The organism is Chromohalobacter sp. 11-W, assembly GCF_029889905.1.
Classification (GTDB): domain Bacteria; phylum Pseudomonadota; class Gammaproteobacteria; order Pseudomonadales; family Halomonadaceae; genus Chromohalobacter.
Genome location: NZ_JARANZ010000006.1, coordinates 226,899 through 274,740, shown reverse-complemented (window position 1 = coordinate 274,740; position 47,842 = coordinate 226,899). Strand labels below are relative to the sequence as shown.

At 62.2% G+C, this 47,842-nt stretch carries 46 protein-coding genes and 1 tRNA gene (1 of these 47 running past the window's edge); 23 read left to right on the top strand and 24 right to left on the bottom strand.

From position 1 onward, the window contains the following. The first annotated feature begins 270 nt into the window (after nt 1–270). Nucleotides 271–471 carry a hypothetical protein gene (locus tag OP494_RS10915; RefSeq protein ID WP_348521701.1) on the top strand — a complete coding sequence of 67 codons (201 nt, stop codon included), beginning with the start codon at nt 271–273 and terminating at the stop codon, nt 469–471. A gap of 108 nt (nt 472–579) precedes the next feature. Here OP494_RS10915 and OP494_RS10910 read toward each other — a convergent pair whose 3' ends face one another. The 3 genes from OP494_RS10910 to OP494_RS10900 all read right to left on the bottom strand — a co-directional run bounded on the left by OP494_RS10910 (nt 580) and on the right by OP494_RS10900 (nt 3,440). After that, complete coding sequence (locus OP494_RS10910; RefSeq protein ID WP_280540758.1) at nt 580–1,398, bottom strand: Tim44-like domain-containing protein; 819 nt, start codon at nt 1,396–1,398, stop codon at nt 580–582. Between the two features lie 111 nt (nt 1,399–1,509). After that, nucleotides 1,510–2,298 carry a peroxide stress protein YaaA gene (yaaA, locus tag OP494_RS10905; protein ID WP_280540757.1) on the bottom strand — a complete coding sequence of 263 codons (789 nt, stop codon included), beginning with the start codon at nt 2,296–2,298 and terminating at the stop codon, nt 1,510–1,512. Nucleotides 2,299–2,408: 110 nt separating this feature from the next. Further along, complete coding sequence (locus OP494_RS10900; RefSeq protein WP_280540756.1) at nt 2,409–3,440, bottom strand: NADP(H)-dependent aldo-keto reductase; 1,032 nt, start codon at nt 3,438–3,440, stop codon at nt 2,409–2,411. A gap of 261 nt (nt 3,441–3,701) precedes the next feature. Between OP494_RS10900 and OP494_RS10895 the strand changes: the two genes are divergently transcribed. Next, on the top strand, nt 3,702–4,211 hold the full coding sequence (locus OP494_RS10895) for a sel1 repeat family protein (RefSeq protein WP_075367776.1): 510 nt from the start codon (nt 3,702–3,704) through the stop codon (nt 4,209–4,211). Between the two features lie 134 nt (nt 4,212–4,345). Next, nucleotides 4,346–4,843 (top strand): hypothetical protein, encoded by a 498-nt coding sequence (locus OP494_RS10890; protein ID WP_040243142.1) that lies wholly within the window; start codon nt 4,346–4,348, stop codon nt 4,841–4,843. 70 nt (nt 4,844–4,913) lie between these two features. Here the strand turns inward: OP494_RS10890 and OP494_RS10885 are convergent, their stop codons facing one another. The 7 genes from OP494_RS10885 to OP494_RS10855 form a co-directional block, all read right to left on the bottom strand. Next, complete coding sequence (locus OP494_RS10885; protein ID WP_280540755.1) at nt 4,914–5,885, bottom strand: NAD(P)H-quinone oxidoreductase; 972 nt, start codon at nt 5,883–5,885, stop codon at nt 4,914–4,916. Nucleotides 5,886–5,951: 66 nt separating this feature from the next. Next, entirely contained in the window at nt 5,952–6,515 is a 564-nt protein-coding gene (locus OP494_RS10880) for a TIGR00730 family Rossman fold protein (protein WP_280540765.1), read from the bottom strand. A gap of 76 nt (nt 6,516–6,591) precedes the next feature. After that, complete coding sequence (locus OP494_RS10875) at nt 6,592–7,113, bottom strand: DUF501 domain-containing protein (RefSeq protein ID WP_280540753.1); 522 nt, start codon at nt 7,111–7,113, stop codon at nt 6,592–6,594. Next, the gene (locus tag OP494_RS10870; protein WP_280540752.1) at nt 7,097–7,411 is read right to left on the bottom strand and encodes a hypothetical protein; all 315 of its coding nucleotides are present in this window, start codon (nt 7,409–7,411) and stop codon (nt 7,097–7,099) included. Before OP494_RS10870 ends, OP494_RS10875 begins: the two co-directional genes overlap by 17 nt. Before the next feature lie 28 nt (nt 7,412–7,439). After that, a complete protein-coding gene (gene ybaK / locus OP494_RS10865) occupies nt 7,440–7,910 on the bottom strand; it encodes a Cys-tRNA(Pro) deacylase (RefSeq protein ID WP_280540751.1) in 471 nt (156 codons plus the stop codon). After that, the gene (locus tag OP494_RS10860; protein WP_280540750.1) at nt 7,907–8,317 is read right to left on the bottom strand and encodes a thioesterase family protein; all 411 of its coding nucleotides are present in this window, start codon (nt 8,315–8,317) and stop codon (nt 7,907–7,909) included. Before OP494_RS10860 ends, ybaK begins: the two co-directional genes overlap by 4 nt. A gap of 94 nt (nt 8,318–8,411) precedes the next feature. Next, on the bottom strand, nt 8,412–8,837 hold the full coding sequence (locus tag OP494_RS10855) for a hypothetical protein (protein WP_280540749.1): 426 nt from the start codon (nt 8,835–8,837) through the stop codon (nt 8,412–8,414). A gap of 37 nt (nt 8,838–8,874) precedes the next feature. Here OP494_RS10855 and OP494_RS10850 point away from each other — a divergent pair, with 37 nt between their 5' ends. Beyond that, nucleotides 8,875–10,032, top strand: coding sequence for a PatB family C-S lyase (locus tag OP494_RS10850; RefSeq protein WP_280540748.1), 1,158 nt, complete (start codon nt 8,875–8,877; stop codon nt 10,030–10,032). Nucleotides 10,033–10,098: 66 nt separating this feature from the next. Here OP494_RS10850 and OP494_RS10845 read toward each other — a convergent pair whose 3' ends face one another. Further along, a complete protein-coding gene (locus OP494_RS10845) occupies nt 10,099–11,043 on the bottom strand; it encodes a co-chaperone YbbN (protein ID WP_280540746.1) in 945 nt (314 codons plus the stop codon). A 155-nt stretch (nt 11,044–11,198) separates the two neighbouring features. Here OP494_RS10845 and OP494_RS10840 point away from each other — a divergent pair, with 155 nt between their 5' ends. Further along, a complete protein-coding gene (locus OP494_RS10840; protein WP_280540745.1) occupies nt 11,199–11,987 on the top strand; it encodes a DUF3750 domain-containing protein in 789 nt (262 codons plus the stop codon). Between the two features lie 70 nt (nt 11,988–12,057). Here the strand turns inward: OP494_RS10840 and OP494_RS10835 are convergent. Continuing rightward, a tRNA-Met gene (locus OP494_RS10835) sits at nt 12,058–12,134 on the bottom strand. A gap of 174 nt (nt 12,135–12,308) precedes the next feature. Here OP494_RS10835 and phbB point away from each other — a divergent pair. Next, a complete protein-coding gene (gene phbB / locus OP494_RS10830; RefSeq protein ID WP_280540744.1) occupies nt 12,309–13,058 on the top strand; it encodes an acetoacetyl-CoA reductase in 750 nt (249 codons plus the stop codon). A 58-nt stretch (nt 13,059–13,116) separates the two neighbouring features. On the opposite strand, the gene OP494_RS10825 is transcribed toward phbB, so the two are convergent. After that, complete coding sequence (locus OP494_RS10825) at nt 13,117–15,879, bottom strand: DUF349 domain-containing protein (RefSeq protein ID WP_280540743.1); 2,763 nt, start codon at nt 15,877–15,879, stop codon at nt 13,117–13,119. A 301-nt stretch (nt 15,880–16,180) separates the two neighbouring features. Between OP494_RS10825 and minC the strand changes: the two genes are divergently transcribed. From minC to sbcB, 4 genes are all read left to right on the top strand, one after another. Next, nucleotides 16,181–16,912, top strand: a complete 732-nt coding sequence (gene minC, locus OP494_RS10820; RefSeq protein ID WP_280540742.1) for a septum site-determining protein MinC — start codon at nt 16,181–16,183, stop codon at nt 16,910–16,912. A gap of 76 nt (nt 16,913–16,988) precedes the next feature. Then, nucleotides 16,989–17,807 carry a septum site-determining protein MinD gene (gene minD, locus OP494_RS10815; RefSeq protein WP_280540741.1) on the top strand — a complete coding sequence of 273 codons (819 nt, stop codon included), beginning with the start codon at nt 16,989–16,991 and terminating at the stop codon, nt 17,805–17,807. Next, nucleotides 17,804–18,058 carry a cell division topological specificity factor MinE gene (minE, locus tag OP494_RS10810; protein WP_011508315.1) on the top strand — a complete coding sequence of 85 codons (255 nt, stop codon included), beginning with the start codon at nt 17,804–17,806 and terminating at the stop codon, nt 18,056–18,058. Before minD ends, minE begins: the two co-directional genes overlap by 4 nt. Nucleotides 18,059–18,129: 71 nt before the next feature. Continuing rightward, complete coding sequence (sbcB, locus tag OP494_RS10805) at nt 18,130–19,617, top strand: exodeoxyribonuclease I (RefSeq protein WP_280540739.1); 1,488 nt, start codon at nt 18,130–18,132, stop codon at nt 19,615–19,617. An 80-nt stretch (nt 19,618–19,697) separates the two neighbouring features. On the opposite strand, the gene OP494_RS10800 is transcribed toward sbcB, so the two are convergent. Further along, the gene (locus tag OP494_RS10800) at nt 19,698–22,523 is read right to left on the bottom strand and encodes an insulinase family protein (protein WP_280540738.1); all 2,826 of its coding nucleotides are present in this window, start codon (nt 22,521–22,523) and stop codon (nt 19,698–19,700) included. A 16-nt stretch (nt 22,524–22,539) separates the two neighbouring features. Beyond that, nucleotides 22,540–23,211 (bottom strand): SOS response-associated peptidase, encoded by a 672-nt coding sequence (locus tag OP494_RS10795; RefSeq protein ID WP_280540737.1) that lies wholly within the window; start codon nt 23,209–23,211, stop codon nt 22,540–22,542. A 239-nt stretch (nt 23,212–23,450) separates the two neighbouring features. Between OP494_RS10795 and OP494_RS10790 the strand changes: the two genes are divergently transcribed. Together OP494_RS10790 and OP494_RS10785 are read left to right on the top strand one after the other, a co-directional pair. Then, nucleotides 23,451–24,065 (top strand): TetR-like C-terminal domain-containing protein, encoded by a 615-nt coding sequence (locus tag OP494_RS10790; RefSeq protein WP_097022226.1) that lies wholly within the window; start codon nt 23,451–23,453, stop codon nt 24,063–24,065. Beyond that, entirely contained in the window at nt 24,062–25,954 is a 1,893-nt protein-coding gene (locus OP494_RS10785; RefSeq protein WP_280540736.1) for an MFS transporter, read from the top strand. Before OP494_RS10790 ends, OP494_RS10785 begins: the two co-directional genes overlap by 4 nt. Here the strand turns inward: OP494_RS10785 and OP494_RS10780 are convergent. Both OP494_RS10780 and ccsA read right to left on the bottom strand, forming a co-directional pair. Next, nucleotides 25,951–27,234 carry an HlyC/CorC family transporter gene (locus tag OP494_RS10780; RefSeq protein WP_280540735.1) on the bottom strand — a complete coding sequence of 428 codons (1,284 nt, stop codon included), beginning with the start codon at nt 27,232–27,234 and terminating at the stop codon, nt 25,951–25,953. The genes OP494_RS10785 and OP494_RS10780 overlap by 4 nt on opposite strands. Nucleotides 27,235–27,312: 78 nt before the next feature. Next, nucleotides 27,313–28,113, bottom strand: coding sequence for a cytochrome c biogenesis protein CcsA (ccsA, locus tag OP494_RS10775; protein ID WP_280540734.1), 801 nt, complete (start codon nt 28,111–28,113; stop codon nt 27,313–27,315). A gap of 215 nt (nt 28,114–28,328) precedes the next feature. On the opposite strand from ccsA, the gene ffh reads away from it, so the two are divergent. The 10 genes from ffh to OP494_RS10725 all read left to right on the top strand — a co-directional run bounded on the left by ffh (nt 28,329) and on the right by OP494_RS10725 (nt 38,557). Then, entirely contained in the window at nt 28,329–29,735 is a 1,407-nt protein-coding gene (gene ffh, locus OP494_RS10770; RefSeq protein WP_280540732.1) for a signal recognition particle protein, read from the top strand. Nucleotides 29,736–29,872: 137 nt separating this feature from the next. After that, a complete protein-coding gene (gene rpsP, locus OP494_RS10765) occupies nt 29,873–30,124 on the top strand; it encodes a 30S ribosomal protein S16 (RefSeq protein ID WP_075367760.1) in 252 nt (83 codons plus the stop codon). A gap of 14 nt (nt 30,125–30,138) precedes the next feature. Beyond that, entirely contained in the window at nt 30,139–30,693 is a 555-nt protein-coding gene (gene rimM, locus OP494_RS10760; protein WP_280540764.1) for a ribosome maturation factor RimM, read from the top strand. A 38-nt stretch (nt 30,694–30,731) separates the two neighbouring features. Next, nucleotides 30,732–31,535, top strand: a complete 804-nt coding sequence (trmD, locus tag OP494_RS10755; RefSeq protein WP_280540731.1) for a tRNA (guanosine(37)-N1)-methyltransferase TrmD — start codon at nt 30,732–30,734, stop codon at nt 31,533–31,535. A gap of 108 nt (nt 31,536–31,643) precedes the next feature. Continuing rightward, a complete protein-coding gene (rplS, locus tag OP494_RS10750; protein ID WP_280540730.1) occupies nt 31,644–32,003 on the top strand; it encodes a 50S ribosomal protein L19 in 360 nt (119 codons plus the stop codon). 132 nt (nt 32,004–32,135) lie between these two features. Then, nucleotides 32,136–33,023 (top strand): site-specific tyrosine recombinase XerD, encoded by an 888-nt coding sequence (gene xerD, locus OP494_RS10745; RefSeq protein ID WP_280540729.1) that lies wholly within the window; start codon nt 32,136–32,138, stop codon nt 33,021–33,023. Nucleotides 33,024–33,025: 2 nt separating this feature from the next. Then, nucleotides 33,026–33,760, top strand: a complete 735-nt coding sequence (locus tag OP494_RS10740) for a DsbC family protein (RefSeq protein WP_280540728.1) — start codon at nt 33,026–33,028, stop codon at nt 33,758–33,760. Between the two features lie 84 nt (nt 33,761–33,844). Beyond that, the gene (locus OP494_RS10735; RefSeq protein ID WP_075367788.1) at nt 33,845–35,161 is read left to right on the top strand and encodes a homoserine dehydrogenase; all 1,317 of its coding nucleotides are present in this window, start codon (nt 33,845–33,847) and stop codon (nt 35,159–35,161) included. 141 nt (nt 35,162–35,302) lie between these two features. Next, the gene (gene thrC / locus OP494_RS10730) at nt 35,303–36,691 is read left to right on the top strand and encodes a threonine synthase (protein ID WP_280540726.1); all 1,389 of its coding nucleotides are present in this window, start codon (nt 35,303–35,305) and stop codon (nt 36,689–36,691) included. 69 nt (nt 36,692–36,760) lie between these two features. Beyond that, a complete protein-coding gene (locus OP494_RS10725) occupies nt 36,761–38,557 on the top strand; it encodes a DHH family phosphoesterase (protein WP_280540725.1) in 1,797 nt (598 codons plus the stop codon). Nucleotides 38,558–38,784: 227 nt separating this feature from the next. On the opposite strand, the gene OP494_RS10720 is transcribed toward OP494_RS10725, so the two are convergent. The 3 genes from OP494_RS10720 to OP494_RS10710 all read right to left on the bottom strand — a co-directional run bounded on the left by OP494_RS10720 (nt 38,785) and on the right by OP494_RS10710 (nt 42,371). Beyond that, nucleotides 38,785–39,204, bottom strand: coding sequence for a VOC family protein (locus tag OP494_RS10720; protein WP_280540724.1), 420 nt, complete (start codon nt 39,202–39,204; stop codon nt 38,785–38,787). Nucleotides 39,205–39,338: 134 nt separating this feature from the next. After that, a complete protein-coding gene (locus OP494_RS10715) occupies nt 39,339–41,894 on the bottom strand; it encodes a heavy metal translocating P-type ATPase (RefSeq protein ID WP_280540723.1) in 2,556 nt (851 codons plus the stop codon). A 51-nt stretch (nt 41,895–41,945) separates the two neighbouring features. Continuing rightward, nucleotides 41,946–42,371, bottom strand: coding sequence for a MerR family transcriptional regulator (locus OP494_RS10710; protein ID WP_280540722.1), 426 nt, complete (start codon nt 42,369–42,371; stop codon nt 41,946–41,948). A gap of 312 nt (nt 42,372–42,683) precedes the next feature. Here OP494_RS10710 and OP494_RS10705 point away from each other — a divergent pair, with 312 nt between their 5' ends. After that, nucleotides 42,684–44,036, top strand: a complete 1,353-nt coding sequence (locus OP494_RS10705; protein WP_280540720.1) for an outer membrane protein transport protein — start codon at nt 42,684–42,686, stop codon at nt 44,034–44,036. Between the two features lie 87 nt (nt 44,037–44,123). Here OP494_RS10705 and thpD read toward each other — a convergent pair whose 3' ends face one another. The 4 genes from thpD to oppB all read right to left on the bottom strand — a co-directional run. Beyond that, nucleotides 44,124–45,029, bottom strand: a complete 906-nt coding sequence (gene thpD / locus OP494_RS10700) for an ectoine hydroxylase (protein WP_280540719.1) — start codon at nt 45,027–45,029, stop codon at nt 44,124–44,126. A 254-nt stretch (nt 45,030–45,283) separates the two neighbouring features. Then, nucleotides 45,284–46,882: an ABC transporter ATP-binding protein gene (locus OP494_RS10695; RefSeq protein ID WP_280540718.1), complete on the bottom strand. Its 1,599-nt coding sequence runs from the start codon at nt 46,880–46,882 to the stop codon at nt 45,284–45,286. Nucleotides 46,883–46,889: 7 nt separating this feature from the next. Beyond that, nucleotides 46,890–47,795, bottom strand: coding sequence for an ABC transporter permease subunit (locus OP494_RS10690; protein ID WP_280540717.1), 906 nt, complete (start codon nt 47,793–47,795; stop codon nt 46,890–46,892). 16 nt (nt 47,796–47,811) lie between these two features. Then, nucleotides 47,812–47,842, bottom strand: the final stretch of a protein-coding gene (gene oppB, locus OP494_RS10685; RefSeq protein ID WP_280540716.1) for an oligopeptide ABC transporter permease OppB. 896 nt of this gene lie beyond the right edge of the window; 31 of the gene's 927 nt are visible here — the last part of the coding sequence; the start codon falls outside the window, past its right edge; it ends in the stop codon at nt 47,812–47,814.

Here is a 47,842-nt window from a genome sequence, read left to right as displayed (position 1 = left end):
GAAACCGCTTAGCGCCGATGGTAGTGTGGGGCTTCCCCATGCGAGAGTAGGTCATCGTCAGGCATTTATTTCGACACCCCCGGCCAATGGTCGGGGGTGTTGTCGTTGGGGCCTCCCTCTCCAGGCCTTGTGTCGAACCCCCGCTTCAGGCGAAGCGGGGGTTTTTTATGTCTACGCATTTGCCGTCGCTTCCGTGCTATTTGCCTGTTGTTGTCCTCTGTGCTTAAGTGTGTGCCGTACATGGAGTACGTAACCATTAAGGAGAATAGTATGCTGCGTAGTGAATGGCTCAGGAAAATGGCCTTGGCATTGATCATTGGCATGACGGCAGTTGGTGTCGTGGCGTGCGACGATGAAGGCCCGGCGGAAGAGGCTGGAGAGTCCGTGGATAACGCTATGGACGATGCTGGCGATAGCATGGAAGAAGCGGGCGAAGAAGTTCAAGATGCCGCCGAGGATGCGCAGGACTGAGACTTAGCGCTGATCGCTTGGAATTCTTAAAAGGCCGGGCATTTGCCCGGCCTTTTGCATGTTTCTTATAGGGTAAGGTGCCACCAGCGTGGCGCATGTTCGCCGGTATCAGACGCCGGGGTTCTGCTCGATACCCTGCACATACCAAGGCGCTCCATCACGTAAGTCGCGGATTAGATGCCAGGTCTCGTTGAACTCGGTTTGCTCGCCGTTTTCATCGAGGATGCCGTGGAAAAGAACGCTAGCTTCGGCTTGCTGTCCGATCTCCCGTATGTCTCCCAACTCGGCGAAAAGACGCACAACCTCTGTGCGATTGTTTGCGGGCTGCTGGGCGCGCTCTTCGCGTAGTAAGTTGTAAAGCGCTGGAGTGACGTATTCCTGAATGTGCGCCAGATCGTTATTGTCCCAGGCGCGCTGCAAGGTCATGAAGTGCTCCTTGGCGCCGCCCAGGAAACGCTCCTTGTCGAACCACTCAGGCGTCGAGCCGACGCTACCTGTGACTGTGCTGCCGTCATTGGGAAAGGGCGTCGTGTCCTGAGTGTGGGATTGACGCGCGTGGTGCTGTGGGCCACTGGCGGTTGAGGCGCGGCGCGCCCTCAAGAAGCGGAAGGCCAGCCAGGCGACGAGGGCGACTAGCAGGATGTCAAAGAAGCGGAGACCATCGAAGGCACCGCCGAAGAATAAGGATGCCAGCAAACCGCCGGCCAGCAAGCCGGCGAATGGCCCTGCCCAACGCGAAAGCCCGGCACCGGGTTGACGCTGGGGCGTCGTCGCATTGTTACGGCCGATCGCCGAGGCGGAGCTATCTGCGGAGCGCGAATAACTGCCAAAACTCTTGCCACCACCGAACCGTTTCGCCTCGGCGTGATCGGTGCCAAGGCCAAAGCCGAGCAAGCCGACCAGAAGCATCACGAAGATGTTGCGCATGCACGTTCTCCCGCAGAATGAGAAGGGTCCGAAAATGGATGCTCGATTCTAGCCGGGATTCAACGTTGAAGATATCTAGCTGGGCCGGCTCAACGCCGGCCACGCAAACTCTCAGGAGGCGACCGTCTCACTTTCTCGGCGTGTAAAGACCCAGGTATCGCCGTCAGACAGACTGTTGTTGAAGCGATAGCCGTCGACGTCGAAGCGTTTCAGGTCCTCGGGATCGTCGACACGCTGGCGAATCATCCAGGCGGCCATCAAGCCCCGGGCTTTCTTGGCATAAAAGCTGATGATCTTGAATTGACCGTTCTTCTCATCCTTGAAGACCGGCGTGATCACGCGACACGTCAAGCGTTTGGCATCAATGACTTTGAAGTACTCGTTGGAGGCGAGGTTGACCAGCACCGGCGAACCGCTTTCTTCCACGGCTCGGGAAAGATCTTGGGTGAGCCGCTCTCGCCAGAAGGCGTAGAGATCCTTACCTGCCGAGTTGGCCAGCTTGGTCCCCATCTCCAGACGATAAGGCTGAATCAGGTCGAGAGGACGCAGTAGTCCATACAGCCCCGAGAGAATGCGCAGACGTTGCTGTGCCTCTTGGTTGTCCTGCTCACTGAACGAGGGCGCGTCCAACCCCTGATAGACGTCTCCCTGGAAAGCCTGTGCTGCGGGCTTGGCATTCTCCGGTGAGAACTGTGGTGCCCATTCGGCAAACCGTGCGGCATTGAGTCCTGCCAGCTTGTCACTGATGCCCATCAACTCGGAAAGCCGTTGTGGGGAATAATCGCGCAGGATCTCGATCAACTCGGCGCTTTGCTCAAGATATGCCGGTTGAGTGTATGTCGCGGTCGTGGGCGGTGTCTCGAAATCCAACGTCTTGGCCGGTGAAATGACGCTTAGCATGCGCAGTCCTCGCGTTCGGGATCGGAAGGTTTATTGCCGTCAGTATAACAAGCGCACCAAGGTGCTCCGATGATGACGTGCCTATCGCGGTGATAGGCACGTCATCAGCGTCAGGGGCAGGGATTGGGGTGCTGACGGTGCACCGCCTCGATGGCCTCGAGTACGCTATCGTCCAGCGTCAGGTCCTCGCTGGCCAAGTTGGCGTCGAGCTGCTCGAGCGTGGTTGCGCCGATGATGTTGCTGGTCAAGAACGAGCGTGAGTTGACGTAGGCCAAGGCCATCTGGGCAGGATCCAGGCCATGTTCGCGTGCGATCCCGACGTAGGCGCGAACCGCTTCCTCGGCAAGGTCGGACGTATAGCGCTTGAAGCGCTCGAATAGGGTCAAGCGGCCCTGAGGTGGGCGGGCGCCATCGAGATATTTGCCGGTGAGCGCGCCGAAGGCCAAGGGCGAGTAGGCCAGAAGGCCGACGTCTTCACGATGGGCGATCTCGGCGAGCCCGACCTCGAAGCTACGATTGAGCAGGTTATAGGGGTTCTGCACGCTGGCCACGCGCGGCACACCCAGCGAGTCTGCGAGGTGCAGGCTTTGCATCACGCCCCACGGCGTCTCATTGGATAACCCGATGGCGCGAATCTTGCCCGCATCGACGAGCTCCTTGAGGGCCGTGAGTGTTTCCGCCAACGGCGTGGCATCCTCATCCTCGTCATGCTGGTAGCCCAGCTTGCCGAAGAAGTTGGCGCTACGGTCGGGCCAGTGGAGCTGGTAAAGATCGATGTAGTCGGTGTTGAGACGGGCCAGACTATCGTCGACGGCACGCTGCAAATGCTCACGGGTCAAACGCGGGCCGCCGCGGACATGATCGAGGCCAGGGCCGGCGGCCTTGGTGGCGATGACCAGGTCGTCGCGTTTGCCGCGTGCCTTGAGCCAACTGCCGATATAGACTTCGGTTCGCCCCTGGGTCTCGCCCTTGGGCGGGACGGGATACATCTCGGCAGTATCGATGAAGTTGATGCCTGCAGCAGTGGCGCGATCGAGTTGTGCATGGGCATCGGCTTCGGTGTTCTGTTCGCCGAAGGTCATAGTACCTAGGCACAAGCGGCTGACATGAATGCCGGTTTGACCAAGGGGACGTGTCTGCATCTGGGGCTCCACGCGGGTATCGAAAAAGGAATGGAAACGGCATGGTAGCGGTGCCGCGAGCGGGCGGCAAACGGGGGTTGAGTCCGTCTGAGGGTAGGCGTATGCTTGGCGCCCCGTTGCCGGGGATAAGGGCACCAAGCGGTATGTCAGGCAACGGTGACAGTGAGTTTATCCGGGGTGTTGGCGCGTGCAGGGAGAGCCCGAGCCGACGCAATCGTTTACGTACCTTTCTTGGTCACGACGACTTCAGGGTCGATGGTTATGCAACAGGTATCCTCTCTGCGGATTCGGCTCGAATACCGTCTCGCAGCCCAACTGTTACATGCCCGCTGGATGACACGCTCTCCCGGCAAGCATCGTTTGACGATGCGACTTTTTCAGCGCTGTGCCGAAGCCGGCCATACCGCCGCGCTTTCGTTCTATGGCCATATGCTGTTTCATCGTGGTAACTCTCCGCAGGATAAGGCCAAGGGCGCACGCTATGTCTTTCAGGCTGCCTACGCGGGTGATGTGCATGCGCAGTACCAGGCGGGTCGCATTTACGAGTTCGGTTGTGCGCAGTACGCCCGCCGCGAAGAAAAAGCGGTGACATGGTATGCGCGTGCCGCCGAAGCCGGCCATGGCCTGGCCGCCGAGCGTATGGCCGAGGCCTATCGTCACGCCCACCTGGGGCTTCCCGTCGATTCCCGGCGTGCCGCGCAATGGGCGGCACTTGCCGAACGCGCGCAACGCAGCGAAGCTGGCGAGCCGATCGCGTCACTGACCCACTGAGACGCGCTGCTTGAGAGTAGTGCCGTGGGGCTCGCATCGTGTTCCCCGTTCACGTAGTCTGATTGGCGTGGCCCCGGTGGACATCGTGGGCCATGCCACGTTCGTGATATCGCTTTGAAGAGGAATACTGCCACGTGTTGCCGATACTGCTCGATATCGAAGCGTCCGGTTTCGGGCGTGGCAGCTATCCGATAGAGGTGGGCATCGCGCGGGCCGATGGCAGTACCTGTGCCTTCCTTATCCAACCGTTGGAAGAGTGGACCCACTGGGACCCCAAGGCCGAATTGCTGCATGGCATTTCGCGTGGCCGACTGCACCGCGAGGGCTACCCCGTCATCGAAGTCGCGCGATGGCTCAACGATGAGCTAGCGGCCGACGGCATCGCCTATAGCGATAGCTGGGGATACGACAATACCTGGCTGTCGCTATTGTTCCACCACGCGGGCATGCTGCCGCGCTTTCGCCTCGAGGCATTGCGTCGTCTGCTGGATGAATCGCAACTCGAACGGTGGGGGGCGATGAAAGAGGTCATCATCCGCGAGCGGGGCATTCAACGCCACCGAGCCGGTGACGATGCACGCCTGTTGCAGCTGACCTATCAGCGTACGCGTGATGCCGCAGGGCTCGCCTAGGAAGCCCTTGTAGAGCCCTCTAGACCGGTTTCCAGTCACCCGCCCCGCGGTCGTTGGCTTTCGTTCTGCGTTACCCTTCTCCGCTGACGCTCAACAGCACCTTGCCTGTGTTGGCATTGTCGATCATATGCTGCATCGCGGTATCGGCATCTTGAATTGGCCAGGCCTTGTCAATCAGCGGCTTGATGTCGCCATTGGCTATTCGGGGCCAAACATGGGCATGCAACGCGTCGAGAATGGCGCCTTTGGCGCGGGGAGAGCGTGAACGCAGCGTCGAACCGATGACACGCTGACGCTTCATCAGCATATGACCGAGGTCGATCTGGGCGTCACGCCCTCCCATCAAGCCGATCAATACCACTCGCCCGTCAGGGTTGAGCACCTGTAGGTCTTGGGCGATGTAGTCGCCGCCCACCGGGTCGAGAATCATGTCCGCGCCGCCCCAGTCCTTGATCGGCGTGACAAAGCTACCTTCGTGCCGATTCCATCCGGCATCGGCACCAAGCCGCTTACAGGCATCCAGCTTTGCCTGGCTACCGACGGTGACGAAGCACGGGTTGCCGAAGGCACGGCACAATTGGATGGCGGCCGTTCCCACCCCACTGGCACCGGCATGCAGGACGATGTGTTCGCCATGCTTGGCGGCGCCTTCCATGTACAGGTTGAGCCACGCGGTGGCGAAGACTTCCGGTAGCGCGGCGGCGTCACGCAGGCCGAGTCCTTGGGGAATGGGCAGCACCTGGGCCTCGGCGACCACTACTTGTTCAGCGTAACCGCCGCCGGCCAGCAGGGCGCAGACCTTGTCGCCGGGCTTGAAACGTTCCACGTTGCGGCCCACTTCGGCGATCGTGCCGCTTATTTCTAGTCCTGGGATCTCACTTTCGCCGGGGGGCGGTGGATATTGCCCCGCACGTTGCATCACGTCGGCGCGGTTCATCCCTGCCCAGGCGACATCGATACGTACTTCATCAGCGGCAATACCGCGCGGCGCGTCATGGGATTGCCAAACCAGCGTCTGATCGTTGATGGCGATAGCGTACATCGACCTTTCCTCCTTGAAGAAGCTGGGATCAACTGTCCGCCGCCCGTGAGGCGTGACGGTACGCGCTCATGAGGTCGTCGGTGGTGCGTGTTGCGCCGCCATCAAGCGGTCGAGCAAGTGATCGGGGTCAGCGGCGGCGACGAGTCTCGCGCGTGTCTCGGGATTGAGAAAGCCGTGCGCGACGGTGTGATCCAGAAACTCCAATAATGGGCGATAGAAGCCGCTGACGTCGAGTACGCCGATGGGCTTGTCGTGAAGTCCCAGGTACTGCCAGGTCCATGTCTCGAATAACTCTTCCAGGGTGCCGATGCCGCCAGGCAGGGCGATGAAGGCATCGGCGTGCTCGGCCATGGCCGCCTTGCGCGCATGCATATCGTCGACACGCAGCAAGTGCGTCAGTCCCTCGTGCGCCATTTCGCGCTCGACCAGGTGGTGGGGAATGACGCCGATGACCTCGCCGCCTTCGTGGAGTGCGGCATCGGCCACGGCCCCCATCAGGCCGACGCGGGCGCCACCGTAGACCAGTCCCCAGCCGCGTTGCGCAATGCACCGACCCAGCGTCTCGGCAGCGTGACGAAAGCTGGCATCGCGTCCCTCACGCGATCCCATATAAATACAGATGCGCACGATTCCCCCCTTATCAGATCGATAGACTTTGTCTCGACATCCGTGTCTTGCGCGATGACCGGCCAAGTGCCACAGAATGCTAGCGCAGACAGGCGAGCACATCGTACTCGGTATCCATCCAGCGGCCGATGGCATTGTCGCCGCATAGATGATGAGCGTATTGCATATGCAGGCAGCGCACTTGATCCCAGTTGGCGATGCCGCCGATGCCGCGTCGCGTGAAGAGGTCGCGATAACCTTGGCGGTCGACGATGTCGCGTTCTGCGTCGCTCATGGTCTGCCAGCGCTGGGCCACGTAATCCTCGTGACTACGCCGGTACGCAGCCATGAAGTCGGCCTCCTCCTGGAGGCGCGACTCGAGGGCCTTGATAACGCCTTGGGCCTCGATGCGCGAGATGGCGATTTTCAAGTGATCGGAGCACAACCAGAAATGCGTCGGGAAGGGTTTATCGTCGACGATGGCATGCATGCGCAGCACCAGCGGTGTGCCGTCTTGCGTGGCCGCAGCCACGGTTTGGATACCACGCGGCGCGCGGCCCAGTTGTTGGGTAATGAGGGCCAGTTGGCGCTCATCGGGCGCCTTTTCAGGACGAATCACCATCGCGGGGGTCCAGTACGAATTTCGGCGAGTGGGCCACGGCCCGGAAGAATGCCGTATTGAGCTGCGCGGGCGTCGGCACGTAGTGCCATTCACGCTCGCAGTAGTCGCGTGCTCGTGCGAGTAAGGCGTCATACAGGCGGTTGAAAGGAGCATCATAATCGTAGGGATCAGCGCCGGGCAACCGCAGGTGAGGATAGTCGGCGAAGCGTGCCACGAAGAAGCGCTCCAGCCCTTTCTCGACCATACGGTGGCGGGGCTTGTCGTCGGGCGTGAGCCATAGGTCGTAGCGAATCGCCATGCGAGTCTCCTCGCCTATCGAAGATGTTTCATGCCCGCGCCAGCGGGGCCGTGGTCGCCTCGAGCAGGGCGATCAAGGCCATGGGCGCGAGGCATATTTCCAGGCCGCGCCGACCGCCACTGACGTGGAGTGATGACAAGGTGAGGGCGCTGTCGTCCACGAAGGTGGGCAGGCGCTTGCGCTGTCCTAGTGGGCTGATGCCGCCCACGACATAGCCCGTGGTGCGCTCGGCCAGGGCGGGGTCGGCCATCCTGGCCTTGCGCGCGCCGGCGGTCTTGGCGAGTCCTTTAAGGTCGAGTGTGGCCATGACGGGCACCAGGGCGACGACGAGACGCCCATCATCGAGTTGCGCGAGCAAGGTCTTGAACACGCTATCCGGCGCCAGCCCCAACGCGGCCACGGCTTCCTCGCCATAGGCGGCGACCTTGGAATCGTGCGTGTATTGCAGCACCTCGTGCGGGATGGCGTCGCGCTCCAGAAGGCGAATGGCGGGCGTCATGCGGGAGCGGCCTCCTCGTCGACGAGATGGGCGGCCAGCGCCTCGCGAAGAGCACCGGTCAGTGCCACCGCCGAGCCTTCGCTGTGATCGTAATGCACCAGCACCACATGGCCTCGGGCGCCCAGACGGCCTGCCTGCCAGGCTTCCTGGGCGACGGTGAAGGAGCTGTTGCCGAGCCGCGAAAGCCAGGTGCGAATCTCGACATCCTGTCCATAAAACAGCTCGGCGCGGAACTCGACATCCAGCTTGGCCATGATCAACGGCCACTTACGGGGATCGAGGTCGGGCACGAAGAGACGAAAAAGATCGTTGCGTGCCAGCTCGAACCAGGCCGGCAAGCGGGTGTTGTTGATGTGCCCGAGGGCATCGGTGTCGTAGAAAGCCGGCTCCACGCGGCGTGTGAACATGTCATTTCCCCGGGGCGTCGCCATCGAAAAAGGTGCTTTGCAAGCTAATTAGCATCGGCTTCTGGTGGTATGTGGTCAAGTCCACTCTTCGTCCTCAGATAAGACGCAAGGCGTCCTGGTCGACCCAGGCGGCGTCCAGAGCCTGGGCAAGCGGTTCGCGTAAGTGACTCGGCAGGGCCTCGTGGGCGGCATCCAGGGACGGAAAATCGCGGTTGCGCAGCCAGCAGTAGGCCCAGGCACAGGCTTCCTCGTCGTCGTCGGGCGTCGGGCGTGCCGGCATCTGGTTCAGCAGAAAGACGGCGGTACGTGCCGCCCACAGAGGCGGTTGGCAGTCGCTGCTCCATTCACGCAGACAGCGCCCATCGGGTTCGGCTTGCGGTTCGCCGAGCCCGGCCAGGCGCGAGGTGTCGGCGAGAATCATCGCCAGGCGATCGGGAGCGGCCTGACCCAGCATCAGCCAGCGTCTCACCAGACGTGGTGTGCCTCGCATGGCCTTGGCATAGAACGAGGTTTCAGGCATGTTCGAGAGTCTTCCGTTCGAGTCGATGAGTCTTAGCATGCCATACGATTTTGCCACGCCGTTGGATCGGCGACAGTATCCTTCACAGAAATGGCAGCGTTATGCTGACGATGTCCTGCCGCTATGGGTCGCGGACATGGATTTCGTGTCGCCCCCGGCGGTCGTCTCGGCGCTCGAGGAGCGCGTGTCCCATGGTGTCTTCGGTTATGGCAGATTGACCGATACGCTTCGCGAGACGCTCTGCGCGTGGAGCGCCGATCATTACGGCTGGTCGATCGAGCCTGACTGGCAGGTATGGATCCCCGGCGTGGTGCCGGCGCTACATCTGGCCGCCCAGACCTTCTGCAGTCCTGGCCAGGCGGTGCTGACCGCGACGCCGATCTATCCGCCTTTTCTACGTGTGGCCGAACGCAGCGGTCGCATCGCCGAGCGCGTGATGCTGGCCGAGCCCGAGGCGCCGGGCGCGCCTTGGCGTCTCGATCTCAAGGCGCTGGAAGCATCGATCACGCCGCAGACACGCCTGCTGCTGTGGTGCCATCCACACAATCCCACGGGACGCGTCTGGGGCGAGCACGAACTACACGCCCTAGGCGAGCTCGCCGAGCGCCACGACCTGTTGATCGTCTCCGACGAGTTGCATTGCGATCTGATACTCGACGCGACGCGCGGGCATCGTCCGTTGGCGTCTTTATCGCCGGCCCTGGCCCAACGCACGATTACCCTCTGGGCGCCTTCCAAGACCTTCAATATTGCTGGGCTGTCGAGCGCCTGCGCGGTGATTCCCGACCCCGAGCTGCGGCGGCGTTTTCGTGAGGCGGCAGCGGGGTTGCTTCCCGAGGTCAATGTCCTGGGGTTGACCGCCTCTCAGGCGGCGTATGCGCACGGCGAAGCTTGGCGCCGTGAGTTGCTGGCCACGCTTAACACCAATCTGCAGAGATTGCGCGATCATGTAACCCGGTGGCCTGGCGTCACGATGGCATCGCCCGAGGCGACCTATTTGGCTTGGCTCGACATGCGCGAGGCAGGGCTTGGCGCCTCGCCGCAGCAAACCTTGTTGGACTCGACGCGCGTCGCCTTATCCGATGGCGCCGATTTCGGGTGCCCGGGCTTCGTGCGGCTTAATTTCGGCACGCCCACCCATCTGCTCGAAGAGGCGCTGGAACGACTCGATGCACGGCTTTGTGCTACCGAATAGCCATGTAAAGGGTGGCGCGAGGCGCAGGGGGAGCCTGACGTGCGGCACCCCCCCCTGTGGCAGGGCTTAGTAGAGCAGCGCGAACATCTTGCGGCGGTAGGCAACCGTCAGGGGATGGTCGGCGCCGAGGGCATCGAAGACGCGCAGCAAGGTCTTGCGGGCTACGTCGTCACCGTAGGCGCGATCGGTTTTCATCAGCGCCATCAAGCCATCTAGCCCGGCCTCGTATTGGCCATCGGCGACCTGGCGCAGGGCGCGCTTGAATTGCGCCTCGCTATCGTCGCGCTCGCCCAACTCGGCCACTTCCTCGGCACTCGGGGCTTCCTCGTCAAAGTCTAGGCGTGCGCGGACGCCGCGTGCCTTGGGCGTATCGCGATGTTCCGGTGGCAGGTTGTCGAGCAGCGCCCGGGCATCTGCCGCATTGCCTTCTGCGACGAGTGCGCCCGCGAGCTCGATCTGATAGTCGTAGTGCTCGGGCCACTCCTTGACCAGCGTTTCGTAGATACCGCGTGCCGTCGCGGGATCGCCCGCTTCGAGGGCCTGCTGGGCTTTCTCTTCGGGGGTGGCCTCGGCCGCCTCGGGCGCCTTGAGATACTGCGACAGCCATTCGCGGATCTGCGACTCGGGCAACGCACCCTGGAACTGATCGTAGAGCTGCCCCTGCACGATTAGCTTGACGTCGGGTACCGAGCGGATGCCGAGTTGCGTGGCGATTTCCTGATTGTCCTCGATGTTCAGCTTGGCCAGGGTGAAGGCACCACCGTATTCGTGTGCCAGCTTCTCGAGCACCGGCATGAGGTTCTTGCATGGCTCGCACCAGGACGCCCAGCTGTCGAGCAACACGGGCCCCTGCATCGAGCCTTCGAGCACGACTTGCTGGAAGTTGGATATGTCGACATCGACGATGTACTGAGAAGCATCCTGAGTGCCGGCATTGGTTTGCGAGGCGCCTGTGTCCCCGTTTTGAGGAGACGTAAGAGGTTCGCCGGTACGCGGGTCGATGATCGGCATGGCAATGGCCTTTCGATAGTATCGTGTGAACGTAAAGCGTAAAGACGCTGTTGAACTGCTTCTCGTTATGCGGGTCACGAAGCGCGGATTCAAGCCCCCGGCGCTGGCGCGTGATGGTATGTAATGAGTGCATCACGATCTCTGGAGACATCCGCATGCACCGAGCGATCAAGAAAATCCTATGGCTGACGGTGAGTCTGGCCATCGTGCTGGCCCTGTTACTGGCTGGCCCGGCCTACATGCTGGCAAGTCAGCGTGTTGCGCTAGGCGGCGTCTGGTCCCAGGCGGATCGCTCTTCGGTGGGCCTGGCGCCGGCGCCTAGCACGCATCCCGAGGCCTTGGTGCAAGTATACGCGGCGCGTGCCTTCGATTGGCGTGGGGCGTTCGGCGTGCATACCTGGATCGCCACCAAGCCGGCCGGCGCGACGCATTACCAAGTCCATCAGGTTCTCGGCTGGCGGCGGCCCACGGTTTCCTCGCGTCCCGACGTGCCCGACCGGGCGTGGTATGGAAGCGCACCGACCTTACTGACCGAGCTACGCGGCAAGTCGGCCAAGCGCGCGATTCCCGAGATTCGCGAGGCCGTGGCAGCGTATCCAGTGACCGACCGCTATCGCGTGTGGCCGGGCCCCAATAGCAACACCTTCGTGGCCTGGGTGGTACGCCGGGTGCCGGGGTTGCGTGTCGATTTTCCGCCGACCGCCGTGGGCAAGGATTACCTGCTGGACACTATCGTGGCCGAGGCGCCCAGCGGGACTGGCTACCAGGTATCTCTGGGCGGGTTGCTGGGACTGACCGTGGCCTATGACGAGGGCATCGAGTGGCAGCTGCTGGGCCTGACGTTGGGCGTCGATATCACCCGGCCAGCGCTCAAGTTGCCAGGGATCGGGCGCCTGGGAATGGCGTCATCTGAATATACACGAGGGCCTGGCGAGGCTGAATGAGGGGGGGACGCCTTGGTTCGGACGACATAAAAAAAGCGGTGCCCGTATGGACACCGCTTTTTTATCTGTTTGGTAGCGGGGATCGGATTTGAACCGATGACCTTCGGGTTATGAGCCCGACGAGCTACCAAGCTGCTCCACCCCGCATCAACTGTGGCGTATTCTACATTTTTTACGGCCTGAGTCAAGAACTGATCCATCAGACGTGCAGCGTGCCCAAACTCGATCATACTGAAGAAAGGCTGGAAGCCAAGGAAGCGAGTCAACGTGGCGTCTTCCCACTGAAGAGCGCCGCATAACGACATCACGGGGGGTATGGACATGACGACGCAAACAGCACCCGTCGCTTGGGTCACCGGCGGTACCGGGGGCATAGGAACCGCCATCTGTCTGGCGCTCGCCAAGGCAGGCTATTTCGTCGTGGCGAGTTACCACAACCGCGAGAAAGCTCAGGCCTGGCTAGCGGATCGTCGCGCCGAGGGCATCGACAATGTGGCGCTGGCAGGCATCAATCTTACTGACTTCGATGCCTGTCACGCTGGTGTAGATGACATTCGCCGCGAATACGGTCCGGTTGAACTGCTGGTCAACTGTGCTGGTATTACACGTGACAGCACGCTCAAGAAGATGTCACCCCAGCAATGGCGTGAGGTCATCGATTGCAACCTCAACAGTGTGTTCAACACCTGCCGTTGTGTGGTCGAGGATATGCTCGAGGCTGGCTACGGACGCATCGTCAACATCGCTTCGATCAACGGACGTAAAGGGCAGTTCGGTCAGGCCAACTATGCGGCGGCCAAGGCGGGGATGCATGGCCTGACCATGTCATTGGCGCAAGAAACCGCGACCAAGGGTATTACCGTCAATACCGTCTCGCCAGGCTATATCGCCACCGACATGATCATGCTGATTCCCGAGAAAATTCGAGAATCGATCCGCGAGGGCATCCCGGTCAAACGTTTTGGCGAGCCGGAAGAGGTGGCGCGAGCGGTGGTGTTCTTGGCCGACCGCGAATCGGGCTTCATCACCGGTGCTAACCTGGATATCAACGGCGGGCAGTTCATGGGCTGAATCGGCGATGGGGGTGCCCCGCCAGAAAATCTCGGCGGGGCGGTCATCGTGAGTCTCCTCAGGCCGCGCGTTGGGCTATAACGTCGAACAGGGCATCGAAGCGCGTGACGCGGGAAGCCCAGACATCGGACGCGACGGGCCCGGTTTCCAGCAATTGGCGCAAGACATCGGCCAGTTCCTGGTCGGGTTGCGGTGCCTGGCCCAGGCCATTGTTGAGCCGTGCGACCTGCACCTCCAGGCGCAGCGGCTCTTCTTGTGCGGCTACTGGCTCGTCGGCGAGCAGCGCCACTTGAACCACCAGTCGACTCAACTCGTGATGCGCCGTTTCACTGTCGCCCTCTCGGCGAGCGGCGTTACGTGCCGCATGGGCATCCTGTAGGTCTTGAGGCATGCCCTCGGGCAGCGCGACATCCGCCGTTTGGCCGTCTCTCAAGGATGCGTCATCTGCGTTGACGTGGGCATCGAGCAAGGGGCGCAGGCGCGTCCAGCGCTCGGCTTGCTCGGCGAGGATCAGTTGCGCGAGGCGCTCGCGACGGGCACGGACGATCCCTTGCCAACGACGGCGCATGCCTTCGCTACGACGGCCGCCGGGCAAGGGTTCCAGAGCCTCGGCGTCACGCACGGCACGCTCCAGCGTCTCGCTGTCGTCGGCGCGTTGGGGTTGCCAGGCATCGAAACGGTCGATCAGGGCTTGCATGCTGTCCAGGCGAGCCTGGGCTTTTTGGGCACGATTTTCCCGCTCGGCTTCGCGGGCGGCGAAGATGCGATCGCAAAGCCCGCGGAAATGGCGCCAGAGCATCTGTTCTTCGCCCTTGGCGGCACGCCCCAGTTCTCGCCAGCGGGACTGGAGCGCCTTGGCGGCTTCAGTGCGTTGCGAGGAGGGCATGTCGGCTTCCATCAGGCTTTCGGCCTCGGCGATCAGGCCGCGCTTGGCCTCGCCGATTTCATTGGCCCGACGGTCGATTAGCGTCTGCAATTCATGGCGAATGTGGCCGAAGCGTTGGCCGAGCGGTTTGGCGTGCTCGCGCGGGACGGGCGAGAATTGCTGCCATTGCTCACGGGCGCGATCACGAATTTGACGCAGCACGTCCGGGTCGGCCTGGGCGTCCGGATGCGTGATGAGTTCCTCAAGTTGTTCGCACAGTGCCTCGCGTGCCTCGAGGTTACGGGTGCGTGCGGCATCGCGCTGCTGGTACCAGTCGTTGAGGGCCGCGTGGATGCGCTGCGACGCGTTGCGAAAACGCTGCGAGAGCTCGGCCGTGGCGGCGGCATCGCCCAACGCTGCCCATTCCTTGACCAATTGGCGATGACGACGGTCACGCTCGGCATCAGGGGACTCGTTGTCCTCGGCCAAGGCTTCGATGCTTTCGATGAGTTGCGTGCGTTTGGGACCGGCGACGAAGCCCCGCCAATCGCGTAACTCGGCCAGCCGAGCACCGAGACGCTTGAGGTGGGATTCCAAGTCGCCGCGCGAGGCGCGGGGCAAGGCATCGATACGCTGGCGCAGCTGCCGATGTAGACGGCTGGCGGTCTTGAGAGTGCCACGATCGAGCTGGCTTTCGAGTTTGTCGAGGTCCGTACGCAGCGCCGAGAGGTCGACGGGCGTGCTTGCATTGGCCGCCTCGGCGTTACGCAGTTGTCGGGCTTCGTGAATCAGCGGCGTGGGTGGCAAGTCGTGCGGCCAATCGATCCTCGCCAGACAGTCGTCGATGGCGGCATGGTCATCGCGCAAGGCGGTTTCGAGTGCCTGAGCCTGCGTCGAGGCACGATCCCAAGCATCGCCGATGTGCTGGCAAGCGGCTTGCGCCTCGGCATAGCGTGTCTGGATGTCCTCTTCCGGCGGGTAGTGATCGGAAAGGGCCAGCCAGCGTTCGCCATGCAGGCGCTGTTGGGCGCGCAGGCTGTCGATGTCCTGATGGGTCAGTTGTGAGGCCTGTTTGAGGCTCGCGACGGCATCCTCGAGCGCTTCGACGAGTGCCTCGCGGGTGCGTGCCGCCTCGTCCTGGCGTTGTATCGCCTGATGCTGGGCGTGCCCTTCGGTATCATGATCGGAGAGCGTCTTGTGGCAGCGCTGGCTGGCTTCCTGAAAACGCCGCTCCTGGTCGTCGCTGGGAGTGTCGGTCAGCGCTTCCCACTCGCGGACAAGATGGCGATAACGCGCACCATAGAGTGGTTCCCAGGCATGCAGGGCATGCGCCTCGAGGGCTTCTAGAAGGCGTTGTCGAGTGGCCTGTTGGGCTTGGGTTTCGGCGGCATCGGCGCGCTGGCGTTGCAGGCGCTCGCGGGCCTTGCGCGTGACGATTTTGTCGCGCCTCGCCTCACGCGCCAAGCGTTGCAGGCCTTCGGTGCTCGAGACGCGCTCAGCGGCGGCGTGGCGGACCACGGCAATGCCATTGTCGCGTGCCTGCTGGATCAGCGTTGCCTCGTCATCGAGCTTGGCCAGCGCGGCCAGGCGTAGCGCCTGATTGTCCCCCGTCTCGACGAGTTGCACGAGCAGGTCGCGATCGTCCAGTGTATCGAGCAAATCGAGGCGTTGCTTCAAGGGTGGTGCCCCAGGCACGCTGCCGGACAACAATTGCATGAGACGGGCTCGCAACTCGGGGCTGTCATGCGTACCGAGCCATTCGAGCAGCGTCGAGGGATCCTCGAACTGGGCGAGGGCTTCGCGCCTTACGCTGGCATCCGCATCGTGCGTTAGGCGCTCGAGGGCGTGGCGGTCGGCCGATTTGTGAATATCGAGTTGCGCAATGGCAGCATGACGGACGCGAGGGTCGCGATGTTGCCAGCGTGGTGCAAAAAAACGGCGGAAGAATCCAGACATGACCGAGCATGCATCCCTGTTCTTGGCGTATTAAATGCGTGGCGATAACGCTGAGACAGCGTTCCTGTCGTCTCACGTCGGCCACGATATTAGCAAAAAGCGTCACATGATTGAGTGTTGTGTGCGCCATAGCGTATCAAAGCATGCGAGCCGGCACCGGGAAAAGGCGACGATGGCAAGGGCGTCGGTTCGCGGAGACACCTGACAAAGTCGGGACGCTGGTCTTATCATCAGTTGCAGCCATCACGACCCTCGCTTAGCTTTACCTTTATACATCAGTCATCAGCTGTGGAGTGCGGCCATGAGCCTCAACATGGATCGGGTAGCATCGGCGTTCACCTTCAAGGGTGGCATGTTGCCCATGACGGTCATGGAGCTGACGAGCGCCGACCCTGAGCAGATACGAGCTCAGTTGGCCGGTAAGGTGAGCCAGTCGCCGGCGTTTTTTCAACATACGCCGGTAGTGCTCAGCGTCGAGCAGCTCGATGAACCTCACTTGGCGCTGGAGCGTATTTGTGCCGTGTGCCGCGCCCACAAGCTGCTGCCGGTGGCCGTGCGTGGCGGCACCGACCCCGTGAAGCAATCCGCTTGGGCGCTGGGGCTGGGATGGTTCCCACCGCAAGAAGCGCGTCCGCGTGCCGTGGAGGAGGCGCCGCTCGCCACTGCCGAGCCGCAACCCGAGGTCGAGGCGTCATCCGCACCGGCCGTGGGGCGTATCTACCGTGGTACAGTGCGCTCGGGCCAGCAGGTCACCGCGCCCGAGGGCGATCTGGTCGTAGTCGGCGCGGTCAACCCGGGTGCCGAGGTTCTGGCGGCGGGCAGCGTGCACGTTTATGGCCCGCTGCGCGGCCGTGCGTTGGGCGGCATTCACGGGGATCGCCAGGCGGGCATCTTCTGTAAAGAATTGCATGCCGAGTTGTTGTCGCTGGCCGGCAATTACAAACGGTTGGAAGATATCGACCCGCGCTTGCTGAACCAGCCTGTACAGGTTCAACTGCGCGATGACCAATTGAACATTTCATCGCTCGGCTAGTCGGGATGTCAGGGCGCCATGTCGCGCCAATGTGGATGGCTAGTACGAACGACTCAATAGCAACAGGAAGCTCATCTTGGCCAAGATCATTGTAGTGACCTCCGGCAAGGGCGGAGTTGGCAAGACGACCAGCGCCGCGGCTATCGCCACGGGCTTGGCGTTGCGTGGCAACAAGACCGTGGTGATCGATTTCGACGTGGGCTTGCGTAACCTCGATTTGATCATGGGGTGTGAGCGTCGCGTGGTGTACGACCTGATCAACGTCATCCAGGGAGAGGCTGGCCTCAACCAGGCGCTGATTCGTGACAAGCGGACCGAAAACCTGCATATCCTGCCGGCCTCTCAGACACGCGATAAGGAGGCATTGACTCCCGAAGGCGTGGAAAAAGTGCTCGAGACGCTGTCCCAGGAATACGACTTCATCGTCTGCGATTCGCCGGCGGGCATCGAACATGGTGCGCAGCTGGCGATGTATTTCGCCGACGAGGCCATCGTGGTGACCAACCCCGAAGTATCGTCGGTCCGCGATTCCGACCGTATCCTTGGGCTCTTGGCCTCCAAGACACGTCGCGCCGAGCGCAGCGAACCGCCGGTCAGGGAGCATCTGCTGATTACGCGCTATGACCCCAACCGGGTGACTTCTGGCGATATGCTGACGCTCGAGGACGTGCGCGAGATTCTGGCCATCAATCTGGTGGGACTGATTCCCGAGTCGGAAGCGGTGCTGCGCGCCTCGAACCAGGGCGTGCCGGTCGTGCACGACATGGATAGCGACGCCGGCCAGGCTTATGCCGATACCGTTTCGCGCCTGCTCGGCGAGGAAGTACCGCTACGTTTTCATGAGTACCAGAAGAAAGGGCTGCTCTCCCGTATGTTCGGAGGAGGTCGCCGGTGAAACTACTCGAATTTCTCAAGCGCGAACGCAAGAAGTCGGCGTCGGTGGCCAAGGAGCGCCTACAGATCATCGTGGCGCACCAGCGTGGTCAGCGTGACCAGCCTGACTACATGCCGATGCTGGAAAAAGAGTTGCTCGAGGTGATCAGGCGTTACGTGCAAGTGGATCAGGATGCGATCAACATCAGTCTCGATCGCGATAATGACTGTTCGGTGCTCGAGCTTAACGTCACGCTGCCGCGTGATGAGTAGCTGCATTCCGGCTGAGTCGGTTGGCCGGGTATGCTAGGCTGAGCGCTTTTGGCAGTGGGGAGACTGCGGCCATGGCGCAGGGCAAGAGCGAGCCGACCTTTCTTTGGCATGACTATGAAACTTTCGGTGCCGATCCTCGGCGCGACCGCCCCGCGCAGTTCGCCGCGATCCGCACCGATCTCGATTTCAACCCGATCGGCGAGCCGCTGACGTTCTATTGCAAGCCGGCAGATGATTTCCTGCCGCATCCCCAGGCCTGTTTGATCACGGGCATCACGCCCCAAGCCGCGCGTCGTCGAGGTCTCGCCGAGATCGAGTTCGCCGCGCGCATTCATGCCGAAATGAGCGTGCCCGGTACCTGTTCGCTGGGCTACAACACGCTGCGCTTCGACGATGAAGTCAGCCGCCATCTCTTTTACCGTAACTTCATCGACCCGTATTCCCGCGAGTGGCAAAACGGCAATTCGCGCTGGGACTTGATCGATGTGGTGCGTACGTACCATGCCCTGCGTCCGGAAGGCATCGAGTGGCCGACGCGCGAGGACGGTGCGCCGAGTTTTCGTCTCGAGGATTTGACCGCCGCCAATGGCATCGAGCACGCCGGTGCCCACGACGCCTTGTCCGACGTGCGGGCGACCATCGATTTGGCGCGCCTGCTCAAGTCGCGCAATCCTCAACTGTTCGAGTATCTGCTCAAGCTGCGCGATAAGCGCACGGTTGCCAAGATGCTGGACATTCAGGCACGCAAGCCGATGCTCCACGTCTCGCGGCGCTATCCGGCAAGTCGCGGGTGTAGCGCTCTGGTGGTGCCGCTGGCCGAGCACCCGAGCAACCCCAATGGGGTGATCGTCTATGACTTGTCGGTGGACCCGACGCCGCTGCTGTCATTGAGCGCCGCGCAGATTCGCGAGCGGGTATTCGCCAGTGCCGATGAGTTGGCCGAGGGCGAGGCGCGCATTCCGCTCAAGGTGATTCAAATCAACAAGAGCCCGGTGATCATGCCGGCCACCTCGCTCAAGGATACCAGTGGCCCCCGTCAGGGCGAATATGGCGATATCGTGGCCCGGCTGGGGCTGGACATGGACGCTTGCCGGGGGCACTGGAAGCAGCTTCAGGCCGCGCCGGACGTGGCGGCCAAGGCCGCCGAGGTGTTCGCCGATGGCCCCGGAGCGCCACCCAGCGACCCGGACGTGATGCTGTATTCGGGAGGCTTCTTCTCGCCGGCGGATCGTCGCGAAATGCAGCGTGCCCGCGAAATGGCGCCCTGGGATCTGGCTGATGCGCGTTTCGCCTTTCAGGACCCGCGCCTGGAGGAAATGCTGTTCCGTCTGCGGGCGCGCAACTATCCCGATACCTTGAGTGGCGACGAACAGGCGCAGTGGGAAGCCTACCGTTGGGCGCGCATGAACGATGCCGAGGTATCGGGTCTGACGTTGACAGGGTTTGCGCGCGAGATCGAGCGGCTCAACCAGGTCTCGCTGGATGACGAACAGCGCCAGGTACTCGAGGAACTGGTCATGCACGTCGAAGCGATGATGCCGCCGCAGGCGTTTGATTGACGCGACATGTGCTGATCAGACACGCAACGCCCGGGCCATGAACCCGGGCGTTTTGCATGGTGGGGCCGCTGACGATATGTTCAGTCGCTGGCGGGGAGCGGCCGGAAGTCGCGCGTCAGCCCCATGACATCGCTGGGTTGGGTATGCGCATCGTAGTTCACCGTGAGCGGCTGTGTGTGGCGTAGCGCGCGCCACGCCTGGCGAATGGCAGAGGCATCCATGGCGTCGACGCGATCCGCCAGTTTCTCGCGCCGTGAGAAGTCCGGCTCGGCGTAGGCCAGCGTCTGCCAGAGGCGGTTGGTCAGCTCACCCAGGCTGTTGTCGCGCTCCCTCAGGCGACTGCTGACCGCGTCGCGATAAGGTGCCAGCTCGCTATTGTCGAGTGCTTGAAGGCGTGCGTCGAAGTCCTTCAGGAAGGCATCCATGCGTGCGGCGATGCGCTTGCTGGGAGTGTCCGGGGATTGCACCAGCATCGCCAGACCCGGCGCATCGAGCACGGGCGAATAGCCGGCCGTGACGATATAGCCGAGTTGCTCCTCGGTGCGTAACTGGTTGTAGAACGGCGATTCGAGCATCTTGCCGAGTACCGCCAGACGGGCTTGACTGTCGAGGCTGCGGTCCGGGCCTTGCAGATAGCGCAATACGGCGGCGTCGTTGCGGGTACTGCGCGGATGCAGGGTCGGCGGCGTCTCGGGAATCGCCAGCGGTGACAGGTCAGGGATGTCCGAGGCCTCGAGCCGGGGTGTGAGTGCATTGGCTACTTGCAGCCCCTCACGACGTGCCAGGTCAGAATCCAGATTGCCCACCGCCATGGCTTGCAGATAGAGATCTCCGAGGAAGGCGTCGCGATAGTCGCGCAGGTCGCCGACGCTCAGCGTATCCAGCGCCTCGAGCATCGAGGACGTCGTCCACTGAGGGCGCAACAGCGACTCACTGAGCGTGCGATACATTTGCTGATGCAGTGGCGCCTGGGGCGCGTTTTGCCATTGCTGCGAGAGCCGATACTTGACGCGCGAGAAGCTTTCTTCGCTGATGTCACCTTCCTTTAGACGTTCGAGGACGTCGCCCATCAGACGTGCCTGACGATCGCGCCAACCTGAGAAGGTGAGCGTGATGCCGCGGGCGTGGGCATAGGCATCGAAGGATTGTCCGGCCAGTCGGGCTGGGTAGAAGCGTTCGTTGAGACTGTCGGTGACCCAGCCGGCGAGCAGGCGCGTCAAGGCGGCATTGCGGGCGCTGTCGGAGGCGTCGGGATTCTGTAGGCTGAATCGCCACTCCACGCGCGGTGTACCGAAGCGATCGTTGGCGAGGTGCCAGAGCTCGACGCTGGGCGCCTCGACGATGGCATGCGGTTTATCGCCACTGGCGTCGTGAACCTCCAGATCGCTGGCGATAAAAGGGTTATGCGGAGGCAGACCGAGGTTGTCGAGCGGCGCGGCGTCCGGCCAAGTCGAGAGTCGCGTCAGTGTGTAGGGCGCCTCGAAGTAGGGTGAGGTGTCGTCGCCGTCGACATTGGGGCCGCTATAGACGCGCAATAAGTGCGACGGGGTCATGTCGGCGAGATACTCCCGAATACGTGCGGCATCGAAACCGTCCATGCGATACGGCGCGTATTGCACATCCTCGAGCGGATAATCGGCCAGATTCATGGCCAATTGGCTGACCTGGTCGATAGGCTCGCCCGGTTGCTGAAAACGAAACGCTTGTTCGTTGAGGCGAGCTTGCTCAGCGTAGCGCCACGCCTGCAGCCCGTCCTCGCGAATCCGTGTGATCTGATCGAAAAGGCTGGCCTGAATGCGATCGATATGCCGTGCGCCTTCTGGCGTGAGGCTGACCGAGACAGCGAAGAACGCGTGCTGGCCATCGCCGTTCATGGTGCCTGCCGAGAGGCCATCGGCCCATCCCTTGTGACGCAATGCCGCGAGCAGGCTTCCCTCGCCTTCATGGCCCAGCAGATTGGCGAGATAGTCGGCCGGCTTGATGCGATAGTCGCCCTGCGGGTCGGGGATCGGGAACAGGAAGCGCACCTGCTTGTCCTGCGATAGGCTCTTGACCTCCAAACGTGCGGGCAGCTCGTCGTCGGTGACCAAGGGCGTGTCGATTTCGCTGCGCGATAAATGACGATCGGGCACCTGGGCGAAGCGGTCGCGCAGCATGGCTTCCAGTTCATCCAGCGATTGTGGACCGATGACCGTCAGGTGCATGACATTGGCGCCGTAGTGCGCCTTGTAGAAATCGACCAGACGTTCGCGCAGCGATGACGTATCTCCGTCCTTGAGTGTCTCCAGGCTACCGACTGAGAAGCGGGTCATGGGGTGTTCGGGATTGAGTGCCTGATTGATGGCCTCTTGGAGGCGCCGGCTATCGTCGCGCAGACGCGCCTGATACTCCGAGTTGACGGCATTGCGCTCGCGGTCGACGTACTCGGCATTGAAGCGCGGTGCAATGAAGAAGCGGCTGAAGCGATCCAGAGCCTCGGGCAGCGCTTGCGGCTCGATGTCGAAGAAGTAGTTGGTGTCGCGCGATGCGGTGAAAGCGTTGTGATCGCCGCCGTGGGCGGAAATGAAATTCTGGTAGGCGTCGGCTTCCGGATAACGGTCGGTGCCCAGGAACAGCATGTGTTCGAGGAAGTGCGCCAAGCCCGGGGTGGCGTCAGGGTCGTCGGCGCTACCGACGTCCACGTTCATGGCGGCGGCAGCCTTGTCGGCCTGAGGATCGCTGACCATCAAGACCTCGAGGCCATTGTCGAGCGTCAGGGCACGATAATCGCGAGTATCGTTGGGGCTGACGGTCGGCTCGACGACCTCGGCCACTGGGTCGCTGGCGCGCGCCGTTTGGTAACCGGCGACGAGAACGAGGAGCGCGCCGAGCAGCCAGCGGCATGCAAGGGGAGAGGACGAAAACACGGTGAAGACTCCTTGTTCAGTGATGCCAGTAGGTCATCGGGCCGGTGGGATGTCCGCAGGCCCAGTCTTGATGCTTTGGATCGTTGACACGTCTTGATACAGGAAAAGCGCCCAACAGTTCCAAGGAGGCGGGAGTCAGCATCTCATGAGCACGCTCGTCCGGGGTGGTTGGCGCCAGCCACTCGTGGGCATCGCCCGCCTCGATGACGGCCGGGAAGCGATCGCTGAGCGGTGTCAGCAGCGCATTGCTGGGCACCGTGATCAAGGCCGTGGAGTCGTTGAACTCTGTCAGCGTGGTGTGATAACGGCACCAGACCCCGGCCAGCAGCAGCGGCGCCCGGTCGACGCGCGTGACCAGAAACGGCTGCTTCATGCGTGGCTGCGGTTTCCATACGTAAACCCCGGCGACCGGAATCAGGCAGCGCCGTGCTTGGAAGGCCTCGCGAAACATCGGGCGCTGCTCGAGCGATTCGGCGCGGGCGCAATGCGGGGCATGATCCAGTACCTTGAGCCAAGGCGGGGTCAATCCCCAGAATACCGTGGCCCAATGCGCTTCGCCCGCGTCCTGACGAATGATCGAAATAGGGCGGCGCGGTGCCAGGTTGGGGCCGACGATCGGCTGGTCGTCCTGGCGCAGCGCGTCGAGCGGCGGCGTTGTCCAGGGCTTGATGTAAAGACGGCCGGCCATGCTCTCTCCTCGCGGTTCGACGCGACAGGGTAAGCCACGCTGGTGGGCGCTTACCAGCGTGGCTTTTGATTTATCGCAGGGCTTGCCACTTGCGTTTGCGTGCGTTCCCGATATGCTGGGGGAAACGCTGTTCGATCACGCGCGGTTCGGACTCTTGCGCTCGCTAAGAGCAAAACTAGTAAGAGCGGCAGTAGAGTGGCAAGAGTTAAGTGCCGCGCATGCTCATCACGAGGAATCCGATGGCTCGTCCCAGACAGCATGCACCCGAGGTGCTGCATGGTCAGGTAATGGCGGCGTGTGACGCCTGGCTACGCGATAATCCTGTGCATACGCTGTCGCTGCGCTCGTTGGCGCGCGAGGTGGGATGTGCGCCCAGCACGCTGCTGAAACTCTACGGGAGTTTTGGCAACCTGCTGCAATACGTCAATGTCGAGACGCTGGGACGCTTGCGAGTAGCCGTAGAGGGACTCGAAGGTGCCGACCCCGAGCCGCGTCTCAAGGCATTGGCGACGGCTTATTGGATGTTCGCGCAGCACGAGCCTTATCGCTGGCAGATGCTGTTCGATTATCCGCTGGCCCAGGAGGGCGAGCTGGACCAGCGTCAGAACGACATGATCGAGGGCCTGTTCGTGCGTGTCGAGGCGGCGCTTGCCGAGTATCAACCGTTGATGGGCGAGCTCGAAGCAAGGCGCATGGCCCGTACCCTGTGGGGTAGCGTGCACGGCCTGGTCCAGTTGGGCCTCAACGAACGTCTGGGCGTCTGGCAGGGCCAGTCGCTGGAAGTCACCGAGTTGCTCGATCAATTGCTCACCACCACGCTGATGGGGCTCAAGTACGGTCCGAGAGAACCGTGATCCCCCGATTGCTTACCCAGCGTCGGTTCGCTCCCTTCTTCTGGACACAAGCCTTGGGCGCGTTCAATGACAACGTGTTCAAGAATGTCCTGTTGTTGCTACTGACCTTCGTCGCCGTGCCGCGCTATGGCTGGGACACGGGATTGCTCAACAATCTCGCGGCGGGGCTATTCATCCTGCCTTTCTTGTTGTTTTCGGCGTGGGGCGGCTTACTGGCCGACCGTCTCGACAAGCGACGCTTGGTCAGACGCCTCAAGGTGCTGGAACTCGTGACCATGAGCATGGCGGCGGCCGCCGTCTGGTATGAGGCCTATGCCGTGCTGCTGGCATTGTTGTTCATGATGGGTACCCAGTCGGCGCTTTTCGGGCCGGTGAAGTACGCCATTTTGCCGCAACACCTGTCGCCGACCGAGCTCGTCAAGGGCAATGCCTGGATCAGTCTGGGCACTTTTCTGTCGATCCTGCTGGGGACGCTGCTGGCAGGGGTGCTGGCATCGTTCGATGGTGATTGGGCGCGGGGGAGTATCGCCGCCACCTTGGTCGTGCTGGCGCTCTTGGGGCTCGTCGCCAGCCTATGGGTGCCGAGCGCGCCGCCCAGCCAGGCGGGCACCACACAGTGGCGGCCTTGGCATGGCGGCCGTGAAGTGATGCGCGACGCCTGGCGTCAACCACGGGTATTTCGTGCCTTGCTGGGCATCAGTTTGTTCTGGTTTCTAGGTGCCTGCTACCTGACCCAACTGCCTGCCTGGACACGCGATGTCGTGCATGGCAACGAAGCTGTGGTCAGTGCCTTGCTGGGCGCGTTCGCGCTGGGCGTTGGCGCGGGCGCGCTATTGTGCGCGCGGCTGTCGGCGGGACGTCTGGAAGTCGGGCTGATACCGGCCGGCGCCATGCTCTTCGGTCTGGCCGGTCTCGACCTGGGGCTGAGTCAGCCGCTGGCGGGCAGCGATACCGGGTTGGCGGCATTGAGCCTGTCACCGGGTTTCTGGCGCCAGATGCTCGATTTTGCGGTAATCGGTTTGGGCGGCGGTTTGTACATCGTGCCGTTATATACGCTGATTCAGCTCGAAAGCGGCGATGACAATCGGGCCCGCATGATCGCCGCTAACAATATTCTCAATGCACTGTTCATGGTGCTGGCGGCGGGCTTCGGTGTGGTCGTGCTGAGTGTGATCGGCGCCTCGCTCAATACCTTCATGCTGGCCTTGTCGGCGGTGTCCCTGACGCTGGCGGCAGTCATCCTGTGCATGGTGCCGCGTCCGGCACTGCGTCTGTCGATTTTCGTGCTGATTCGCGTGTTGTATCGGCTGCGTTTTCGCGGTCGCCAATCGGTGCCCGCACGTGGCGCGGCGCTGGTGGTGTGCAACCACGTCAGCTTCATGGACGCCTTGATCCTGGGCGGTGGATGCCCGCGTCCGCTGCGCTTCTTGATGGATCGCCCGATCTACGAATCTCCGTGGCTCAATTGGTTCTTTCGCATTGCCGGCGCTATTCCGGTGGATTCCGAGCGCTGCGATCCTGGCGGCGTGCGGCGTGCCTTGGATGAAGTGAGTCACGCCCTGCGTCAGGGCGAGGTGGTGATGTTGTTCCCCGAGGGGCGCTTGACGTCCGACGGCGAAATGCAGCGTTTTCGGCGGGGCGTGGAGATCATTCTGGCGCGAGACCCGGTGCCGGTGGTGCCTGCCGGATTAGCCGGGCTGTGGGGATCTTGGACATCGAATTGCGGCGGCAAGGCGTTGACCAAATGGCCACGGCGTTTCCGGGCCCGGGTGGCGCTCCACTTCGGTGACCCTATTCCGGTGGGCGAGGCCAAACGCGGCGATATGGAGCGCCGCGTGATCGAACTCAAACGTAAGGCCGAAGCCGAAATCGGCGTTTCTTCGCGTTAACCCAACACCCGGGCGCGGCGTGCCGATTGCCAGCAGCGCGCCGAGGTGATCAGGTTGTCCTTGATCTGCAGGATTTCCATGCGGATCGCTCCCAACTGCAGGCAGGCGGGCGCGTCGGGAAAGGCTTCCAGATGCTCGAGAATCAACCCGTTGAGCGTCTTGGGGCCGTCGGTAGGCAATTGCCAGGCGAGTACTTTGTTGATGTCGCGAATATTGGTAGTGCCCTCGATGATGTAGCTGCCGTCTTCCTGAGGATGAATCTCGCGGTGCGTGGCCGCTTCGTCGGTGGTGAACTCGCCGACGATCTCCTCGAGGATGTCTTCCAGTGTCGCCAACCCCTCCACGTCGCCATATTCGTCGACCACGATGCCGATACGACGCTTTTGTTGCTGGAAATTGAGCAACTGAGTGTGAAGCGGCGTCGACTCAGGAATGAAATAGGGCTCACGGGCTTCCTGGACGATGGCGGCCTTGGTCACCTCGGGCTTCGAAAGGAAGCGTGCGGCGTTGCGTAGGTGCAGGATGCCGATGATGTTGTTGATGTCGCCCTTGTAGACCGGTACTCGCGTGTGCTGACTGGAGCGGATCTGGGTGAGGATGGCCTCGATGTCGTCGTCGAGATCGATGCCGGCGATCTCCTGACGCGGCACCATGATGTCGTTGACGGTCACGTTTTCCAGATCGAGGATCGACAGCAACATGGACTGGTGACGCCGGGGAATCATGGTGCCGGCCTCGTGAACGACCGTGCGCAACTCATCACGCGTCAGGTTGTCGGCACTGCCGTCGATATCCTTGACACCCAAGAGCCGTAGCAGGCCATTGGAAATCGCATTGACGAGCCACACCAGCGGATAGAAGAGCTTGAGTAGCGGCTCTAGTGCCAAAGACGCGGGATAGGCGATGCGTTCGGGCTTGACCGCGGCGAACGTCTTGGGCGTGACCTCGGCGAAGATCAGAATCACGATGGTCAGCACAGCGGTCGAGATGGCCGGTCCAGAGACGTCGCCGAAGAAATGGATGGCGATGATCGTGGCGATGGAGGCGGCGAGGTTGTTGACGAAGTTGTTGCCGATGAGGATGACGCCGATCAGCCGGTCGGGTCGGCTCAGCAGCCGTAAGACCCGCTTGGCGGTGCGCTCGCCGCTATTGGCCTGGTGCGACAGGCGATAGCGGTTGATCGACATCATCCCGGTTTCCGAGCTGGAGAAGAAGGCGGATAGGCAAATGAGCACGAGCAGCAGCGTTAACAGCAGCCCTAAGGGTAGGTCATCGCTCAAGGTGGAGAGGTCCTCGCTGAAAAGCCAACATCGTTTGTAGGGTTTCCCTTTGGAAGTGTCAAGTTGCTGCGTTTTCGCCTAGATATCGTGAAAGATCAATTGCAGCGCGACCTTGGTACCGAAGTAGCCGAGTACCAGTAACAGGCAGCCGCCCAGGGTCCAGCGCATCGCACGTGCGCCGCGCCAGCCCAACCAATGTCGGCCGATGAGCAGCCCCGTGAAGACCAACCAGGCGGCGAGAGAGAATACCGTCTTGTGGACGAGATGCTGGGCGAAAAGGTTGTCGATGAAGATGAAGCCGCTGACGATGGCCGCCGTCAGTAATAGCAAGCCGGCGCCGATGAGCTCGAACAGCAAGCGCTCCATACTCGTCAGCGCGGGCAACACCTGGATGATCCCACGTGTATGACGGCGTTTGAGGGCGTGGTTCTGAAACGCCACCAGCACGGCTTGCACCGCCGCAATGCTGAGCAGTGCCGAGGCCACGCTGGAGGTCACGATATGAAAGACGATGCCGGGCGAGACGTTGGATTCGACCATGTGGCTGGGGTAAAGCATCAATGCAACCAGCGTCAGTGCGGCCAGCGGGAAGAGGCCGACGCCGGCATTCAACAATGGCTTGAACAGACTGACCGCGATCAGCAGGGCGGCGATCAACCAGGTGAAGAGTGAGGCGCTTTCGAAAAGCCCCAGATGCAGGCCACGACCGAGAAACACGCTGTGCGCCACGACCACGGTGTGGGCGCTGACCGCGAGCAAGCCCAGGGAGCGCACCAAGATCGTCCTGGGCGGGACACGCCTGGCAAGCGCGAGCGCTTGCCAGGCGCCCGCGGCGAGGTAACAGACAATGGCGAGAATCGCAAAAGGCAGCGCCTGCATCGGTGGCCAATCCCTGCGCCGGTCGGCGTCGAAGAAAATGAAGCGTTAATATCACGTGAGCCTGTCACGCGGACTCGGGAGCGTTACTATAGCGAATCCCTGCGCCGTAGCGAATCCCCCTGCTGCTTGCGCATTGCGACGGGTGCATGGAGAGAGTCGCCACGAACGCGTATAATCGCCTTTTCATGCCTAGGCAATTCCTGCCGGAGAGCGCCATGTTTGAAAGTTTGACCGATCGCCTGTCGGGCACGCTGAAGTCGATCACCGGTCAGGCCAAGCTGACCGAGGACAACATCAAAGACACGCTGCGCGAGGTGCGTCGTGCGCTGCTGGAGGCCGACGTGGCCCTGCCGGTGGTCAAGGCGTTCGTCGAGCGGGTGCGCGAGCGCGCCGTGGGCCAAGAGGTTTCGCGCAGCCTGTCCCCGGGCCAGCAATTCGTCAAGATCGTCCAGCAGGAACTGGAAGCGATCATGGGCGAGGCCAACGAGGCGCTGTCGCTCAAGAGCGCGCCCTCGGTGGTCTTGATGGCCGGCCTGCAGGGTGCGGGTAAAACGACCTCGGTCGCCAAGTTGGCGCGCTTCCTGCGCGAGCGGGAAAAGAAAAAAGTGCTGGTGGTCTCCGCCGACGTCTATCGACCGGCTGCCATTGATCAGCTCGAGACGCTGGCCAAAGAAGTAGAAGTCGACTTCTTTCCCTCGACTAGCGCCCAACAGCCGGTCGACATCGCCCAGGCGGCGATCAAGCATGCCAAGATCCAGTTCCACGATGTGGTGCTCGTGGATACCGCCGGGCGACTGTCAGTCGATCAGGCGATGATGGAAGAAATCCAGGCCTTGCATGGAGCGGTCTCGCCTGACGAGACGCTGTTCGTGGTCGATGCCATGACCGGCCAGGATGCCGCCAATACCGCGCAGGCTTTCCACGAGGCGTTGCCGCTTACCGGGGTGATCCTCACCAAGGCGGACGGTGACGCCCGTGGTGGCGCGGCGCTCTCGGTGCGCCACGTTACCGGCAAGCCGATCAAGTTCATGGGCATGGGCGAGAAAGTCGATGCCCTCGAGCCGTTTCACCCGGATCGCGTTGCATCGCGGATTCTAGGCATGGGCGACATGCTGTCGCTCATCGAGGAAGCCGAGCGTAACGTCGACCAGGGCAAGGCAGAGAAACTGGCCAAGAAGGTCAAGAAAGGCAACGGTTTCGATCTCGAGGACTTCCGCGAACAGCTCCAGCAGCTCAAGAAGATGGGCGGCATGGGCGGTTTGATGGGCAAGCTGCCCGGTATGGGGCAGATGGCCGAAGCTGCGCAGGGGCCGGGCGCCGAGAAGGAACTGGGCAAGCTCGAGTCGTTGATCAACTCGATGACCCCGAAGGAGCGCCGCAAGCCGGAAATCATCAGTGGCTCGCGCAAGCGTCGTATCGCGGCGGGTGCTGGCTTGCAAGTGCCCGATCTCAACCGTCTGCTCAAGCAGCACAAGCAGATGCAGAAGATGATGAAAAAGGCCGGCAAGAAAGGCGGCATGCAGAAAATGATGCGGGACATGGGCGGTGGCATGGGCGGCCCTGGTGGCATGGGTGGCCCTGGCATGGGCGGTGGCCCTGGCGGCGGCTTTCCGCGCCGTTGATAACGCCTTTCCTTGTCAAGGAAAAAGGTTTCCAATACGAGCCTTTTTCCGTAGAATGCTGCGTCTTCGCAGGTGGGTCTTGCCCGCCGCGACAGTCCGTGGCGTAACGTAAAACTTCAACCGTAGGATTATAGCGCATGGTTACCATCCGTTTGGCCCGTGGTGGCGCCAAGAAGCGTCCCTTTTATCACCTCACCGTCAGCGACTCGCGTAAGTCTCGCGACGGCCGCTTCATCGAGCGTATCGGCTTCTTCAACCCGGTAGCCCGTGGTCAGGAAGAGCGTCTGCGCGTCGATCTCGAGCGTGCCGAGCATTGGCAGGGTCTGGGTGCCCAGCTCTCCGATCGTGTCGCCGAGTTGCTGAAAGAAGCACGCAAGCAGCAAGCGTGAGTGCACTGCCCGCTATGTCGCATGAGACCGGTCGCGCCGATGCGGCGCAAGACGACGAGCACGTGGTGCTTGGCCGCCTGACCAGTCCCTACGGCGTGAAAGGGTGGCTGAAGGTGTATTCGTACACCAGCCCCATCGAGGGCATCTTCGAGCATGCCGAATGGGTGCTGTCACTGCGCGGCGAGCACTTTGAGTGCAAGCTGGGCCAAGGGCGCACTCATGGCAAAGGGCTGGTCGCCAGCCTGGAAGGCATCTCGAGCCGCGAACTGGCCGAACGTTGGGCTGGCGCGGATATTCTCCTGCCCAAGCAGGCGTTGCCGGCGCTCGCGCCGGGCGACTATTACTGGTATCAGCTCGAAGGCCTGCGGGTCGAGACGCTGTCCGGTGAATGTCTGGGGCAAGTGAATTATCTCTTCGAGACGGGTGCCAACGACGTGTTGGTGATCCAGCCCAGCGAGGCGAGTCTCGATGATCGGGAGCGGTTAATACCGTTTCTGCCCGATGGCGTGATCCGCGAGGTGGATCTTGGTACCGGGCGTATGACAGTGGATTGGGATCCTGAATTCTGACGCCGTATCTTCGGTGTCACTGGCCGAGTGATGAAGCCGTGTGGATTGGTGTTGTCTCCCTGTTCCCGGAGATGTTCGAGGCGATCACTCGTTACGGCGTAACGGGGCGCGCCGTCGACCAGGGATTGCTAGTGGTGGATTTCTGGAATCCCCGGGATTACGCCACGGATAAGCACCGCACGGTGGACGACCGGCCTTATGGCGGTGGCCCCGGCATGCTGATGAAGGTCGACACGCTGCGACCCGCTATCGCCGAGGCACGCCGTGACGCCGAACGCCGTGGTTGTGCGCCAGAGCGTACACGCGTGGTTTATCTGTCGCCCCAGGGGCGGCGGCTCGATCAACGCGGCGTGCGGGAGCTGGCTGACCTGGAGGCACTGATCGTCGTCGCCGGTCGTTACGAGGGCATCGACGAGCGAGTGGTCGAGTCCGACATCGACGAGGAATGGTCGATCGGCGATTATGTGCTTAGCGGCGGTGAATTGCCGGCCATGGTGATGGTCGATGCCGTCTCTCGGCTGGTGCCGGGCGTGCTCGGCCATGGCGATTCGGCACTTGAGGATTCCTTTAGCGAGGGGCTTCTGGATTGCCCGCACTACACGCGCCCCGAGACGATCGACGGGCGTGGCGTGCCGGACATCCTGCTTAGCGGCAACCACGCGGCGATTCGCCGCTGGCGGCTGAAGCAGTCCCTCGGGCGCACCTGGCTCAGGCGACCCGACCTTCTCGAAGGTCGCGCTCTGGATCGCGAGCAGCAACGCCTGCTTGACGAGTTCATCGCGGAAAATGCCACGAGTCAGCACGTCGGTAGGACGGAGGAGCGACGGATGCTCGATGAATGAGCGCCGCGCGTCACCCACAACGTCGATTCCCGCGTTTCGCGACGCCGGGATCACGACCGACTCTCGACACATGAAGAGCCGGTCATCCAAATATCAAGGAGTTTAGTCATGAGTAGCAAGAACAAGGTGATCCAGGCGCTCGAAACCGAGCAGATGAGCAAGCAGATTCCGGAATTCTCGCCGGGCGACACCGTGACCGTTCAGGTCAAGGTTGTGGAAGGTAGCCGCGAGCGTCTGCAGGCTTTCGAAGGCGTTGTGATCGGCAAGCGCAACCGCGGGCTCAACTCCGCTTTCACCGTGCGTAAAATTTCTCACGGTGTCGGCGTCGAGCGTACTTTCCAGACGTACAGCCCGCTGGTCGCTTCCATCGAGGTCAAGCGTCGCGGTGACGTGCGCCAGGCCAAGCTGTACTACCTCCGCGAGCGCAGTGGCAAGTCCGCTCGCATCAAGGAAAAGCTGACTCGTTAAGCGGCTTGCGGCGTCGTCTAGACGTCATGAGCGCTCCCTTTGGGGAGCGCTCGACGAGAACCCCGTGGGCCCTTGGCTCGCGGGGTTTTTGCATATGGGGTAGGCGAAGGCGGCGCGGGGAGGGCAGAATCGGTGGATGATCTCGAGTGGCGCGATGCTTTTATCGATGGGCTCTGGTTGGAGCGCGGGCTGAGTCGACATACGCTGGATGCCTATCGGCGCGATCTGGATGCCTGGCTCGCGCACCTCGCGTCGCGCAGCGAGCGTCTTCTTGCCCCCGGGGACAACGCGCTGGAGGCATTTCTGGCGGCGCGTCGCGAGCACTATCATCCTCGCTCGGTGGCACGCTTGTTGTCCTGTCTGCGGCGCTTCTATCGCTGGGCGCTGGCCGAAGGGCATATCGCCCATGACCCCCTGGCTGAGGCGCGTGCTCCCAAGGCCGTCGCCAAATTGCCCAATACCCTGGATGAAGCCGAGGTCGAGCGTCTGCTCGAGGCGCCGGATCCAGATGCGCCGCTGGGACTGCGCGACCGTACCATGCTTGAGGTGTTGTATGGCTGTGGCCTGCGTGTCTCCGAGCTGGTCGGTTTGACGGTGGACGCGGTCAACTTGCGCCAGGGCGTACTGCGCATACTCGGCAAAGGCGATAAGGAGCGCTTGGTCCCGCTGGGCGAGGAGGCGACCGCATGGCTCGAGCGCTACCTGCGTCAAGGGCGTGGGGGCCTGATGAACGATCCGACCCGACCGCCCCTGTTTCCCGGACGCCATGATGGGTTCATGACCCGCCAGACATTCTGGCATCGTATCAAACGGCATGCCGTGGCGGCTGGCATCGACAAACCGCTCTCGCCACACACGCTGCGCCATGCATTCGCGACGCACCTGTTGAATCATGGGGCCAATTTACGTGTCGTACAGTTGTTGCTGGGACACAGTGACCTGTCGACCACGCAAATCTATACCCAAGTGGCCCAAGCGCGCTTGGAAGCGCTGCACGCCCAACATCATCCTAGAGGTTGATCATGTCTAGAGCCGTACTGCCCATCATCGGGGGCGTCTTGGCCCTTATGGCCGCTCCATTAAGCTTTGCCGCGCCCCCCGAGGGGCTGGCTGACAAGTTGACCCACAACGGGCAGCCGATGCCGGTGGCGTCGGTCGAGGAGTCGCCGTTACCGGGGCTCTATGAGGTGCGACTCGAGAGCGGTGAAACCCTGTATACAGACGCCGACGGGGAATACATGGTGGTCGGTGACCTGTATCGAAACCGCGACGGGCAAATGGTCAACCTGACCGAGCGTGCCGCCAACGAACGCCGTCAGGCGCGTCTCGATGACGTCCCCGAGAAGGCGCGCGTCATCTACAAGCCTGCCAGCGAGGTCAAGGCGCGCATTACCGTCTTTACCGATACCTCGTGCCCTTATTGCCAAAAGCTGCATAAAGAAGTCCCCCGTCTCAATCGGATGGGAATCGAGGTAGACTATCTGGCCTTCCCGCGTGCCGGCGTCGACTCCGAGGCGGCACGCGTGCTGAGCCGGGCCTGGTGCGCCGACAATGCCACCGAGGCGCTCAGCGCCGCGATGCGCGGGGAAACCCTGGAGGCCACGGCGGAGTGTGAGGCGCCGGTGGCCGAGCAGTATGAGCTTGGACGTGAACTGGGAATTCAGGGAACGCCCGCCATCGTGTTGCCGAATGGCCGCATGGTGCCGGGGTACGTGCCGGCCGAGCGGCTGGCGTCAATGCTCGGCATCAAGGAATGACCGAGCGACGATAAATATGATGACCTCCGACGCTAGGCGCAGGAGGTCCGCTGGACACATACACTGAGCAAGGGGAGCGTGACGTTGAAACCGGTGAGAGTAGGTATCTGTGGGCTAGGGACCGTGGGTGGCGGTACCTTCAATGTGTTGACGCGCAACGCGGACGATATCGCCCGTCGCGCCAGTCGACCGATTATCGTCGAGCAAGTCGGTACGCGTCGCGATAACCCGCAATGCGAAACCGCCGGGGTCAAGGTCACCCGCGATGTCTTCGAGGTGGCACGCAATCCCGATGTCGATGTGTTGGTCGAGTTGATCGGGGGCTACGACGTGGCCCGTGAGCTGGTGATGACCGCCATCGAGAATGGCAAGCACGTAGTCACTGCCAACAAGGCGTTGATCGCCGTGCACGGCAACGAGATCTTCCAGGCCGCGCACGAAAAGGGCGTGATCGTGGCCTTCGAGGCGGCCGTGGCCGGCGGCATCCCGGTGATCAAATCGCTGCGTGAAGGCCTGGGGGCCAACCGCATTCAATGGCTTGCCGGCATCATCAACGGCACCGGCAACTACATTCTGACTCACATGCGCGACGAAGGCCGTGCCTTCGACGACGTGCTCGCCGAGGCGCAGGCACTGGGTTATGCCGAAGCCGACCCGACCTTCGATGTCGAAGGGATCGACGCCGCTCATAAGCTGACCATCCTGGCGTCGATCGCCTTCGGTGTGCCGCTGCAGTTCGATAAGGCCTACACGGAGGGTATCTCGCGGGTCACGGCCGATGATGTCGAACAGGCCGATCAACTGGGCTACATCATCAAGCACTTGGGGATTTCCAAGCGCACCGAAAAGGGCCTCGAGCTTCGCGTGCATCCGACCTTGATTCCCAAGGAACGTCTGCTGGCCAGCGTGCATGGCGTGAAGAACGCCATCGCCGTGATGGGCGATGCCGTGGGCCCGACGCTCTATTATGGCGCCGGCGCAGGGGCCGAGCCCACAGCCTCGGCAGTGGTCGCCGACCTGCTCGACGTGGCGCGCGACATCACCACCGAGCATCATTATCGTGTGCCGTATCTCGCCTTTAGCGGCATTGACGAAGCCGACGGCTCGCTGCCGATCCTGCCCATGGAGGATATCGTCACGGCCTACTATCTGCGTCTGTTGGCGGTGGACCGCCCGGGCGTGTTGGCGCGCGTGGCGACGATCCTCTCCGAGCAGGGGATTTCCATCGAGGCGATCATCCAGAAGGAAGCCACCGAAGGCGAGCTGGTGCCCATCATCCTGATGACGCATCGCACCCGCGAGCAGCACATGAACGAAGTCATCCGTCAGCTCGAATCGCTGGCCGATATCGCCGGTCCGGTGACCCGGATTCGTGTCGAAGCCCTCGACGAGCAGGAATAAACCAGGACGGAAGAGGGAAGGGACAAGAAGTAAGACGTAAGAGAGAAGCGGCCTTTCAGGTTCTAGCCATTGAGTCTCTCTTCGTTCTTCTAGCTTCCAGCGGCGAAGCCGCGCTCTTCCTTCTAGCGAGGAAACCGAGCAATGCGTTATATCAGTACGCGCGGCCAGGCGCCGGCGCTGAGTTTCGAAGAAGTGGTGCTGACCGGGATGGCCAGCGATGGCGGTCTCTACGTGCCGGAGACGATTCCCACGCTCTCGACGGCGGATCTCGAGGCGATGGCGGGGCTTTCCTATGCCGAGATCGCGTTTCGCGTGATGAAGCCCTTCGTCGGCGGCGAGATCGACGACGAGACCTTCCGGGGGCTCGTCACCGATGCCTATGCCTCCTTTAGCCACGAGGCGGTGGTGCCGCTCAACCAGCTCGCCAGCAACCACTTCCTGCTCGAGTTGTTCCACGGCCCGACGCTAGCGTTCAAGGATGTCGCCCTGCAGTTGCTCGGGCGCATCCTCGATCACTTCCTGGCCAAGCGTGGCGAGCGTGCGGTGATCATGGGGGCGACCTCCGGCGATACCGGGTCGGCGGCGATCGAAGGCTGTCGGCATTGCGACAACCTCGACATCTTCATCCTGCATCCGCATAACCGTGTATCCGAGGTACAGCGTCGGCAGATGACCTCGGTGCTGGCTGACAATGTCTTCAACATCGCCATCGAGGGCGATTTCGACGATGCCCAGGCGATGGTCAAGGCAAGCTTCGCCGATCAAGCGTTCCTGAATGGCACGCGCCTGGTGGCGGTCAACTCCATCAACTGGGCGCGCATCATGGCGCAGGTGGTCTATTACGTGGCCTCAGCGGTGGCCTTGGGCGCACCGCATCGCGAGGTGAGCTTCTGCGTGCCGTCGGCCAACTTCGGCAATGTCTTCGCCGGCTACGTGGCCTATCGCATGGGGTTGCCGGTCAAGCAGTTCATCGTCGCGACCAATGCCAACGATATCCTGCATCGTACCCTGGCCGACAACGACTTCTCCAAGCAGGCGCTCAAGGCGACCCTGGCACCGTCGATGGATATCGTGGTGTCGTCGAACTTCGAACGCCTGCTGTTCGAGGCTTACGACCGCGATGGCGACGCCGTGCGCGATCTGCTCGAGCGTTTCCAGCATGAGCCAGCGGTGCTCGCCGAGGCGCCGTTGGCACGGCTGCGCGAGAAGTTCGTCAGCCACAGCGTGGATGACGACACCATCCTCGAGGTGATTCGCGACGCGCATGGGCGTACCAAGGAATTGCTCGATCCGCATACCGCGACGGGCTATCGTGCCGCTGAACGTGTTCGTGCGGATGCCTCGACACCGATGATCACCCTGGCGACCGCGCATCCGGCCAAGTTCGCCGATGCGGTGCTCCAGGCGGGTTTCGAGGGTGCACCGCTGCCCGCGCACATGGCCGATTTACTCGAGCGTGAAGAGCGCTACACCGTGCTGCCGGCCGAGCTCGAAGCCGTGCAGGCCTTCGTCGCCGAACAGCGCCGCTGACCTTCCAAGGCGTCGTGGTGATATGCGACGCCCCGGTTTGCCATCCCGCCGTCTCCCGAGGAGTCATTCGTGTCAGTAGCCGAGCATGATCCGCAACGCCTGCTGAACCGTCGCATCTTGTCACGTCCGCGTGATGAGAGCGTCTACCGCCGCGCGCAGTCGGCCGGGCTCAGCGAGCTGCAGGCGCGGATACTGGCCGGGCGTCTGCACGACTACACAGACGATATCGCGTCGCTGATCGACCCCAGCCTGCGTTATCTGGCGCACCCCGAACGTCTGCAGGACGCGCGTCGTGCCGCCGAGCGAATCGCCCTGGCGGTGGCCGAGGGCGAGCATATCGGCATCTTGACCGATTACGACGTCGACGGCATCACCTCACACGTCGTCATTCTGCGGACCCTGAATGAGCTGTTCGGTGTGCCGATGCATAAGCTGCACAGTTTGATCGGCCATCGTATCTTCGATGGCTATGGGATCAGTTTGCCGCTGGTGGAGCGCACACTGGCGTTGTCGCCACGCCCTAGCCTGGTGATCACGGCCGACTGCGGTAGTTCCGACGAGCCGCGTATCGCGCGTCTGCGTGAGGCCGGGCTCGATGTCGTGGTCACCGACCATCACGCCTTGCCGACAGCGGGGCCGCCGGCGTCAGCGTATGCCACCGTCAATCCCACACGCAGCGATTGCGATTACCCGGACCCCACCATCGCCGGATGCATGGTGGCGTGGCTGACCATGTCACTGACGCGCTCGGTGCTCATCGAGCAGGGCGTGGCCTCGCCCTCGACCCCGAAATTGTCGCCGTGGCTGTCCTACGTCGCCTTGGGCACCGTGGCGGATTGCGTCTCGCTGGGGGCGAGCCCCGCCAACCGCGCCGTGGTCAGCCACGGGCTGACATTGATCAACCGCATGGGCGCCGCCTGCTGGCGGGTCATGGCCGAGCGACTGGGGGACGACAGCGTGCCCTTCGATGCCGAGACCCTGGCCTTTCAGATGGGGCCGCGCATCAATGCGCGCTCGCGCCTTGATGATCCCTATGCGGCGCTGCATTTCATGCTCGCCGCCGACGACGCCTCGGCGCGGCGTCATCTAGAGGTGCTGGATACCGACAATCAGTCGCGCAAGGCGATCGAGGCGGACATGGTCGAGAGCGCTCGAACATTGGCGCTCGACGCGCTGGCCGAGGGAGCATCGGCTATCGTGGTCTTCCTCGAGGACGGCCACGCTGGCGTGCAGGGCATCGTCGCCTCGCGCCTGGTGCAGTCCTTCGGGCGTCCCACGTTGGTGCTTACACCGGCCGCTGCGCCGGGCATGCTGACCGGCTCGGGACGTTCCATCGAAGGGCTGCACCTGCGCGATGCATTGCAGCGTGCGCATGAACTGGCCCCCGAGGCATTGCCACGTTTCGGTGGCCACCGGGGGGCGGCGGGCATTGGCGTACCCCGCGAGCGTCTGGCGGAATTTCGCGATGCCTTACTCACGGCGGTCGAGGAGCAACTCGGTGGCCGCGAGCTTTTTCCGTATGTGCTGACCGACGGTGCCTTGACGCCCGAGCAGCTGTCGCTGGCGGCGGTGGATGAACTGGCACGCTTGGCGCCCTACGGTCGCGAGTTCGACGCCCCGCTTTTCGACGGTGAGTTTCGCATCGAGCAACTACGCCCCGTGGGTGCGGATGGCAATCATCTGATGCTCGAACTCTCGTGTGGCGCGGTGAGCCTCAAGGCGATCTGGTTTCGTGCCCTGACGCCTGGCGAGCTGCCGCCGTTCGGCCTGGGCGATCGTCTGCGCTGTGCCTATAAGCTATCGCGCAATCGCTGGCGGGGGCGTGAGTCGTTGCAGTTGATGATCGAGCATGCCGAGCCTGTTTAAGAGGGAAGAGGGAAGAGGGAAGAGGGAAGAAGCTAGAAGCTAGAAGCTAGAAGCTAGAAGCTAGAAGCTAGAAGCTAGAAGCTAGAAGCTAGAAGCTAGAAGCTAGAAGCTAGAAGCTAGAAGCTAGAAGCTAGAAGCCGAGAATGATTCTCCTTCCTGGGGTTCTTCCAGGCGCAAAGCGCCGATCTTCCCGCTTCCAGCCGCGCAGCGGCGCTCTTCCAGCTTGATTAGTAATTCGGCCAGACGCCGGGCGTGGCCAATTCCAGCAGGTGGCCGTCGGGGTCGCGGAAGTAGAGGCTTTCACCGCCTTTCGGCCAGTGCGTACGGCCTTCGATGGGAATGTCGTGGGCGACGAGTTGGGTTTCCCAGTCTTCCAATTCATCGCGATCGATGGCCAGCGCCAGATGCACGCGTCCGGCACCGTCATGGGGCGGTATGGTGCCCATGCCGTGCGGCAGGTTCACGGTTTCTTCGGTGCTGCCTTGTTGAAACAGCAGCAACACGCTGCCTGGCCCGGCCTCGTACGCGGTGAAGCGATGGTCGGCGGTAAAGGCCGACAGTGTCATCACGTTCTCGAAGAAGGCCCGGGTGCGGGCCATGTCGGTGACGTAGAGGGCGGTTTCGAGAACGCCTTGAATGCGTGGCATATCACTCCCCATTTACCGCGACGCGATGTCTCTCAGCATAGCCATCATGCTGCCATGATCTCAACGTGGCGATAGCCAGAACCACCAGGCGATGCCGACGATCAATGCCAGCCCGATCAGATTGATGAGAAGCGTCATGCAGCCTCCTCGGACGTTTTGGCACGGCGTGCCGTGGATTTGAACAGCCTCAACCGGTTGGCGTTGCTGACTACGGTGACCGAGGACAGCGACATGGCGACGGCAGCGACGATGGGCGAGAGCAGCATCCCCGTCAGCGGATAGAAGACCCCGGCGGCGATGGGAATCCCCAAGCCGTTGTAGCCGAAGGCGCCCCACAGGTTCTGCTTGATGTTACGCAGAGTGGCGCGGCTGATCTCGATGGCATCGGCCACGCCGTGGAGCGAGTTGCGCATCAGCGTGATACCCGCCGATTCGATTGCCACGTCGGTGCCCTGGCCGATGGCGAAGCCCACGTTGGCTTGCGCCAGGGCCGGGGCGTCGTTGATGCCGTCGCCGGTCATGCCGACGAGATGGCCGTCGCGTTGCAACTGCGCGACGATTTCGCGTTTGTCCTCGGGCAATAGCTCGGCCTCGACTCGCGCGATTCCCAGCGCCTGAGCCACGGCACGGGCGGTATGGGCGTTATCGCCGGTCAGCATGACCACCTCGATGCCGTCCGCCTGTAAGCGCGCCACGGCGTCGCGGCTATCCTCGCGCAACGGATCGCTGATACCGAAGACGCCCATCACCTGCCCGTCGGCGGCCAGGTAGAGCGGTGTCTGCGCCTTGTCTTCAAGCTCGGCGCCCCACCTCTGGGCCTGACCCAGTTCGACATCGCCTTCGCGCATCAGCGCGGCATTGCCGAGTCGCAGCGACTGCCCCGTGTCGGTGACGGCGATGACGCCACGCCCGCTGAGCGCTTGAAACTCGCGCAGCTCGGGAAGCGCGGTCTGCGTGACGCCCTGCTGGTCGGCATAGTCGCCGAGCGCCTCGGCGAGGGGATGCTCGGAGCCGCGTTCGAGGGCCGCCACCCAGCTCAAGGCGGTGTGGGTATCCTCGGTGGCCCACTGGGCAGAGGTCACGCGCGGACGACCTTCGGTCAGGGTGCCGGTCTTGTCGACGACCAGCGTGGTCAGCTTGCTGGCGGTCTGCAGCGCATCGCCGTCGCGCACCAGGATGCCGTGCTCGGCGGCCTTGCCGACGCCGATCATGGTCGACATCGGTGTTGCCAGCCCCAGGGCGCATGGGCAGGCGATGATCAGTACGGTGGTGGCGGTGACCAGCATGTGGACCAACTGCGGCGCGGGGCCGAAATTGAACCAGACCAGCGCCGTGAGTACGGCGATGATCAGCACGCTAGGCACGAAGATAGCGGAAATCCGGTCGGCTAGCGTACCGATGGGAGGACGCGAGTTCTGGGCGCTGGCCACTTGCTCGACGATACGCCCCAGGCGACTGTCGGCGCCGATACGGGTAGCGATATAGACCAGCGTGCCACGGCCGTTGACCGTTCCCGCGCTGACCTCGTCGCCGGGATGCTTGGCGACGGGTTGAGGCTCGCCGGTCAGCATTGATTCATCGACATGGCTGTCACCTTCCTCGACGCGGCCGTCCACGGCCAGGCGCTCGCCGGGACGCACGCGAATCCAGTCATCGACGGCAACCTCCTCAAGTGGTACGTCGTGTTCGTTACCGTCGCGAATCACGCGGGCGGTGGGCGCCTGCAGGTCGAGTAGGCGATTGAGCGCCCGGGACGTGCGCCCCCGGGCACGCAACTCCATGGCATTGCCGAGGCTGATCAGGCCGATGATCATGACTGAGGCTTCGAAATAGAGCCCGCGCGCGGCGACTGGAATCGCCTCGGGGATCAGCACTACCGTCATCGAATAGAGCCAGGCGGTGCCGGTGCCGACGGCGATCAGGGTATCCATGTTGGCCTGGTGATGACGGAAGGTTTTCCAGGCATTGATGAAGAAGCGCCTGCCCGCCGTGGCCATGATGCCCAGCGTAACCACGCCGATCAGTAGCCAGACCCAGCGTTCCGGCCCGCTCAGTTGTGGAGGATGGAACAGCATGCTGCCCATCAGCAGCACCCCGGGGATGAGCCCTAAGGCGGTGTCGCGGAGCCGCTGGCGGTACTCGTGCGCCTCGTTTTGCTCACGGGTGCGTGCGGCCTGGCCGAGATCCTCGATGGGCTCGGCGCCGTAGCCGACCGCTTCCACGGCATCGACGAGTTGCTGGGGGCGCGCGTCGCCGAAGATCTCGGCGGTATGCGAGCCGAAGTTGACGCTGGCCGAGCGCACGCCGGGCGTGGCATTCAAGGCCTGGGTGATGGTGTTGACGCAGCCGGCGCAAGTCATGCCGGACAACGATAGGCGAACTGGCCCCCCGTCGCGCGTTGCTTCGGTGTCATGCCGGTCGCCGCTCGAGCTCGTCGCTGATGCGCTGTCGTCAGTGGTACTGGTCGTCGTCTCCGGTGGGTGCGTTGCCGGAGGATAACCGGCTTGCTCGAGCAGTGCGCTCAGGCGCGCCGTGTCCAGGGACGATTCGACACTGAGATGCTTTTCACCGGGCTCGCCGGTGACTTCGGCCTGCGTGTCCTCGGCCTGAATCGCCTCGCGCATGCGTTTGACGCAGCCCTGGCAGTTCATGCCGGGCACGGTGAAAGAATGGGGAGCCGTTGTGCTCATCTTGCGTTCTCCTTCGAGGGAGCTCATGGCGCCTGGCGTGAGAAACCGTCGTCACTTTCCATGGACAGGCTCTTCCATGGGCAGGCTCTCGATCAGCCGGCACAAGCTATGGCCATCGGGCGTGCCATCCGGCATGTCTCTCCAGGTGGTCAGAGCGTTTTCCATGCGCGTTGCCAGGGCCTGCAACTCACGGATGCGTGACTGAATTTCCGGCAAGCGTTCGGCCAGCAGGTCGCGCACCATGGGGCATGGAGAGTCGCCATGGTCGGCGTGTTCGAGAATCTCGCGCACCTCGCGAAGACTGAACCCCAGCGTGCGTGCGCGCTGTATGAAACGCAGGCGATTGAGGTCATCGGCATCATAGAGTTGATAGCCGTTGTCGGGATCGCGTTGCGGATGCAGTAATCCCTCGCGTGTGTAATGGCGTACCGTTTCGCCGGTAACGCCAGCGGCACGCGCCAAGTCGCTGACTTTCATGGAGCCTCCTGAGTGATATGAGAAGTCTAGAACCTTTGTGTAACACAAAGGTCAAGGCGGTCATCGCCTATTTCCAACACCTTCATTTAAAATATTGAAATAAATACATAAATATCCCCCCAGCCCTGAAAGACATTAGATGCGGGAGTCTTGATAAGACTAAAGAATGAGCGTTTCTGAGATTAAAACAAACGTTTGCTCTTGACTTGAAAACGCCCATCGGCCAAAACGAAGAGGCACGCCACTATTCGGGCAAGGGTAAAAACCTAAGACAATTTTCGCCTCCACGTCTCCGCAGAAGAGGACGTTTTCATGCATAACAAGATCAACAAGCTCACACTCGCTGTGACTCTGGCATCCGCCGTGATGGCGACCGGTCAAGCCGCCGCGTCGGGCTTTCAGGTTCGTGAACAGAGCGCCAAGGCATTGGGTAACGCCATGGCAGGTGCGGCGGCCGGCGCCGAGGATGTCAGCTACATGACCTTTAACCCGGCAGCCATCGGTAATGTCGAGGGCACTCAGGTGTCCGGCGGTATTTCCTACATCGATGCCGGCTTCGAGTTGACCGACGCGTCGGCGAGTTCCGTCAGCGGAGCTGGTTATATGGGGAGCGGCGATAACGAGGGTGGCGAGGAGGCCTGGGTGCCCAGTTTCGCCTTCAAGACGCGCCTGAATGAACGTTTCGATTTGGGGCTTGCGATCTCCGCACCCTATGGCCTCTCGACGAAGTATGACAAGGAGTGGATCGGCCGCTATCACGCCGTCGAAACCGAGCTCGAGACCATCGATATCCAGCCGACACTGAATTATCGCGCCACTGATCGCCTTAACTTGGCGGTGGGGCTGCGTGCTCAGTATGCCGATGCCACGCTCTCCAACGCCATCGATCTGGGCGCGGTGGGGGCCGGTGCGGGTCAGTTGCCTCCCTCGGCGATCGGCAATGCCGATGGCATGGCCGAGGTGACCGGTGACGACTGGGGATACGGCTACACTCTTGGGGCGCTGTTCCAGGCCACCGAGCGCACCCGTCTGGGCATCAGCTACCGCTCGGAGGTCGAGCTGACGCTGGACGGTGATGTCGATTACAGTTCCGACAGCCCCGCGGGGCAGGCGGTATTGGCCGGGGCACAGGCCACCGGTCAGTTGCAGGACGGCGGCGGCAAGGCGGATATCACCACGCCGGCTAACCTCAACCTGGGGATCTATCATCAGTTGACCGATCGGCTCGCCTTGATGGCCAATGCCGAGTGGACGGAGTGGAGCAGTTTCAAGGAACTGACCGTCGATTTCGATAATGGCGGCCAGAGCACCACGACCGAGAACTGGGACGATACCTGGGCTTTCTCGGTGGGGGCTAACTATCAGCTCAATCGGCAGTGGCTGCTGCGCGCCGGCCTGGGTGTCGACGAATCGCCGGTGCCGGACAGCGAGCACCGCACGCCGCGTGTGCCCGATGCCGACCGCCGCTGGGCGACGCTCGGGGCGACCTGGATGCCGACCTCGAGCCTGGGCGTGACGGCGGGCTACATGCACGTCTTCGGCGACGATGGCGATATTGATCAGAACGCCACGCCGACCAACGAGAATGCCAGCCGCGGCAACCTGTCCGGGACCTATGAAGTCGAGGCCGATGTGTTCGCGCTGTCGATGGATTATCGCTTCTGAGCCGCGTTCCGCGCGATTGGGATGCATGACGACGAACCCCGGCAATATGCCGGGGTTCGTCGTTTTACCACTTTCCCTGACGATGCCTTATTTGGCAGGTTTCAGGGGGCTCCAGTCCTTGCGATTGGCCAGGAACTCGGGCCGAGGGCGGTTGCCGCAGTACGGGTCATGCAGCGTGTTCTCGACACTGTTGTAGACGAAGAACAGGTTGCTGCGTGGCCAGCACGACATGTTGATGTTCGAACCATGCAGGGTGTTGCACTCGAACATCACCAGCGAGCCGACAGGCCCCTTGGGCGCCTCGATATCGCCTTTGACCATCAGGTCGCGCAGGCTGGCATCGTCCGGTACGCCGATTTCCTGACTCTTCAGCGACTCTTTATAGTTGTTCTCCGGCGTGCGGCCCACGCAGGGAACGAAGTAATTATGTGAGCCAGGCACCAGCATCAGTGGGCCATTGAATTCACCGTTTTCGGTGAGAATGATCGAACAGCTCACTGAGCGCATGCGTGGCATGCCATCTTCGCTGTGCCAAGTCTCGAAATCGGAATGCCAGTCGAAGCCCTTACCCTTGAAGCCGGGCTTGTAGTTGATCCGCGACTGATGAATATAGGCATCGCCACCCAGGATCTGCTGGACCATTGCCAGTAGGCGCGGATCGCGCGTCAGGCGGCTGAACCGCTCGGATACCTCATGGATGCCGAAGATCGAACGAATTTCCTGCTTGCTGGGCTCGAGGATAGTACCTTCCGAGAGCTTGAGGTCATCGTCATTCTCGTAGTCGCCCAACTCCTCGAGGAACGCGGCCATTTCGTCTTCATCGAAGAATCCTTCGAAGGAGAGAAAGCCTTTGCGTTCGAATTCGTCGAGCTCGGCTTCGCTGAGCGGTCCCTTGCGTTGCTCGCCTTCGCTATGCACCACCGGGTCGATGCGTTCGAACATCCCCAGCTTGCGTTCCAGGCGCGTCGGGAACAGGTCTTGAGTCTCTTTCATTGCAAACTCCTCCATTAGTCTGCTGAGAACGGTATTGCTGCCATCCCCCGTGTAAACGTAGTCGGAGAGCCTGGCACCGACAAACACAGCCGTGTATGTCTTTGTAGCTCGCCAGGTTGGCTAGGCGAACGCGCTGAGGCTACGCCACAGTTAAGAGCGTGTATTTAGCATGTGTTAAGGCGGTCGCATTTATTGCCGTCGCTGCAAACGCATGACGTTTGCAGCGGACTTTACGAGGGCGGGGGAGGTCAGGGTCAAGCGGCGTCTTCGACGAAGGCGGCTCTCATCAGTTCCTGGGTATAGCGTTCGCGCGGATTGGCGAAGATCTCCTCGGTAGTGCCCTGTTCGACGACTTCACCCTCTTTCATCACCAGTACGGTATCGGCCAGCGCACGCACAACCGCGAGATCGTGACTGATGAACAGGTAGGTCAGGTCATGCTTTTGCTGCAGGTCGCGCAATAGGTCGATTACCGTGACCTGCACCGAGCGGTCGAGCGCCGAGGTGGGTTCGTCGAGCAGCAGAAATTCCGGCTTGAGTACCAGCGCCCGGGCGATGGCAATGCGCTGGCGCTGACCACCGGAGAATTCATGCGGGTAGCGATTGCGCATCGCCGGGTCCAGTGCGACTTCTTCGAGCGCGGCGATCACTCGCGCCTCGCGTTGGCGGCGATTGAGCTCGGGGTGGTGAACGCGCAGGCCTTCGCTGATCACCTCGCCGACGGTCATACGCGGCGACAGCGAGCCGAAGGGGTCTTGAAAGACTACCTGCATACGCGAGCGCAGGGGGCGCATGCTGCCAGTATCGAGCGTGGCGATATCGCTGCCGTCGAAGCGAATCTCGCCGCGGCTCTTGAGCAGTCGCAACAGCGCCCGGCCAAGTGTCGACTTGCCCGAGCCGGATTCACCGACGATGCCCACGGTCTGGCCGCGACGGATGCTCAGGTCGATGCCACGGACCGCCTCGAAGTACTCGCTGGCACGGAGCAGGCGCTTCTTGAGCGCGAAGCGTACGCGCACGTCTTTTGCCTCCAGGAGCATTGGCATTGTCGTATCGACGGGGGCTTTGCGACCGCGTGGGTCGGCATCGATCAGCATGCGTGTGTAGTCATGCTGTGGACTGTCGAATACCTCACCGGTGGTGCCAGATTCGACGAGCTCACCGTGGCGCATCACGCATACCCGGTCGGCGAAGTGGCGCACGATGCCCAAGTCGTGGGTGATGAACAGAATCGCCATGCCGTAGCGCGACTGAAGATCCTTGAGCAGCGCCAGAATCTGCGCCTGGACGGTGACGTCGAGTGCGGTGGTGGGTTCGTCGGCGATCAAAAGCTTGGGCTCGCAGGCCAGTGCCATGGCGATCATTACCCGCTGGCGCTGGCCGCCGGAGAGCTCGTAGGGATAACTGCCGATGCGTCTAGACGGCTCGGGGATACCCACTTGCTCGAGCAATTCGATGACCTTGGGGCGCGCCTGACGTCTATTGAGGCCGAGGTGCTTTTCCAGCACCTCGGCGATCTGTGTTTCGATGCGCTGCAAGGGATTGAGCGAGGTCATCGGTTCCTGAAAGATCATCGAAATGGCGTTGCCTCGGATGCGGCGCATGCGCTTGGGTGTGACGCTCAAAAGATCCTCGCCCTTGAAGCGGATGGCGCCAGACGTTTGGGCCAACTCAGGCAAGAGACGCATCGCGGCGGTCGATGACACCGACTTGCCGGAGCCCGATTCGCCGACCAGCGCCAGCGTCTCGCCGGGTTGGATGGAAAAGCTCACTCCCTTGACCGCCGAGACGGTCCCAGTGGGCAGTTGGAAGTCGACACTCAAGTTGTCGATTTCAAGCAGATTGTCAGCCACGGTCACCTCAGCGTGTTTTCGGGTCGAGGGCGTCGCGCAGTCCGTCGCCCAGGAAGTTGAGACAGAACAGAGTCACGGCGAGGAACAGCGACGGCACCAGCAGCAGCCACGGCGCGCTCTGCATCATGTCGGTGCCTTCGGAAATCAATACGCCCCAACTGGTCAGCGGCTCCTGCACGCCGAGGCCGAGAAAAGACAGGAAGCTCTCGAGCAGGATGACCTTGGGCACGGTCAACGTGACGTAGATGATCACCGGACCAATGGCGTTGGGGATCAGGTGGCGGGTGACGATCTTGCGATCGCGGACCCCCAAGGCGTGGGCGGCTTCGATGAACTCGCGCTGCTTGAGGGCCAGCGTCTGGCCGCGCACGATGCGCGCCATATCGAGCCATTCGACCGCGCCGATGGCGGCGTAGATCAGGAAGATATTGCGCCCGAAGACCACCATCAAAAGGATGACCAGGAACATGAATGGCAGTGAGTACATGATGTCGACGAAGCGCATCATGAGGCTGTCCAGTCGCCCGCCGACATAGCCGGAGATGGCCCCGTAAAGTACCCCGATGACCAGGCTGACGAAGGTGGCCACCAAAGCCACCGAAAGCGACACGCGACCGCCATAGAGCGTACGGGTCAGGAGGTCGCGACCGTTGGCATCGGTACCCAGGAAGTGGTTGCTCTCGAGGCTCGGCGCGGCGCTGAAGGCGTTCCAGTCGACTTCGGCCAACCCCCATGGAAGCAGGTAGGGGCCGACCACACACACCGCGCTGATGAGGATCAGCAAGATCAGGCTGACCATCGCTGCCTTGTTCTGTTTGAGACGTCGCCAGGCGTCTCGGCCGAGGCTCTCGCCCGCGACCGGAGCGTCGCCCGACACATTGTGGCCGCTGTAGGACGTGGATTCGGTAGTCATGGTCATTCCTCGCCGGTCAGTCGTCATAGCGGATTTGCGGATCGAGA

Excerpts from the sequence above, each read along its gene's own strand:
- OP494_RS10910 (WP_280540758.1), bottom strand. The coding sequence starts at position 1,398 with ATGCGCAACATCTTCGTGATGCTTCTGGTCGGCTTGCTCGGCTTTGGC.
- OP494_RS10715 (WP_280540723.1), bottom strand. The coding sequence starts at position 41,894 with ATGAGCACAACGGCTCCCCATTCTTTCACCGTGCCCGGCATGAACTGC.
- OP494_RS10690 (WP_280540717.1), bottom strand. The coding sequence starts at position 47,795 with ATGACTACCGAATCCACGTCCTACAGCGGCCACAATGTGTCGGGCGAC.
- minC (WP_280540742.1), top strand. The coding sequence starts at position 16,181 with ATGAGCCTCAACATGGATCGGGTAGCATCGGCGTTCACCTTCAAGGGT.
- OP494_RS10740 (WP_280540728.1), top strand. The coding sequence starts at position 33,026 with ATGTCTAGAGCCGTACTGCCCATCATCGGGGGCGTCTTGGCCCTTATG.
- OP494_RS10720 (WP_280540724.1), bottom strand. The coding sequence starts at position 39,204 with ATGCCACGCATTCAAGGCGTTCTCGAAACCGCCCTCTACGTCACCGAC.
- ccsA (WP_280540734.1), bottom strand. The coding sequence starts at position 28,113 with ATGCAGGCGCTGCCTTTTGCGATTCTCGCCATTGTCTGTTACCTCGCC.
- OP494_RS10850 (WP_280540748.1), top strand. The coding sequence starts at position 8,875 with ATGCCATACGATTTTGCCACGCCGTTGGATCGGCGACAGTATCCTTCA.
- OP494_RS10790 (WP_097022226.1), top strand. The coding sequence starts at position 23,451 with ATGGCTCGTCCCAGACAGCATGCACCCGAGGTGCTGCATGGTCAGGTA.
- OP494_RS10710 (WP_280540722.1), bottom strand. The coding sequence starts at position 42,371 with ATGAAAGTCAGCGACTTGGCGCGTGCCGCTGGCGTTACCGGCGAAACG.
- ybaK (WP_280540751.1), bottom strand. The coding sequence starts at position 7,910 with ATGACGCCCGCCATTCGCCTTCTGGAGCGCGACGCCATCCCGCACGAG.
- OP494_RS10885 (WP_280540755.1), bottom strand. The coding sequence starts at position 5,885 with ATGTACGCTATCGCCATCAACGATCAGACGCTGGTTTGGCAATCCCAT.
- OP494_RS10900 (WP_280540756.1), bottom strand. The coding sequence starts at position 3,440 with ATGCAGACACGTCCCCTTGGTCAAACCGGCATTCATGTCAGCCGCTTG.
- thrC (WP_280540726.1), top strand. The coding sequence starts at position 35,303 with ATGCGTTATATCAGTACGCGCGGCCAGGCGCCGGCGCTGAGTTTCGAA.
- OP494_RS10875 (WP_280540753.1), bottom strand. The coding sequence starts at position 7,113 with ATGGTGATTCGTCCTGAAAAGGCGCCCGATGAGCGCCAACTGGCCCTC.
- rplS (WP_280540730.1), top strand. The coding sequence starts at position 31,644 with ATGAGTAGCAAGAACAAGGTGATCCAGGCGCTCGAAACCGAGCAGATG.
- OP494_RS10845 (WP_280540746.1), bottom strand. The coding sequence starts at position 11,043 with ATGCCGATCATCGACCCGCGTACCGGCGAACCTCTTACGTCTCCTCAA.
- OP494_RS10870 (WP_280540752.1), bottom strand. The coding sequence starts at position 7,411 with ATGGCGATTCGCTACGACCTATGGCTCACGCCCGACGACAAGCCCCGC.
- OP494_RS10895 (WP_075367776.1), top strand. The coding sequence starts at position 3,702 with ATGCAACAGGTATCCTCTCTGCGGATTCGGCTCGAATACCGTCTCGCA.
- OP494_RS10855 (WP_280540749.1), bottom strand. The coding sequence starts at position 8,837 with ATGCCTGAAACCTCGTTCTATGCCAAGGCCATGCGAGGCACACCACGT.
- yaaA (WP_280540757.1), bottom strand. The coding sequence starts at position 2,298 with ATGCTAAGCGTCATTTCACCGGCCAAGACGTTGGATTTCGAGACACCG.
- sbcB (WP_280540739.1), top strand. The coding sequence starts at position 18,130 with ATGGCGCAGGGCAAGAGCGAGCCGACCTTTCTTTGGCATGACTATGAA.
- OP494_RS10840 (WP_280540745.1), top strand. The coding sequence starts at position 11,199 with ATGCACCGAGCGATCAAGAAAATCCTATGGCTGACGGTGAGTCTGGCC.
- OP494_RS10795 (WP_280540737.1), bottom strand. The coding sequence starts at position 23,211 with ATGGCCGGCCGTCTTTACATCAAGCCCTGGACAACGCCGCCGCTCGAC.
- thpD (WP_280540719.1), bottom strand. The coding sequence starts at position 45,029 with ATGAAAGAGACTCAAGACCTGTTCCCGACGCGCCTGGAACGCAAGCTG.
- rimM (WP_280540764.1), top strand. The coding sequence starts at position 30,139 with ATGTCGCATGAGACCGGTCGCGCCGATGCGGCGCAAGACGACGAGCAC.
- OP494_RS10825 (WP_280540743.1), bottom strand. The coding sequence starts at position 15,879 with ATGTCTGGATTCTTCCGCCGTTTTTTTGCACCACGCTGGCAACATCGC.
- phbB (WP_280540744.1), top strand. The coding sequence starts at position 12,309 with ATGACGACGCAAACAGCACCCGTCGCTTGGGTCACCGGCGGTACCGGG.
- ffh (WP_280540732.1), top strand. The coding sequence starts at position 28,329 with ATGTTTGAAAGTTTGACCGATCGCCTGTCGGGCACGCTGAAGTCGATC.
- OP494_RS10705 (WP_280540720.1), top strand. The coding sequence starts at position 42,684 with ATGCATAACAAGATCAACAAGCTCACACTCGCTGTGACTCTGGCATCC.
- OP494_RS10915 (WP_348521701.1), top strand. The coding sequence starts at position 271 with ATGCTGCGTAGTGAATGGCTCAGGAAAATGGCCTTGGCATTGATCATT.
- rpsP (WP_075367760.1), top strand. The coding sequence starts at position 29,873 with ATGGTTACCATCCGTTTGGCCCGTGGTGGCGCCAAGAAGCGTCCCTTT.
- OP494_RS10860 (WP_280540750.1), bottom strand. The coding sequence starts at position 8,317 with ATGTTCACACGCCGCGTGGAGCCGGCTTTCTACGACACCGATGCCCTC.